Annotated in this window: 54 protein-coding genes (2 of these 54 running past the window's edge); 31 read left to right on the top strand and 23 right to left on the bottom strand. The window is 62.4% G+C overall.

Annotation, left to right across the window (positions count from 1 at the left end):
• A protein-coding gene (locus tag Q355_RS0102665) for a VanW family protein (RefSeq protein ID WP_027876363.1) crosses the window boundary here: on the top strand, positions 1 to 824 show its 3' portion. The gene continues 358 nt to the left of window position 1, outside the view; the window shows 824 of its 1182 coding nt (coding positions 359-1182); its start codon lies beyond the left edge, outside the window; the stop codon is at positions 822 to 824.
• A gap of 109 nt (positions 825 to 933) precedes the next feature.
• On the opposite strand, the gene Q355_RS0102660 is transcribed toward Q355_RS0102665, so the two are convergent.
• The 3 genes from Q355_RS0102660 to Q355_RS0102650 form a co-directional block, all read right to left on the bottom strand.
• A complete protein-coding gene (locus Q355_RS0102660) occupies positions 934 to 1749 on the bottom strand; it encodes a transglutaminase family protein (protein ID WP_027876362.1) in 816 nt (271 codons plus the stop codon).
• Between the two features lie 43 nt (positions 1750 to 1792).
• On the bottom strand, positions 1793 to 2737 hold the full coding sequence (gene rbsK / locus Q355_RS0102655) for a ribokinase (RefSeq protein ID WP_027876361.1): 945 nt from the start codon (positions 2735 to 2737) through the stop codon (positions 1793 to 1795).
• 67 nt (positions 2738 to 2804) lie between these two features.
• Positions 2805 to 3734: a nucleoside hydrolase gene (locus Q355_RS0102650; RefSeq protein WP_027876360.1), complete on the bottom strand. Its 930-nt coding sequence runs from the start codon at positions 3732 to 3734 to the stop codon at positions 2805 to 2807.
• A gap of 53 nt (positions 3735 to 3787) precedes the next feature.
• On the opposite strand from Q355_RS0102650, the gene Q355_RS0102645 reads away from it, so the two are divergent.
• The 4 genes from Q355_RS0102645 to Q355_RS0102630 all read left to right on the top strand — a co-directional run bounded on the left by Q355_RS0102645 (position 3788) and on the right by Q355_RS0102630 (position 7421).
• Positions 3788 to 4051, top strand: coding sequence for a hypothetical protein (locus Q355_RS0102645; RefSeq protein ID WP_027876359.1), 264 nt, complete (start codon positions 3788 to 3790; stop codon positions 4049 to 4051).
• Between the two features lie 224 nt (positions 4052 to 4275).
• Positions 4276 to 5451 (top strand): DUF4382 domain-containing protein, encoded by a 1176-nt coding sequence (locus Q355_RS0102640; protein ID WP_027876358.1) that lies wholly within the window; start codon positions 4276 to 4278, stop codon positions 5449 to 5451.
• A 462-nt stretch (positions 5452 to 5913) separates the two neighbouring features.
• A complete protein-coding gene (gene alr, locus Q355_RS0102635) occupies positions 5914 to 7026 on the top strand; it encodes an alanine racemase (protein WP_027876357.1) in 1113 nt (370 codons plus the stop codon).
• Positions 7027 to 7100: 74 nt separating this feature from the next.
• Positions 7101 to 7421 (top strand): DUF3208 domain-containing protein, encoded by a 321-nt coding sequence (locus Q355_RS0102630; RefSeq protein WP_027876356.1) that lies wholly within the window; start codon positions 7101 to 7103, stop codon positions 7419 to 7421.
• A gap of 54 nt (positions 7422 to 7475) precedes the next feature.
• Here Q355_RS0102630 and Q355_RS0102625 read toward each other — a convergent pair whose 3' ends face one another.
• Positions 7476 to 8072 carry a GNAT family N-acetyltransferase gene (locus tag Q355_RS0102625; protein ID WP_245597463.1) on the bottom strand — a complete coding sequence of 199 codons (597 nt, stop codon included), beginning with the start codon at positions 8070 to 8072 and terminating at the stop codon, positions 7476 to 7478.
• Positions 8073 to 8094: 22 nt separating this feature from the next.
• Between Q355_RS0102625 and Q355_RS0102620 the strand changes: the two genes are divergently transcribed.
• From Q355_RS0102620 to Q355_RS0102590, 6 genes are all read left to right on the top strand, one after another.
• Positions 8095 to 8601: a MogA/MoaB family molybdenum cofactor biosynthesis protein gene (locus Q355_RS0102620; protein WP_027876354.1), complete on the top strand. Its 507-nt coding sequence runs from the start codon at positions 8095 to 8097 to the stop codon at positions 8599 to 8601.
• Positions 8602 to 8872: 271 nt separating this feature from the next.
• On the top strand, positions 8873 to 9967 hold the full coding sequence (locus tag Q355_RS0102615) for a type IV pilus twitching motility protein PilT (protein ID WP_027876353.1): 1095 nt from the start codon (positions 8873 to 8875) through the stop codon (positions 9965 to 9967).
• A 101-nt stretch (positions 9968 to 10068) separates the two neighbouring features.
• Positions 10069 to 10767, top strand: a complete 699-nt coding sequence (gene deoD / locus Q355_RS0102610; protein ID WP_027876352.1) for a purine-nucleoside phosphorylase — start codon at positions 10069 to 10071, stop codon at positions 10765 to 10767.
• A 141-nt stretch (positions 10768 to 10908) separates the two neighbouring features.
• Positions 10909 to 11850 carry an ornithine carbamoyltransferase gene (gene argF / locus Q355_RS0102605; RefSeq protein WP_027876351.1) on the top strand — a complete coding sequence of 314 codons (942 nt, stop codon included), beginning with the start codon at positions 10909 to 10911 and terminating at the stop codon, positions 11848 to 11850.
• 184 nt (positions 11851 to 12034) lie between these two features.
• Positions 12035 to 13000, top strand: a complete 966-nt coding sequence (gene argC, locus Q355_RS0102595) for an N-acetyl-gamma-glutamyl-phosphate reductase (RefSeq protein WP_027876350.1) — start codon at positions 12035 to 12037, stop codon at positions 12998 to 13000.
• Between the two features lie 2 nt (positions 13001 to 13002).
• Positions 13003 to 13620: a DsbA family oxidoreductase gene (locus Q355_RS0102590; protein ID WP_027876349.1), complete on the top strand. Its 618-nt coding sequence runs from the start codon at positions 13003 to 13005 to the stop codon at positions 13618 to 13620.
• Positions 13621 to 13758: 138 nt separating this feature from the next.
• Here the strand turns inward: Q355_RS0102590 and Q355_RS0102585 are convergent, their stop codons facing one another.
• Positions 13759 to 14745, bottom strand: a complete 987-nt coding sequence (locus tag Q355_RS0102585) for a hypothetical protein (RefSeq protein ID WP_027876348.1) — start codon at positions 14743 to 14745, stop codon at positions 13759 to 13761.
• A 163-nt stretch (positions 14746 to 14908) separates the two neighbouring features.
• Here Q355_RS0102585 and Q355_RS0102580 point away from each other — a divergent pair, with 163 nt between their 5' ends.
• The 4 genes from Q355_RS0102580 to Q355_RS0102565 are packed head-to-tail and all read left to right on the top strand — an operon-like array spanning position 14909 to position 18661.
• A complete protein-coding gene (locus Q355_RS0102580) occupies positions 14909 to 15106 on the top strand; it encodes a CopZ family metallochaperone (RefSeq protein ID WP_027876347.1) in 198 nt (65 codons plus the stop codon).
• The gene (locus Q355_RS0102575; protein WP_027876346.1) at positions 15107 to 15391 is read left to right on the top strand and encodes a metal-sensitive transcriptional regulator; all 285 of its coding nucleotides are present in this window, start codon (positions 15107 to 15109) and stop codon (positions 15389 to 15391) included.
• A 16-nt stretch (positions 15392 to 15407) separates the two neighbouring features.
• Entirely contained in the window at positions 15408 to 18065 is a 2658-nt protein-coding gene (locus Q355_RS0102570; RefSeq protein WP_084496022.1) for a heavy metal translocating P-type ATPase, read from the top strand.
• Between the two features lie 14 nt (positions 18066 to 18079).
• Positions 18080 to 18661, top strand: coding sequence for a DUF305 domain-containing protein (locus Q355_RS0102565; protein WP_027876344.1), 582 nt, complete (start codon positions 18080 to 18082; stop codon positions 18659 to 18661).
• Between the two features lie 352 nt (positions 18662 to 19013).
• On the opposite strand, the gene Q355_RS0102560 is transcribed toward Q355_RS0102565, so the two are convergent.
• From Q355_RS0102560 to Q355_RS0102540, 5 genes are all read right to left on the bottom strand, one after another.
• Entirely contained in the window at positions 19014 to 20441 is a 1428-nt protein-coding gene (locus Q355_RS0102560) for an RtcB family protein (RefSeq protein ID WP_027876343.1), read from the bottom strand.
• A 10-nt stretch (positions 20442 to 20451) separates the two neighbouring features.
• Entirely contained in the window at positions 20452 to 20898 is a 447-nt protein-coding gene (locus Q355_RS0102555) for an archease (RefSeq protein WP_027876342.1), read from the bottom strand.
• An 87-nt stretch (positions 20899 to 20985) separates the two neighbouring features.
• Positions 20986 to 21435 (bottom strand): low molecular weight protein-tyrosine-phosphatase, encoded by a 450-nt coding sequence (locus Q355_RS0102550; RefSeq protein WP_027876341.1) that lies wholly within the window; start codon positions 21433 to 21435, stop codon positions 20986 to 20988.
• Positions 21432 to 23021, bottom strand: a complete 1590-nt coding sequence (locus Q355_RS0102545; protein WP_027876340.1) for an alpha-amylase family glycosyl hydrolase — start codon at positions 23019 to 23021, stop codon at positions 21432 to 21434. Before Q355_RS0102545 ends, Q355_RS0102550 begins: the two co-directional genes overlap by 4 nt.
• Before the next feature lie 10 nt (positions 23022 to 23031).
• Positions 23032 to 24942, bottom strand: a complete 1911-nt coding sequence (locus Q355_RS0102540) for an alpha-amylase family protein (RefSeq protein WP_027876339.1) — start codon at positions 24940 to 24942, stop codon at positions 23032 to 23034.
• 223 nt (positions 24943 to 25165) lie between these two features.
• Here Q355_RS0102540 and Q355_RS0102535 point away from each other — a divergent pair, with 223 nt between their 5' ends.
• Entirely contained in the window at positions 25166 to 26749 is a 1584-nt protein-coding gene (locus Q355_RS0102535; RefSeq protein ID WP_036258529.1) for a hypothetical protein, read from the top strand.
• 62 nt (positions 26750 to 26811) lie between these two features.
• Here Q355_RS0102535 and Q355_RS0102530 read toward each other — a convergent pair whose 3' ends face one another.
• The gene (locus tag Q355_RS0102530) at positions 26812 to 27258 is read right to left on the bottom strand and encodes a hypothetical protein (RefSeq protein ID WP_036258526.1); all 447 of its coding nucleotides are present in this window, start codon (positions 27256 to 27258) and stop codon (positions 26812 to 26814) included.
• A 116-nt stretch (positions 27259 to 27374) separates the two neighbouring features.
• Here Q355_RS0102530 and Q355_RS0102525 point away from each other — a divergent pair, with 116 nt between their 5' ends.
• The 6 genes from Q355_RS0102525 to typA all read left to right on the top strand — a co-directional run bounded on the left by Q355_RS0102525 (position 27375) and on the right by typA (position 34410).
• A complete protein-coding gene (locus Q355_RS0102525; protein ID WP_027876336.1) occupies positions 27375 to 27848 on the top strand; it encodes a hypothetical protein in 474 nt (157 codons plus the stop codon).
• A 216-nt stretch (positions 27849 to 28064) separates the two neighbouring features.
• A complete protein-coding gene (locus Q355_RS0102515; protein ID WP_027876335.1) occupies positions 28065 to 28619 on the top strand; it encodes a TetR/AcrR family transcriptional regulator in 555 nt (184 codons plus the stop codon).
• 54 nt (positions 28620 to 28673) lie between these two features.
• Positions 28674 to 29321 (top strand): response regulator transcription factor, encoded by a 648-nt coding sequence (locus Q355_RS0102510; protein ID WP_027876334.1) that lies wholly within the window; start codon positions 28674 to 28676, stop codon positions 29319 to 29321.
• A gap of 6 nt (positions 29322 to 29327) precedes the next feature.
• Positions 29328 to 30587 (top strand): sensor histidine kinase, encoded by a 1260-nt coding sequence (locus Q355_RS0102505; RefSeq protein ID WP_027876333.1) that lies wholly within the window; start codon positions 29328 to 29330, stop codon positions 30585 to 30587.
• 192 nt (positions 30588 to 30779) lie between these two features.
• Complete coding sequence (locus Q355_RS0102500; RefSeq protein ID WP_027876332.1) at positions 30780 to 32330, top strand: GMC family oxidoreductase; 1551 nt, start codon at positions 30780 to 30782, stop codon at positions 32328 to 32330.
• 292 nt (positions 32331 to 32622) lie between these two features.
• Positions 32623 to 34410, top strand: a complete 1788-nt coding sequence (gene typA / locus Q355_RS0102495; RefSeq protein ID WP_027876331.1) for a translational GTPase TypA — start codon at positions 32623 to 32625, stop codon at positions 34408 to 34410.
• On the opposite strand, the gene Q355_RS0102490 is transcribed toward typA, so the two are convergent.
• The 3 genes from Q355_RS0102490 to Q355_RS0102480 all read right to left on the bottom strand — a co-directional run bounded on the left by Q355_RS0102490 (position 34407) and on the right by Q355_RS0102480 (position 35685).
• Entirely contained in the window at positions 34407 to 34754 is a 348-nt protein-coding gene (locus Q355_RS0102490; RefSeq protein WP_027876330.1) for a type II toxin-antitoxin system PemK/MazF family toxin, read from the bottom strand. The genes typA and Q355_RS0102490 overlap by 4 nt on opposite strands.
• Positions 34741 to 34989 (bottom strand): ribbon-helix-helix domain-containing protein, encoded by a 249-nt coding sequence (locus tag Q355_RS0102485; RefSeq protein WP_027876329.1) that lies wholly within the window; start codon positions 34987 to 34989, stop codon positions 34741 to 34743. Before Q355_RS0102485 ends, Q355_RS0102490 begins: the two co-directional genes overlap by 14 nt.
• A gap of 153 nt (positions 34990 to 35142) precedes the next feature.
• Positions 35143 to 35685: a hypothetical protein gene (locus Q355_RS0102480; protein WP_027876328.1), complete on the bottom strand. Its 543-nt coding sequence runs from the start codon at positions 35683 to 35685 to the stop codon at positions 35143 to 35145.
• Positions 35686 to 35780: 95 nt separating this feature from the next.
• Between Q355_RS0102480 and purU the strand changes: the two genes are divergently transcribed.
• The 4 genes from purU (at position 35781) to Q355_RS0102460 (ending at position 41988) form a co-directional block, all read left to right on the top strand.
• Complete coding sequence (purU, locus tag Q355_RS0102475) at positions 35781 to 36641, top strand: formyltetrahydrofolate deformylase (protein ID WP_027876327.1); 861 nt, start codon at positions 35781 to 35783, stop codon at positions 36639 to 36641.
• 58 nt (positions 36642 to 36699) lie between these two features.
• Entirely contained in the window at positions 36700 to 37944 is a 1245-nt protein-coding gene (locus Q355_RS0102470; RefSeq protein ID WP_027876326.1) for a S1C family serine protease, read from the top strand.
• 79 nt (positions 37945 to 38023) lie between these two features.
• A complete protein-coding gene (locus Q355_RS0102465) occupies positions 38024 to 40741 on the top strand; it encodes a DPP IV N-terminal domain-containing protein (RefSeq protein ID WP_027876325.1) in 2718 nt (905 codons plus the stop codon).
• 44 nt (positions 40742 to 40785) lie between these two features.
• Positions 40786 to 41988 (top strand): adenylosuccinate synthase, encoded by a 1203-nt coding sequence (locus Q355_RS0102460; protein WP_027876324.1) that lies wholly within the window; start codon positions 40786 to 40788, stop codon positions 41986 to 41988.
• 8 nt (positions 41989 to 41996) lie between these two features.
• Here the strand turns inward: Q355_RS0102460 and Q355_RS0102455 are convergent, their stop codons facing one another.
• Positions 41997 to 42473, bottom strand: a complete 477-nt coding sequence (locus Q355_RS0102455; RefSeq protein WP_027876323.1) for a YbaK/EbsC family protein — start codon at positions 42471 to 42473, stop codon at positions 41997 to 41999.
• Entirely contained in the window at positions 42470 to 43588 is a 1119-nt protein-coding gene (locus tag Q355_RS0102450) for a M20 family metallopeptidase (RefSeq protein WP_027876322.1), read from the bottom strand. The genes Q355_RS0102455 and Q355_RS0102450 overlap by 4 nt, the downstream gene beginning before the upstream one ends.
• A gap of 67 nt (positions 43589 to 43655) precedes the next feature.
• Between Q355_RS0102450 and Q355_RS0102445 the strand changes: the two genes are divergently transcribed.
• Positions 43656 to 45497: an arginine--tRNA ligase gene (locus Q355_RS0102445; RefSeq protein WP_027876321.1), complete on the top strand. Its 1842-nt coding sequence runs from the start codon at positions 43656 to 43658 to the stop codon at positions 45495 to 45497.
• 98 nt (positions 45498 to 45595) lie between these two features.
• Here the strand turns inward: Q355_RS0102445 and Q355_RS0102440 are convergent, their stop codons facing one another.
• Positions 45596 to 46747: a hypothetical protein gene (locus Q355_RS0102440; protein WP_027876320.1), complete on the bottom strand. Its 1152-nt coding sequence runs from the start codon at positions 46745 to 46747 to the stop codon at positions 45596 to 45598.
• Between the two features lie 416 nt (positions 46748 to 47163).
• Here Q355_RS0102440 and Q355_RS0102430 point away from each other — a divergent pair, with 416 nt between their 5' ends.
• Positions 47164 to 49005: a transcriptional regulator gene (locus tag Q355_RS0102430; RefSeq protein ID WP_051529274.1), complete on the top strand. Its 1842-nt coding sequence runs from the start codon at positions 47164 to 47166 to the stop codon at positions 49003 to 49005.
• Positions 49006 to 49189: 184 nt separating this feature from the next.
• Here the strand turns inward: Q355_RS0102430 and Q355_RS0102425 are convergent, their stop codons facing one another.
• Positions 49190 to 49459: a glutaredoxin family protein gene (locus tag Q355_RS0102425; protein ID WP_027876319.1), complete on the bottom strand. Its 270-nt coding sequence runs from the start codon at positions 49457 to 49459 to the stop codon at positions 49190 to 49192.
• A 184-nt stretch (positions 49460 to 49643) separates the two neighbouring features.
• On the opposite strand from Q355_RS0102425, the gene Q355_RS0102420 reads away from it, so the two are divergent.
• Positions 49644 to 50453 carry a DNA-formamidopyrimidine glycosylase gene (locus tag Q355_RS0102420; RefSeq protein ID WP_027876318.1) on the top strand — a complete coding sequence of 270 codons (810 nt, stop codon included), beginning with the start codon at positions 49644 to 49646 and terminating at the stop codon, positions 50451 to 50453.
• A 12-nt stretch (positions 50454 to 50465) separates the two neighbouring features.
• On the opposite strand, the gene Q355_RS0102415 is transcribed toward Q355_RS0102420, so the two are convergent.
• Entirely contained in the window at positions 50466 to 50795 is a 330-nt protein-coding gene (locus Q355_RS0102415) for a hypothetical protein (RefSeq protein WP_027876317.1), read from the bottom strand.
• Positions 50796 to 50939: 144 nt separating this feature from the next.
• On the opposite strand from Q355_RS0102415, the gene Q355_RS0102410 reads away from it, so the two are divergent.
• Both Q355_RS0102410 and Q355_RS15265 read left to right on the top strand, forming a co-directional pair.
• Positions 50940 to 51908 carry a D-alanine--D-alanine ligase family protein gene (locus tag Q355_RS0102410; RefSeq protein ID WP_027876316.1) on the top strand — a complete coding sequence of 323 codons (969 nt, stop codon included), beginning with the start codon at positions 50940 to 50942 and terminating at the stop codon, positions 51906 to 51908.
• 41 nt (positions 51909 to 51949) lie between these two features.
• Positions 51950 to 52402 (top strand): cupin domain-containing protein, encoded by a 453-nt coding sequence (locus tag Q355_RS15265; RefSeq protein ID WP_084496020.1) that lies wholly within the window; start codon positions 51950 to 51952, stop codon positions 52400 to 52402.
• Between the two features lie 135 nt (positions 52403 to 52537).
• Here the strand turns inward: Q355_RS15265 and Q355_RS0102400 are convergent, their stop codons facing one another.
• The 4 genes from Q355_RS0102400 to glgC form a co-directional block, all read right to left on the bottom strand.
• A complete protein-coding gene (locus Q355_RS0102400; protein ID WP_027876315.1) occupies positions 52538 to 53884 on the bottom strand; it encodes a glycogen synthase in 1347 nt (448 codons plus the stop codon).
• Positions 53885 to 53899: 15 nt separating this feature from the next.
• A complete protein-coding gene (locus Q355_RS0102395; protein ID WP_027876314.1) occupies positions 53900 to 54328 on the bottom strand; it encodes a gamma-glutamylcyclotransferase family protein in 429 nt (142 codons plus the stop codon).
• Positions 54329 to 54441: 113 nt separating this feature from the next.
• Positions 54442 to 55131 (bottom strand): SagB/ThcOx family dehydrogenase, encoded by a 690-nt coding sequence (locus tag Q355_RS0102390; protein WP_027876313.1) that lies wholly within the window; start codon positions 55129 to 55131, stop codon positions 54442 to 54444.
• A gap of 76 nt (positions 55132 to 55207) precedes the next feature.
• Positions 55208 to 55671: the end of a glucose-1-phosphate adenylyltransferase gene (gene glgC, locus Q355_RS0102385; protein WP_027876312.1), read on the bottom strand. Its footprint extends 778 nt past the window's final position; only the last 464 of its 1242 coding nucleotides appear in the window; its start codon lies off the right edge, out of view; its stop codon occupies positions 55208 to 55210.

The following is a 55671-nucleotide window of genomic DNA, read 5'->3' as shown; positions in this document are numbered from 1 at the left end:
CCCCTTATTACTACAGCCTCGGCATCCGCCAGCTACTCGCTGAGGCCACCACCTCCTTTGCGGGTTCGTCCTACGAACGCGGCTACAACATCCAGCTCGGGGCCAGCCGCCTGAACGGCGTGCTGATTGCTCCCGGCGAAACCTTCTCGTTTGCCAGGGCGATGGGCGAGGTTTCCGAACGCACCGGTTTCAAAAAAGCCTTTGTTATCTCCGGTGAGCAGACGGTAGAGGGGGTGGGCGGGGGAATGTGCCAGGTCTCGACCACCCTTTTCCGCGCAGCGTACTTCTCGGGCCTGCCCATCGTGCAGCGCCGCCCGCACAGCTACCAGGTTCGCTACTACCAGCCTACCGGCCTCGATGCTGCGGTGTTTTTGCCTTCCCTGGACCTCAAGTTCAAAAACGATACCCCGGGTTACCTGCTGATCCAGAGCAGCGTAAACGGCAGCCAGATTACTTTCCGCATCTTTGGCAGCAAAGACCGCGAAGTAACTTGGAGCAGCCCAGTTACACTAACCCGTATTCCCGCGCCACCTACCCGCTACATCGTTAGCCCCGACCTGCCCCCCCAGCGCTTTGTGCAGGTAGACTGGGCTGCCGAGGGGGCCACAGTGAACGTCTATCGCACCATCCGCTTTTCCGACGGCAGGGTGCTCAAAGATACCCTCACCAGCACCTACCGCCCCTGGGGTGCGGTCTGGCTGGTGGGCGAAGGAACCCGCCTGAAGTCGGGCCGGGTGATTACTGCCGCGACCGATGATGCCCCTGACGACCACGGCTACCGCCTGCCCACCCAGACCGCCTTGCGTCCGGCCCGCAACCGCTAGGCTGAACCCTAATTGCCATTTCCCTCGGCAACAAAGCCACAACCACGCCGACGCGCTGTGTTGGTTGGAACAGATGGGTGCACTATGCGCGGATGTCTCCTGGACAGCGTTACACCGCCTCGACCCTGACCAACACCTGCAGGTGCTCTTTGCCGCCGCCCCGGCGGAGCCCTTTGATCGGGGGGCAGTCGTCGTAGTCGCGCCCGTGGGCCTTTTTGACATACCGCTCAGTTATGACCGAGTTGTTGGTGGGATCGTAGCCATACCAGCCCGAGCCTGGCACAAAGGCCTCAACCCAGGCATGGCTGCCTTGTGAACCCACCCCGGTAGCCAGGTATCCCGAAACATACCGGGCTGGGATCCCCACACTGCGTAGCACGGCCAGCATGGCCTGGGCGTAGTCCTGGCAGACCCCAGCCCTGCCTTCCACAAACTGGATGAGCGGGGTGTCTACCTGGGTGGCCGTGGTGTCGTAGCGGAAGCTCCGATACAGATGCTCGGTTACTTCCAGCAAGTAAGCGTGCAGGCTTTCGTGAGGGTGGGGGCGGCGCAGGCTCAGCAGCTCGAGCCAGTTGTAATGCAGGGGCACCCGGGGGGTGGGGGCCAGGAACTCAAAAAACCTGGATTCCAGGTTGCTCAGGGCCTGCACTGGCACTGGCAGCGGCTCTGGCGCGGTAAACGTCAAAACCCTGGCCTGCATTTCCACCCGCAGTTGCTGGTGGGGGTGATTGACATGAAAACTGTAGACCCGGTTATGAAAATAATCCTGGCGGCTACGGGGCATGGTGTGGGGCGCGATGTGAAGGCGAAACTCCAGAAGCCCCTGGCGATGGTCGTCTACCGGGTAGAGCCACAGCTCGTTGAAGGAGTCCCGCGCTTCATCAGGGTAAACGTACTCCGTTAGATGATAGATCGATAGCAGCACCAATTGCAGACTATCAAAAACAAGGCCGGGCGATGGGTAGCCTTCAGGGCTCGAGCCGGGCGAATACATCCTCACGCCAGGGCAGCGAAGACTGGGCCCCCGCCTTGGTGGCTGCCAGGGCCCCGGCCACACAGCCAAGTTCCACGGCCCGGGACAGAGACCTGCCTTCGCAGATGGCGGTGGCCAGCGCCCCAATAAAAGCATCCCCAGCCCCAGTGGTATCAATGGCCTCTACTTTGGGAACCGGCTGGTGGCCTTTGCCCTCGGGGGCTACCCATACCGCGCCCTGTTCGCCCAGGGTGATGATTACGGTGGGCACTTTTTCGGCCAGTACCTGGGCTACCTCGAGGGCCATCTCGGGCGAATCGGGCTGTACCCCGGTCAGGCCATAGGCTTCGCTTTCGTTTGCCACCAGGATGTCGGTGTGCTCGAGCAGCTTGTTGGGCAGTAGCTGCGCCGGCGAGGCGTTGAGGATGACCCTGGCCCCGGCCTGTCGGCCCAGCTCGGCAGCCCGGCGCACGGTCTCGAGGGGAATCTCGAGCTGCAATACCACCACCCGCGCCCCCTCGAACTCGGCGGGGGAGAGGTTTTCGGGCCGGAGGCGGTGGTTGGCCCCAGGCGAGACGATGATGGTGTTTTGTCCTTCTTCGTTGACCGCAATAAAGGCCACCCCAGTGGGGGCGGCGATGGGGATGGTGGCGTGTACGTTGATGCCCTCGCGCTTGAGGGCGTTGCGAAGCTGATTGCCAAACTCATCCTGCCCAACCCGCCCAATCATGCGCACGCCCAGGCCCTGGCCGGAAATGACCCCTTTGCTGGGCTGGGCGCTGCGGGCCAGCATGCGGGCGGCTGCTACCGCCTGGTTGGCCCCTTTGCCCCCGTGGTGGGTCTCGTAGTCTGAGCCCAACAGGGTTTCTCCTGGCAGGGGATGCCGTTTGACCCGTACCACCAGATCCATGTTGATGCTCCCAACCACGACGATGCTCATGGCCTATAGCTTATACCGGACGCAGCCAGCCGAAGGCGCGGGCCTGGGCCACCGACAACAAACTGGACTATTCGTAGCGAGCGATGCGCTCTACCAGCAGGTCGTAGAAACCATCCACATCGACCTCGAGGCCCACCTCACAGTTGGGCGCTTTGCCGGTCACGTGCCAGTAATCGCAGACCGTGCGCCCGAAAGCCAGTCCTTCGTTGGCTTCAATCTCCACGTTAAACAGGGCGGTTTTGAACAGCTCGGGGCGCAACAAATAAGCCACTGCACAGGCATCGTGGATGGGAGCTCCGTCCCACTTGTAGCGCTTTATATGATGCTCGCGGAAGAACTCGAGCAACTCGGCCACAAACGTCCCCACCCGCGTCCTTAGGGCACGGAAGCGCTCTATCCGGGCGGGATGGGCCACGGTCTGGTGGGTCAGGTTGAGACCCATCATTACCACTCGAACCCCGGCCTCAAAGACTATTTTGGCAGCATGGGGGTCACACAGAATGTTGAACTCTGCGCTGGGGGTCCAGTTGCCGATGTCAATTGAGCCGCCCATCAGAACAATTTCGCGAATCTGGGGAATGATGCGGGGCTCCAGGCGCATGGCCAGTGCGATGTTGGTCAGGGCGCCCACCGGTACCAGCGTGACCTCGCCGGGGTATTTGAGCACCTGCTCGATGATGAAATGTACGGCGTGCAGGGGCTCGGCCTGGCCGGTGGGGGTGGGTAGGTGGGGGCCTTCCAGCCCCGAGACCCCGTGGACGGCCTCGGCACTGATGCGCTCGCGCACCAAAGGGCGGTCGGATCCGGCATAGATGGGCACCCTTTTGCCCAGCACTTCCCGCACCACCAGGGCGTTGCGGGTGGTGCGCTCGAGGCCCACATTGCCAAAAACTGTGGTAATACCCAAAACCTCGAGCTCCTCGCTGGCCAGGGCCAGCATCATGGCGATGGCGTCGTCGTGTCCGGGGTCGCAGTCGAGGATAATTTTGCGCGGCACGCTAGTTAGCTTACACCAGAGGCGACGTCTGGTGCGGTACAATCGCTTTATCTATGCTCGAGGTCAAAGAAGCGGTCAAGATTGCCACCGAGTATATCCAAACCCTGTTTAGCGAAAAGCAAATTCCCGAACTGCGGCTGGAGGAGGTCGAGCTCACACCCGACAATCAGTTTTGGGAAGTCACGCTTTCCTTTGTGGTACGTGAGCCCACCGCCTACCTGAGCTTAGGCGATGCGGCCCGCACCCGCGAGTACAAAATCTTCCGCATCAATGCCGAAACCGGCCAGGTGCAGAGCATGAAGATTCGTAAAGTTTAGAGCGCTCTTCACAAGTATTGAGCTGCTCACAACTAGATTGCTTTGTCCTGCACAACACAGTGGCCTCCCGGATGGGTAGCCGGTGGGGCAGGGGTGCAACCTTTACCAAGTCTTTACTTTGCGCTCATAATGCCTGAGGCGTTTACCCCCGATTAATTGCCCCTTACTAGACTCTGCTTAGTCCGGTTCTAGCCCCCTGGGGTGGGAACCTGGCCGGAGGAAGCATGAACCCTACATTTTTCCGGAGCTTGTTTGTGGCCTTTTTGCTGGCGCCACTCATCGCAGGTTGTAACTCCTCGCCTGCCAGTGTCAAACAGCCCAACTTTCAGGCCCTGCTGGTAGCCGCCGATCTGTCGAGCAGCACATTGGTTCAGTCGGTGTCTTCCCTAAAGCCGCTGGACCGCCCCAAAACCGACCTCTCACAGATTGCCAGGGTGGTGGTCAACCTGGATCGCATTGAGCTGGTAGGGGAGGGGGGACGGGTGGTTGGCCTCGAGCCCAACCCCGCGCTGGGCGACAGCGATGCAGACGGCAAGCCCGATCTGGACTTGTTGACCCTGTCGAACCGAGCTACGCCCATAGTAAAAGGCACCATCCCGGCAGGGGTGTACACCCAGTTCCGCCTGTTTTCGCCCGTCGAGCCGGGCACCGAAGCCCTATCGGTCTACCTGGTCATGAAAGATGGCAGCAAGATACCGTTGCATATCCCCAGCGGACAGCAAACCGGCCTCAAGCTGGTAATCCAGGGTAGGCTCGACGTGCGGGTAGATGCCATCACCACCCTTACGCTGGCCTTCGACCTCGGCCGCTCGCTGGTGCGAACGGGCAACGGCCGCTACATGCTTAAGCCAGTGGTCAAAGCCAGCGGTGATGTGGCTTCTGGTGCTGTGAACGGCAGGGTTGCCTTCAAAGGGGGCCGCCCCGTGCAGGATGCTTTGGTGGAGGCCCGGTCGGCCAACAACACCTACCTCACCACCACCAGCGCCGATGGTTTGTATAGCTTCCTGGCGCTGGCAGCGCCGGCTTCCTACGAGTTTACCTTCCGTTTTCAGACCCCCGAGGGCGTGGTTTACCTGACCCGGAAAACTGTCTCGATACCTGCCAATACCACCACCACAGTCAATGCCGAATTTGAACTGACCGGTGGGATTAGGGTCTCGCTCAAATCGGCCTCGGCTCCCAGCAACGTAGCTGTAGAGGTAAAGGATGCCAGCGGTGTTACGGTGGCTACGAGCAGCCAGGCTGACCCAGACGGCAAATATACTTTCGCCACATTGCCGCCCGGTACCTACAGCGTGAGCGCAAGCGCTGCTGTGGGCGGCGCTCCGGTAACTGGGCAGGCCACGGGCGTGGTGGTTGAAGACTTCCAAATGACCAATGTGGAAGTAGAACTGAAGTAAAATGTCTTCGATTTGTTCTTTTTGCTGGGGCCCCCACCTGAAGCTGCGCCAGGAGCTGCCCTTGCATTCGGTCGGCTCTGACCTGCCCTAAACAGAAAGCTTCAGGTGGGGTTCATATAATACCAGATTCGGTTAGTTCGTCACCGAACGGTGACGAACTAACCCGACCGAAGGGAGTGCTCTAGGATTCAAAAAGATAGCCCCTTGATGTTTTTTGTTTGAAGAGTATCTTTTTGAATCTGGTATAAGAGGGGTTCTCACGAATACCCAGTACAGCGGTTTTTGCTGTACTGGGTAAACGCGCGTAGGGTAATTGTTGGGAACCGTGATAAGAGCGCATCCCGTTCGCCCGATCCATTGGTGAAGAAACACTTTGGCGGTCTGCCCTGGAATTGTTTTGCCAGCAAGCCAACCACCATAACCCTTTCTGGGCTACCACTGCTTGACCGTAAACTGTCTGTCATGCGCCCTGCCTGGCTGGAAATAAACTTTGACGCCCTGGCCCACAATTTCAACCTGATAAGGGCCAGGGCGGGCAATGTGCAGGTGGTTGGGGTGGTCAAGGCTAATGCCTACGGCCATGGAGCGGTGGAGGTGGGCAAGGAATTGCTGCGCCTGGGGGCCTGGGGGCTGGCGGTAGCGACCACCGAGGAGGCCCGCCAACTGCGAAAGGCGGGTATTGTGGCCCGCATTTTGTTGATGGGAAGCCTGCACCCCCAACAAGCCCAGGAAGTGGTAGAGCTAGACCTGATTCCTTCTATCTCCACCCTCGAGAGCGCCGAGGCCCTCAACGCGCTGGGGAAACCGGTGAGGGTGCACCTCGAGTTCGACACCGGCATGGGCCGGGTGGGCTTCCAGCCCCAGGAGGCCGCGCTGGTCAAAGAACGCTTTGCCCGCTACCAAAACCTGCTCATCCAGGGCATCTACTCCCACTTTGCTGATGCAGAAGAAGATGAGCCCTGGACAAGAGAGCAGACGGCCCAGTTTCAGCAGGTGCGGCGGGTTTTTGGGCCGGGCTACTTCTACCACCTGTGCAACACAGCTGGAGCCCTCAACTACAGCGCCTACGGCTTTAGTGCCGTGCGCCCGGGCATCGGCCTGTACGGCCTGCTGCCGGGTCTGGGACTGAAACCCATTGCCCGCCTGCTGGCCAAGCCCACCCAGGTCAAGGCGCTTCCGGCGGGGCGCAGAATCGGCTATGGCGGCCTTTACACCACCCAGGGCCTCGAGTGGATTGCCACCCTGCCGGTGGGCTATGCCGATGGAATGCCCCGCCTGGTCTTCAACCGGGCCACGGTTCGCTATTACCCAGAACCCGAAGCTCTGAACCCCCAGCCTTGCATCTGTCCAGTGGTGGGGCGGGTCTCGATGGATCAGATTACCGTGAAGATTCCAGCGCCGGTAAGCCTGGATCAGGTGTTTGAGGTGGTTACCCCCGATTTCGACCCCACCAGCAGCCTGTGGGGCTGGGCCGAGCTCACCGGAACCGTGAGCTACGAGCCTGCGGTGCGGCTCTCCCCGCGTTTGCCCAGGGTGTACCTGCGGGATGGGGTGGAGGTGGCACGGGTGGAGTAGGTATTCTCCAGAGGGGCGGACCAAAGCCACTTTTGTATTTTGTTTCTGCGGCGAAAATCGGATACGTGATTGCGATGAAAGCCATCAAGCTTTTTCAGGGGTACTTGTGGCACCCCAAGGAACTCCCCTTTGACCCCCGTGAGGCGATTCCCCGCCGGCTGGGGGAGGTGCATGTGCTGATTGACAAGGTACGGCCTCCCATGACCTTTTTCGAGGACGGCACCCCTACCGAGACCCAGCAGTTTTATCAGGTCACCTTGCTGGTGCGCACCGAGCAGGAGCCCGCCGAACTCAAACCCCTGGCCCTATGGGTGAGCCAGGAGCTAAGCCCCTACCTCGAGGCCACGCCCAAAGAGGTGGGCTGGCAGTTGCTGGAAGATTTGCGGCAGATTTGAGGTTTGCTGCGGGCATAAACCAGGCCCTGCACGGGGGCTTTAGATAGCCGCGCTTTAGCGATAAAGCCGGGCCTCGAGCGCTTGTTTCACCTGGGGCCATTCGTCGTCGATAATCGAGTACACCGCAGTGTTGCGGATGAGGCCGCTCGGATAAATTTGGTCTTTACGCAAGATACCCTCGAAGGTGGCGCCCAGCTTCTCGATGGCCTTACAGCTACGCACATTGCGGGCATCGGCCCTGAACTGCACCCGAATCGCCCCCAGGTTTTCGAAGGCCCTCCGTAGCAGCAGGTATTTGCTTTCGGTGTTGGCGTACCCCCCCTGAAAGGGGGAAAAAATCCAGGTGGTGGTTTCTAAAGATCGGTACTCGGGGTTGACCCGCACATAGCCGGTACGCCCTGCCATCTGGCCGCTGGTCTTGTTGATGATGGCCCAATTGACCCGGTCTTTGGCCGCCAGCAGGGTGCGGATGTAGTTCTGCATGGCCTCGAGAGTGGCCTCCCTGGGCGCATTGCTCAAATACTGCACCATTTCGGCATCGAAGTGCTCGAGCATGGCCGGGGCATGCCCCAGGTTCAAAGGCTCTAGCCGGATATAACGACCCTCCAGGGTTACGCTCTCGTGCCACATATAACCCAAAGCTAACACCATTATGGTCTAAACTCTGTACTAAATGATTCGAGTCGGTATCCTCACCATCTCCGACCGTGAAGCACGCGGCGAGATTGAAGACCGCACCTACGCCGTGTTGCGCGAGATCCTGGCCCTGGGGCCCTACGAGATTGCCAGTTACGAGATTATTCCCGATGAGCCCGCTCAGATAAAGCGCGTATTGCGTCTCTGGACCGACCGCGATGGCCTGGATGTCATCCTGACGGTGGGCAGCATCCGCCTCAGCAACCGTGACCACACGCCCGAGGCCACCCGCGAAATGCTGGAGAAAGAAGCCCCTGGTATCGCCGAGCTGATCCGCATGGAAACCTATAAGAAAAACCCCCTGGCAGTGCTATCTCGAGGGGTGGCGGGTGTGCGCGGCAAAACCCTGATCGTCAATCTTCCAGGGGGGCCGCAAGGCAGCAAGGACTCCCTCGAGGTGATTCTGCCGCTCCTTCCCGAGGCTGTGCAGCGCATCTCCGGTCGTCCGGTGGCCCAGCTGGCCAACGGTTTTTCCTTCGACTAGCTGTACCAGCCCCAAGAAGCCCCTTGCCCTTGGGGGCGCGGGAATGGATGTTCCAGCTTGCAGCAGCAGGTCTTTATCACCGGGGCGCGCGCTGTGCATTCCGGTAGATTGGGTGATGGGATGCACGCCAAATACGCCCAAAGCCCCGCATGGCGTGCCTTGCCGCGTGGAGAAGCCATAAGCAAAGCCTTGCCCACACACGTAACGCCGGGTGGTTTGAATTTTGAGCAGGGGGTTATGCAAAAAGTGATAACCTTTGCCTTGGTCGCTTATGCATTTTGAAGAAATGCTCGTCTTGCTGGTACATAAAGGTGCTTCGGATATCCATCTTCACGCCGGCATGCCGGTGCTGGCCCGCATTGGAGATGAACTAAAAACCGTCAGCCAGAGCCTGGTTACCCCCGAGTTCACGGCCAGCCTGGTCGAAAAACTCTGCACACCGCAACAAAAAGCCCGCCTGCGCACCTTTCGTCAGGTGGATGTGGCCTATAGCCTGCCGGGCCTGACCCGCCTACGGGTTAACCTGTTTTACCAGCGGGGTTCCATCAGTGCTGTTTTGCACACCCTCAGCAGTGAGGATACCGACCTCAGCAAGGTTAATTTGCGCCAGGGGTACCTCGAGTTCTTCCGCGAACAACGCCGGGGTCTGGTGCTGGTTACGGGGCCCATTGGGGCAGGAAAATCCACCACCCTGGCCCGCCTGGTAGACGAAATTAACACCCACCACACCCGCATTATCGTCACGGTGGAAGACCCCATCGAGTACCTGCACCGGCCCAAGCGTTCTGCGGTGATTCAGCGCGAAATAGGCTCCGACGCGGTCTCCTACGAGAAGGCCCTGCTGGCGGCCATGCGCCAGAATGCCGATGTGATTGTAATTGGCGAAATCCGCGACTCAGCCACGGCCTCGGCAGTGCTCAATGCGGTTTACACGGGCCACCTGGTGCTCTCAACCTTCGTTTCCAGCGATAGTACCAGCGTACTGAACCGAATGCTCGAGCTCTTTAACCAGGGGGAGCGCAACATCAACCGGGTGCTGCTGGCCGAAAGCCTGCTCGGCATCATTCATCAGCGTCTGGTGCCCACCACCGATGGCAACCGGGTTCCCATCACCGAGGTCATCACCATGACCCCGCGTATCCGCGAGGCCCTCAAGCAGCCTAGCCAGACCGACCGCTTGCGCGAAGTGCTGCGCGAACAGGGCCTCGAGGGCTACCAGAGCTTTGACCAGAACCTGCTGGCGCTGTATTACCAGGGCCGGGTGGACTATCAGACGGCCCGCCTGCATGCCCAAAACCCCACCCAGTTCGAGCTGGCCGTCCTGCGGCAGTCGAGCGAGGAGGGGTCGGATGGGTACGCCAAGTAGACTGGTGGCGGCGAAGGCCTGGGGCAGAACGCAGGTCTGGATTCTGGCGGAAAACCTTACCGTACTTTTGTGATTCCGGTACAACAGGATAAAGTACAGGCATGACGCCACATATCTCCGCTCCGCAAGGCGCTGTTGCTGAAGCCATTCTGCTACCGGGAGACCCCCTGCGGGCCAAGTACATCGCCGAGAACTTTCTGGAAAATCCGGTGCTCTACAACCAGGTGCGCAATATGTTTGGCTATACCGGAACCTACAAGGGCAAGCGGGTTAGCGTGCAGGGCACCGGAATGGGCATTCCTTCGGCCAGCATCTACATTCACGAGCTGGTTCAGTTTTATGGTTGCAAGACCCTGATACGGGTCGGTACCGCCGGGGCCATCACGGAGCACCTCAAGCTGCGCGATCTGGTCATCGCCCAGGCCGCCTGCACCGACTCTTCCATCAACAACCTGCGATTCTCGGGGCAGAACTACGCCCCCATCGCCACCTTCGACCTGATGCGCCGCGCCTACGAGCAGGCCCAGTCCAGGGGTATGCCGGTACATGTGGGCAACGTGCTTTCGACCGACACCTTCTACCACGACCTGCCCAACCCCTACCAGCTCTGGGCCCAGTTTGGGGTACTGGCCGTAGAGATGGAGGCCGCAGGGCTCTACACGCTGGCGGCCAAGTTTGGGGTACAGGCGTTGTGTATCGTTACCATCAGCGACCACCTGATTACCCGCGAGAAGACCACCCCCCAAGAAAGGCAGGAGACCTTCAACCAGATGGTTGAAGTTGCGCTGGAGACCATCTAGCTCGGAGCAGTCCGCCATAAATAGCAACCAACGTGTCCGGCGAGCTCTCGTGCTGCTTTAGGTTTTGCTTGGGCCCGATCTTTGTATAATCAAACCCCAGGCGTGTGTTTTTATGCGCGCGGGGCACCTGTGGAGGTACCTGTGGTTGATGTCATCAAGCCGGTTGCCAGCCTGAAAGGCCGCGACTTCCTCTCCAACCTCGACCTATCGCCTACCGAGTACCGGGCGGTGCTCGATACGGCCCATGCCATGAAGCGGGGGGCTTTTAAGGGGTTGCGGCCCCTCGAGGGCCAGACCCTGGCTATGATTTTCGAGAAGCCCTCCTTGCGTACCCGCACCACCTTTGAGGTAGCCATGAACCAACTGGGTGGGCACGCGGTTAACCTGACCAATTCCGAAATTGGCCTGGGCACCCGCGAGCCGGTGCGCGACATTGCCCTCAACCTCGAGCGCTGGGTGGAGGGCATCATGGCCCGGGTCTACCTGCACTCGACCCTCGAGGAGCTGGCCCAGTATTCTTCAAAGCCGGTCATCAACGGCCTTTCCGATCTGCTGCACCCGGTGCAACTGCTGGCCGACTACCAGACCATCGAGGAAACCTTTCCCAACACCAAGGGCCTGAAGATTACCTACATTGGCGATGGCAACAACATGGCCAACGCCCATATCCAGTGCGCGGTGCTCTCTGGAGCCAAGCTGACCATTGCCACCCCCCGCGGCTACGAGCCCAACGCCATCATCTATATGGAGGCGCTCAAGCTGGGTGCCGACATCACCCTGACCCACGACCCCCTGGCGGCGGCCGAGGGCGCCCAGGTGCTCTATACCGATGTCTGGGTCTCGATGGGCCAGGAGGCCGAGGCCAGCCAGAAGCGCAAAATCAAAGACTTTGCCGGTTTTCAGGTCAACCCGGCTATGCTCGACCTGATTGACCCCGACGGCATTTTCCTGCACTGCCTACCGGCCCACTACGGCGAGGAGGTGGTCGAGGAAGCCACCCTGCACAAGAAGTCCCGCGTCTTCGACCAGGCCGAGAACCGGCTGCACGCGCAGAAGGCGCTGCTGTACCATTTGCTAAGCTAGGGTAATGGGGCAGAGCGAGCGCGTGCGCAAGCAGGTGGGCCAGCCGCAGGTAAAGTCACCGCTGGCCCAAGTGTTTCTTCTTCGACAGATGCTTCTAGGGCTGGGCATTCAGCCGAACCATGAGCACCCACACGTTCGAAAGTTGGTTGGTCGCCCTGGGCCGGGGGCCAAATAAGGAAAACCCATGAGTAAACCCAAGGTTTTCATTGACGGCGAGGCCGGGACTACGGGCCTGCAAATCCGGGCCCGTTTGCAGCATAGAGACGATATAGAGCTCATTTCGATTGATCCTGCCAAACGCAAGGACGAACTCGAGCGCAAGCGCCTGCTGAATGCGGTGGATGTGGCCATCCTCTGCCTGCACGACGACTTGGCCAAAGCCGCGGTGGGAATGCTGGAAAACCCCCATACCCGCCTGCTGGACGCCAGCTCGGCCCACCGGGTGGCGGAGGGCTGGGTATATGGCTTTCCCGAGCTAAGCCCCGAGCAGCCCGAGCAGATCCGCCAAGCGCGCTTCGTCTCCAACCCCGGCTGTTACCCCACCGGGGTGATTGCCCTGCTGCGGCCCCTGGTGGACGGGGGGCTTCTGCCTGCGGATTTTGCCGCTTCGGTGAGCGCCATCTCGGGCTACTCCGGCGGGGGGCGGTCGCTAATAGACGCCATGGAAGGCCGGGGAGAGCACCGGCTGGCGGGGAACTACCGGGCCTATGGCCTCGAGCTTACCCACAAACACATCCCCGAGATGACCCACTATTCGCGTCTACAACACCCCCCCATCTTTACCCCGGCGGTGGGGCGCTTTCGCCAGGGCATGCTGGACTTCATCCCGGTACACCTCTGGGCCCTGCCCAACAAGGTGACCGCTGCCGAGCTGCACGAAGCCCTGGTGGTGCGCTACCAGGGCCAGCGCTTCGTGCGGGTGATGCCCCTGGAAACCTACGGCCAGTACCACCCGGTGCTCGACCCGGAGGCCCTGAGCGGCACCAACCTGCTCGAGCTCTTCGTCTACGAAAACCCCGCGCAGGAACAGGCTTTGCTGGTGGCCCGTTTCGACAACCTGGGCAAGGGGGCTTCGGGGGCAGCGGTGCAGAACCTCGACCTGATGCTGGGCCTGGAAGGTTCGCACACCTACGAGTACTTTGGTGATTGAAGATGCAGCGCGTTACGGTCTACCTCGATTACCTGTGCCCTTTTGCCTGGCGGGGCCTCGAGCTGGCCTATGTGGTGGCCCCCCAGCTTGCCCTGGACTTTGAAATTCGGCACTACAGCCTCGAGCAGGGCAACCACCCCGAGAATGCCAGTCTTCCTCGCAATGCTCCGACCTGGAAGCTGGTCGAACAACCCCTGGAAGGCCCCAGATCGCTGCGGGCTTTCCTGGCCTCCCATGCTGCACGGCAGCAAGGCAAGGCCGCCCACCTGCGCTTTGCCCTCGAGCTGTTTCGCCTGCGTCACCAGGAAAGGCGCAAGCTGGACGAAGACCAGACCCTGGTGGATGCGGTCAGCCGGGCCGGGCTGGATCTGGAGCGCTTTATGGCCGACCTGGAAGACGAGGAGAGCCGACGGCTCGAGCTGGCCCGCGACCTGGAACAAGCCGGTGAGCTGGGGGTATTTGACACACCCACCTTCGTGCTGCCCTCAGGCGATGCGGCCTATTTTCGCTTTACCCAGCTCACCACCGAGCCCGAGCTGGCGGTAAACCTGTGGGAGCTTTTCACTTCTGTGCTGCATAACGGAGCCCAGATCGAGACCATCAAGCGGCCCCGTAAATAGAGCACTCTTCATAATCATCGAGCTGCTTGCCAACTTGACCCTGCATAGCACAGTGGCTTCCTGGAGGGGAGGCCACGTCTGTGAAGAGTGCGATAGACAAAGCCACCCCCGTACGGGGGTGGCTTTGGTTGGCGTTTGCTACGGCTGCACCGGCTGCCCGTTCAGGGTCACGCTGAACTGGCCGCAGCCGCTAAACTCGATCCGCAGGGTAGACGTTTGGCCTGCCGGGTTGGTGTAGACAAATTCCTTAGCCCCATTGTCAAAGTTCATCATCCGACCCAGGGGGTTCTGGCAGGCCGTGCGGTTCCAGTGCAGGGTGGGGTCGGTGTACCAGATCAGGCTGCGGGTGTTGTTGCCGCGTGTCCAGGTAGCGCTGCCGGGGTTGTTTTTGTCCACCGTGATGGTGCCGGCATCCCAGGGGTTGCTGTTGCCGTCGTTGTCGGGGGCATAGGTCTTGCTGACGTTGAAGACCAGCGAGCCGGTGTAGGTGTTGTTGAAAACGGTCTTGCTCACGCTATGGGTGTAGTTCTTGCTGATCTTGAAGAGGGTGGCGTCTTGCTTGTCAATCGAGTAGCTACCGTTCAGGGTGCGCTCCACGGAGCGGTTGTCGCCACTGACCCGCGCTTTGAAATTGGTGAAGGTGACGCTATAGCCGCTATAGGGCTGGTTGTCGTTGGTGTCCTGGAGGCTAATGGAGCCATTCAGGTTGTAGCTGATGCCGCCGGAGCCAGTGTAGCTGCAATCATAGGATGTTGTGGCGTTGGCGGGCACACCATCATCGTCGGCATCTACTAGCGGGGAAGGGCTGGTGCTGATGGCGCAGTTCCCGCTGCCCGAAGGGGGCAGGTACAGCACCCCTACCGCCCGCAAGAACAGGTGGATGCGGCGGGGCAGACCCCAGGTCTGGGCGTTGGCATCCAGGCTGTCTACTTGCCCCTGGGCGCTCAAGGCTGCGCTGCTGGCATCCCCCAGCATGGCGCCGGTGAGTTGCAGGTCGCCCTGGGCGGCTTCGGAGAGGGCCTGGGCATCGGCCTGGGTTAGGGTGCTCTGGGTTTGCTGGGTTCCACAAGCGGCCAGCAGGCCCAACAGGGTGAGTCCGGCGAGGTTGCGCAGGGTCTTGTACATGGCTCTTCCTCCTGTTTTAGAGGATGCTCCTGAAAACTGAAGGGGAGGCATGGTGGATTCTTAACCGAAGCTGAAGGAAGCGTTACCTTCGTCCAGGCAATCGTGACTTTTGTCCTTACCCCACCCCAGGGGGGGAGGGTATACTGGGGCCGTGGAGGTGACCATGACCCAACTCAAGATTGAAGGTATGAGCTGTAACAACTGCGTGCGCCACGTGACCGAAGCCCTCAAAAAGGTACCGGGGGTCGAGCAGGTGGAGGTTTCGCTGCAAGAGGGCCGGGCTACCGTGAGCGGGACGGCGCCGGTGGAGAAGCTGATCGAGGCGGTGCAGGAAGAGGGCTATACCGCTCGGGTGGCTTGAATGACGCACGAACACACCCTGCACCTCGACCCCAAGGTGCGCCAGGAGGCCCGCAACCGGCTGCTTTCGGCCAGGGGGCACCTCGAGGGCGTCCTCAAGATGCTCGAGGGTGAGCCTTACTGCGTGGACGTGCTCAAGCAGATCAAGGCCGTGCAGGGGGCCCTCGACAAGGTGGGGGAGATGGTGCTCAAGAGCCACCTCGAGCACCACGTAGCCAGCGCCGCCCAGCGGGGCGACACCAAGCAGATGGTGGAAGAGCTGATGGAGGTTCTCAAGTACCGCTAAGGGCTATGGGTAAGGTATGAGCAAAGAGCTGCAAATCGGCGTCCAGGGCATGACCTGCGCGGCCTGTGTGAACCGGGTGGAACGCGGGCTGAAGAAGCTTGAAGGGGTGGAGGCGGTCTCGGTCAATCTGGCAACCGAGCACGCTCACGTGGTCTACGACCCCCAAAAGACCACCTCCCAGGCCCTGCTGGAGAAGGTGCGCGAGGCGGGCTACACCCCGGTGGTGGCCGAGGTCGAACTGGGCGTGACCGGCATGACCTGCGCGGCCTGTGTGAACCGGGTGGAGCGGGCCTTGAAGAAGTTGGAGGGGGTGCTGGAGGCCAGCGTCAACCTGGCTACCGAGCGGGCTTGGGTGAAGTACCTTCCGGCCAGCACCAGCGTGGCCCAGTTCAAGCGGGCCATCCGCGAGGCGGGCTACGGCGTGCTCGAGCTGGGAACGGGCCAGGGCCGGGCCGACCTCGAGCGCGAGGCCCGTGCCAAAGAAGTGGCCGATCTGCGCCGCGCACTGCTCATCTCGGCGGTATTCGCCCTGCCCCTCTTCCTGGTCGCCATGCTGCCGATGCTCTTCCCACCCCTAGAGGCCTGGCTGATGGCCACCTTTGGGCACGGCGTGATGAGCAGCCTAAACTGGGTGATGCTGGCCCTGGCTACCCCCATTCAGTTTGGCCCGGGCCTGCGCTTTTACCGCCACGGCTGGCAGAGCCTGCGCTCAGGCTCGCCCGATATGAACAGCCTGGTGATGCTGGGCACCAGCGCGGCCTACTTTTACAGCTTGGGGGTGGTGCTTTTTCCAGGCCTCTTTCCCCCGCAGGCCCGCCATGCCTATTTCGAGGCGGCGGGGGTGGTCATTACCCTGATACTCCTGGGCAAGTACCTCGAGGCCCTGGCCAAAGGCCGCACCTCCGAAGCCATGCGGCGGCTGCTCTCGCTGCAGGCCAAGACCGCGCGGGTGGTGGAGGGGACGCTCGAGCGGGAAATCCCCGTGGACGAGGTGCTGGCAGGCGATTTGGTGGTGGTTCGGCCCGGTGAAAAAATCCCGGTGGACGGGGTGGTGGTCTCGGGACAGAGCTACGTGGACGAGTCCATGATCACCGGCGAGCCCATCCCGGTACGTAAAACCGAGGGGGACAGGGTGATTGGGGGAACCATCAACCAGAACGGAACCCTCACCTTTCGGGCCACGGCGGTGGGCGAAGGCACCGTGCTGGCGCAGATTATTAGGCTGGTCGAAAACGCCCAGGCTTCCAAACCCCCCATCCAGAACCTGGCCGACCGGGTGGTGGCGGTCTTTGTGCCCATCGTGCTGGCCATCGCTGCCCTTACGGCCTTGGTGTGGCTGGTGTTTGGCGGTGAAAATGCCCTCACCTTTGCCCTGGTCAACACCGTGGCGGTGCTGATTATCGCCTGCCCCTGCGCCATGGGCCTGGCCACCCCGGTGAGCATCATGGTGGGCACCGGCAAGGCCGCCGAGCTGGGGGTGCTTTTCCGCAAGGGTGAGGCGCTGCAGACGCTGCAAGAGGCCCGGGTGGTGGCCCTCGACAAGACCGGAACCCTCACAAGGGGCAGGCCCGAACTGACCGACCTCGAGGTGGCCCCAGGCTTCAACGAGGCTGAGGTGCTCGCGCTGGTGGCCTCCCTCGAGCAGAAGTCGGAGCACCCCATCGCCCGCGCCATCGTGCAGGTGGCCCAGGCCAGAGGGCTACCGCTCAGCGAGCCGCAGGGCTTCGAGGCTTTCCCCGGCCTCGGGGTGAGCGGCCAGGTGGGCGTCGTCCGCCCGGTGAACAGCCGCGATAGCGGTCTGTCCCAACCGGGGATCGTCCGCCCGGTGAACAGCGGCGATAGCCGTCTGTCCCAAGAGGGGATCGTCCGCCCGGTGAACAGCCGCGATAGCGGTCTGTCCCAACCGGGGATCGTCCGCGTGGACGTGGGGGCTGATCGCTACATGGCGCGGTTGGGGTTGGATGTCTCGGTCTTCGGTAGCGAGGCCGCCCGCCTGGCCGATGCGGGCAAGACCCCCCTCTACGCCGCAATTAACGGAAAACTGGCGGCGATTCTGGCGGTGGCCGATCCCATCAAAGAGGGTAGCCCGGAGGCCATTGCCGCCCTGCACCGCCAGGGCTTCAAGGTGGCTATGATTACCGGCGACCATACCCGCGCCGCCCACGCCATTGCCCGCCAGCTTGGTATCGACGAGGTGCAGGCCGAGGTTCTGCCGGACGGTAAGGCCGAGGCGGTGCGGGCACTCCAGAACAAGGGCCAAAAGGTGGCCTTCGTGGGCGATGGCATCAACGATGCGCCCGCGCTGGCCCAGGCCGATGTGGGTATCGCCATTGGCAGCGGAACCGACGTGGCTATCGAGACTGCCGATGTGATCCTGATCTCGGGCGACCTGCGGGGTGTGCCGAACGCCATTGCGCTCTCGCGGGCCACCTTGCGTAACATCCAGCTCAACCTGTTCTGGGCCTTTGCCTACAACGTGCTCCTGATTCCAGTGGCGGCAGGGGCCTTGTACCCATTTACGGGCTGGCTGCTCTCGCCCATGCTGGCCGGAGCGGCCATGGGCCTCTCTTCGCTATTTGTGCTGTCCAACGCCCTGCGCCTGCGTTCTTTCAGGCCGCCGTTTGGGCCTAAGGTTGTGGCCCCGGTGGGAGAGCTGGCGCAGGGGCTTGCTTAGTTAGGGAGGAAACGATGCAGAAATTTTTGGGAATGCTTATGGTGTTGCTCCTGGGGTGGAGCCTGGCCCAGACCGACCATGCCGGGCACGGCAGTATGACCATGCAGGCCATGGCCGAGCTACAAAAGCTCCAGGGGCGCAACTTCGATATCGCCTACATGTCCATGATGATTGACCACCACAAAGGCGCGGTGGAGATGGCCCAGGCCATCCTGAAAGTTTCTAAAGACGCCCGCATCCGCAAGGCGGCCCAGGAAATTATCGCAGTACAGAACAAGGAAATTACCCAGCTTACCGGCTGGCTCAGAAGCTGGTACGGCGTAGCCCCCAGCCAGCGCTACATGGCGATGATGCGGGCCGACATGAAGCCCATGATGGACGAGTCCCTGATGGGCATGATGCCAGGACACGGCAGCTCGCCCGACCGGGCTTTTTTAGAGGGCATGATTCCCCACCACCAGGATGCCGTGGATATGTCCAAGCTGTGCTTGCAAAAAGCCGCCAGGGCCGAACTCAAGCGCTTCTGCCAGGGGGTCATCGCCGTGCAGAGCCGCGAGATTGAGCAGTACCGGCAGTGGCTAAAGAGCCTGCCATAAGCTGCGTGTTCTCGACCCTACCGAGTCTGTGAAGCCAGGCTCGGTATTTTTTTGGTGTTGAAACCATTGCTATCCAGGTCTCAATAAAGCCGGGCCAATTGAAGCCCTTTGTGGGAAAGGCAATTGCAATGGCTTACCTCTCCTGATGAAGCCCGCGACGTAACCCAGTATGAGGCTCCAAAGAACTTGCTGGTTATACCGGATTCAAAAAGATACTCTTCAAACAAAAAACATCAAGGGGCTATCTTTTTGAATCCTAGAGCACACCCCTCGCTGCGCTCGGCGAAGAAAGCGCATCCCTTCGGTCGGGTTAGTTCATCACCGTTCGGTAACGAACTAACCGAATCTGGTATTACCCCTTAATGCAGATAAGGGGCTCGAGCCGCGCTACCTTGCGCGAGAGTCCGGCGGCGTGGGCGGCGTCCACCACTGCGGTTACGTCTTTATAGGCGCCGGGGGCTTCCTCGGCCACGCCGCGGGGGGAGGGGCTGCGCACGATGATGCCCCGCTGGCCCAGCTCGCGCACCACTTCCTTGCCGTGCCAGTGCTTGAGGGCCTGGTGGCGGCTCATGGCCCGTCCGGCCCCGTGGCAGGACGAGCTTAGCGAGCGGACCACGCCCTCCTGGGTGCCCACCAGGATGTACGAGGCGGTGCCCATGGTTCCGCCAATCAGCACCGGCTGGCCGACGGCCCGGTAGGCTTGCGGTAGGGCCGGGTGACCGGGGCCGAGGGCGCGGGTAGCCCCTTTGCGGTGGACGTAGAGCCGCTGGGGTTTGCCATCTACCAGATGTTCCTCGAGCTTGGCGGTGTTGTGCGAGACGTCGTAAATCAGACGTAGGTCGGCTTGGGGCAGCAGGTAGGCGAAGGCCTCGCGGGCCAGGTGGGTCAGGATCTGCCGGTTGGCCAGGGCGCAGTTGATGGCGGCCCGCATGGCCCCCAGGTAGGCCTGGCCCTCTTCGGACTGGATGGGGGCGCAGGCCAGCTCGAGGTCTGGCAGCTCGAGGCCGTATTTGTGGGCGGCCTGAATCATCTGTTTGCTGAAGTCGGTGGCAACCTGGTGGCCCAGGCCCCTCGAGCCGCTGTGGATGCTCACCAGCACATCGCCCACCTTTACACCAAAGGCCTCGGCTACCACCGGGTCATACACCTCGGTCACCTGCTGCACCTCGAGGTAGTGGTTGCCGGAGCCCAGGGTGCCCATCTCGTCGGCCTGACGCCGTTTGGCCTGCGCGGAGACCTGCTCGGGCAGCGCCCCTTCCATGCGGCCCTGCTCCTCGATGTACGTTAAATCCTCGGGCCTTCCGTAGCCACGCTCCACGGCCCATACCGCCCCACCTTGCAGCATGGCCTCGAGCTCGGCGGGCTCGAGGTGAATCTTGCCGATGCTTCCCACCCCTGCCGGCACGTGGCGGAAGAGCCCCTGGGCCAGGTCTTCCTTAATCGGCTCAATCTGGTCTACCGTCAGGCCGGTGTGGAGGGTCCGCACCCCGCAGGAGATGTCGAACCCCACCCCACCCGCCGAGACCACCCCATCCTCCTCGCGGAAAGCCGCCACCCCCCCAATGGGAAAACCATAACCCCAGTGGGCATCGGGCATGGCGTACACCGCCTGCACAACCCCCGGCAGGCTGGCTACGTTGGCGATCTGCTCCAGCACCTTGTCGTCCATCTCGCGCAACAGGGCTTCGCTGGCATACAGGATGCCGGGCACCCGCATGGGGGGGGTGGCCTCCAGCCACCACTCAAACTCGGATTTTTGAACCAGGCGGGATATATCCATAGGGCCTCCGTCAGACATCCACCACGCACTGCACCACCCAGTGGCCCTGCTCGTCCTGCCGAACCTCGAGCTCGCAGTAGGTGGCCCCCTTGACCTCCACCGCGGGCTGGTGACGTGCGGGGTCTACCGGCTCCCCCCAGGTCAGGGCGTGCAGGCTTAGCGCACCCCCCAGGTCGGGCGGGCTCAGGTGCACCTCAAACTGGCTAAAGAGCATCCGGCGGGTGGCCATCTCGTAGACCAGCCGGTTGAGCCAGTTCACCAGCAAAAGCGAGACCCGGGGGGCTTCACACTCAATCTCGATGACCTGCTTAGGCCGCACCCGGGCGGGGTCGGTAACCACGGCGGTGAGGGCCAGGGCCGCCTGCTCAAAGGCTTCATCCAGGGTGGGGCCGATGCCCCGCACCCCGATATCGGCCTGGTGGTAAAAGTGCTCCCAGCGCCCAAGTTGCTTGGTCATACCACCCCCTGTCTTTAGGGGTATTGCATACCTGTTACCGAATCATTACAAAAAGCCAGGCCGCTTGCCGAGGGCTTGCAGGAGACTTCAGGGGGCCTGGGTTTGCAGGAAGACCTCGAGCGCCTCGTCGAGCATCTGGTAAACCGCCTCGAAGTCCTCCAGCCCCCCGTAGTAGGGGTCGGGCACCTCGCCCCCGCCGTTTAGATCCAAAAGCAGGCGGACTTTTCCCTTGTGCGCGGGAAACATGCGCCCCAGGGTCCAGAGATTTTCTTTGTCCATCACAAAGATGTGGTCGAAATACTCCAGGTCTTCGGCGCGAACCTGGCGGGCCACATGGGGAAAATGGGCGTTGTACTTGCTTAGCACGGCCTGGGCGCGGGGGTCGGCGGTCTCGCCCTCATGCCAGCCGCCGGTACCGCAGGAGTCCACTTCAAAAGCCCCCTCGAGCCCCCGCTCGCGCAGCTTGCGGCGAAAGATGCCCTCGGCCATGGGGCTACGGCAGATGTTGCCCATGCAGACAAACAGTACCCTGGTCATAGCTTTACGATCAGGCCTTCGTGGGGCCGCAGCCCGAGCCTTCCTTCCACCTGGCCGTACCGATCCAGGTGGGTCGAAAGCAAAATTTCCCCTCCGGGAATAGAGAGCGCCTTAGGCTCCTGGGTGAAGTTCAGGGCCACCAGTACCTCGCTGCCGCGCAGGTAGGCGAACACGCCCGCCGGGGCCTTGTAGCTCTGGTAGTTTCCGTGCAAGAGGGCCGGGGTTTCTTTTCGCACCACCAGCAAGGTGCGCACCAGGGTCAGCATGGATTCGGGGTCGGCGTCCTGGGCCTCCACGTTGCGCTCGGTGTAGTCGGGGTTTATGGGCAGCCAGGGTTCGCGGGTGCTGAAGCCGGCGTAGGCATAGGGGGTCCACTGCATGGGGGTGCGCTCGGGGTCGCGGCCTGGGTCGAGGCCGTGCTCGCCGGCGGCCCCGCGCTGGCGTAGAGCGGCGGGGTCCTGCACTTTTTCGGGGGGGATTTGCCCATCCACCATGCCAATCTCGTCGCCGTAGTACCAGGTGGGCGAGCCACGCAGGGTAAAAAGCAGCATGGCTGCCACCCGGGCCTGGTCGTGCCCGATGCGGCTGGCCAGGCGGTGCTGGTCGTGGTTGCCCAGTACCCAGTTGGGGGTGGCAAAAGGCGGCAGGCTGGCCTCGTACTCCTCCACAATGGCGCGGATGTTTTCTGCCGTCCAGTTGTTCAGGCCCCGGAAAATCAGGTGGAAGTTGAAGGGCAGGTGGCAGCCGGGTTTTTCTGCTGTTCCGTAATAGGGCATAAGTTGATGGTAGGGTAGGTAAATTTCCCCCACCATCACCCGGTCGCCCGGATACTCGTCCAGCACAGCGCGCATCTCCTGCACGATCTCGCGCGTCTCGGGCTGGTCTTCCTGGTAGATGTGGATATGGCGGAAGCGGTCGATGTCGCCGGGCTTGTAGTGGGGGTTGTCGGGCTCGTCACGGAAGAGGGCATCCTCCACCAACAGCCAGATCACGTCGATGCGGAAGCCATCTACCCCTTTGTTCAGCCAGAAGCGCATGGCCTCGTACATGGCCTGGCGTACCTCAGGGTTGCGCCAGTTGAGGTCGGGCTGCTCGGGCAGGAACTGGTGCAGGTAGTACTGGCCGGTTCTTTCGTCCAGCGTCCAGGAGGGCCCGCCAAAGTAGGCCTGCCAGTTGTTGGGGGGCCCCCCATCCGGTGCAGGATCGCGCCAGACGTACCAGTCGCGCTTGGGGTTGTCGCGGCTCTTTCTGGATTCCAGAAACCAGGGGTGCTGGTCGGAGGTATGGTTGGGCACAAAGTCGATGATGACCTTGAGGCCCAGCCGGTGGGCTTCGGCCAGGAGTTCGTCAAAGTCCCTCAGGGTACCAAAGATGGGGTCTACATCGCAGTAGTCGGCCACGTCGTAGCCGAAGTCCTTCATGGGCGACTTGTAAAAGGGCGAGAGCCAGATACAGTCGAAGCCCAGGTCGCGGATGTACGTGAGGCGCTTTTTGATGCCCGGCAGGTCGCCAATCCCGTCACCATTCGAATCCTGGAAGCTGCGGGGGTAAATCTGATAGATAGTTGCGGTTTTCCACCATTCCATACAGTCTCCTTTATACCGGGTGCTGGGTTAGCCACAGCCGGGCATAAGGTTCCAGGTAGGCCGGGGCAGGGGTCTGGGTGATGAGGTCGAAGGGCTGCACAATGCCCTCCTGGCGCAGGGCTTCGAAAGGGAAGGGCTGGTCTTGCTCGCTGAAGTTGTAGACCTGCACCAGCCGGCCCTGGGGGTGTTCGCGCTTGAGCAGGAGCAGGTGGGGGTTGGGCTGCCAGAGGGCCTGGGTGGGGAAGGCTGCGTGCATCTGGGGGATGCGGGCTCGAGCCTCGAGCAGCTCTTTGATGCCGTGGAAAATCCGGTGTTCCACGGTGCCTTGCTGGTGGCGTTTTTCGGCCTTAGCCCAGTCCATCTTGGGCCGGTGCAGCCAGCGGTTGTCGTCTTTGTGGGCGGGTTCGTGGACATAGCCGTAGTCGTTGAGCAGGCCCAATTCGTCGCCCATGTAAATGAGCGGGATGCCCTCGCCATAGCCGATGAAGACTGCGTGGGCCAGCAGGATGCGCTCGAGGGCCAGGCTGATCTGGCGCGGATGGCCCGACTCGAGCGCGGTTTCCAGGCCGGCCAGGCTGGCCGTCGAACCGGAGGTGCGCCGGTCGCCGGTGGTGGGGTTTGCCTGGAAATGCATCCCCCGGGCAAACGAGCCTGGAAAGTCGCCCCTGTAAAACTCAGATAAGAAATGCCGATGGGCCGGGCCGCTCAGGCCTACCGCCGCCGCGTCGATGTCGGAGATGGCCCAGCCGATGTCGTCGTGGCAGCGCAGGTAGGTGGCCCAGGCGGTGCTGGGGGGCTTTTGTGGGAAGCGCTGCAGGGCCTGGGTGAAAAGCCGGGTGTCGCGGCTGGCCAGGCTGCTCCAGATCTGCACCATCAGGGTGTTGTGGTAGGCCAGGTCGCTTACCTTGCCGTAGTGTGTCCCTGTGCCCAGGTAGGCGATCAGGTTTTCGGGGGCCACGATGGCCTCGGCCTTGAAGGCTACTGCCGGCGCGCCGATGCGTACCGCAGCCCGCAGGGCCTGTGTCAGGGCGTGCACCTCGGGCTGGTTCTGGCAGTTGGTACCCAGGCGTTTCCAGGTGAAGGCGATGGCATCGAGCCGGAAGACCTCCACCCCTTTGTTGGCGAGCCACAAAATCAGCTCGAGGTACTCCAAGAACACCTCGGGGTTGCTCCAGTTTACGTCCCACTGCCAGCTATTAAAGGTCGTCCAGACCCAGCCTTGTACCTCGTCGTCCCAGGTGAAGTTGCCGGGGGCAAAGTCGGGGAAGACTTCCGGCAGGGTGCGCTCGAAAGCATCGGGCAGGGTGCGGTCGGGGTAGATGTAGAAGTAGCCGCGGTACTTGGGGTCGCCCTGCCGGGCGGCCAGGGCCCAGGGGTGCTCGCGGGCCACGTGGTTGAGCACCAGATCCAGACAGAGGCTGATGCCCTCCCGACGAAGCTGGGCGCAGAGGGCCTCGAGGTCGTCCATGGTTCCTAAGTCGGGGCGCACCTGGCGGTAGTCGGCCACCGCGTAGCCACCGTCGTTCTCCCCCTCGCGGGGGAGCAGCAGGGGCATCAGGTGCAGGTAGCGGATACCCAGCTCCTTCAGGTAGCCGATGTGCTGCCCCACCCCCTTCAGGGTGCCGGCAAACCGGTCGGTGTAGGCGATGTAGCCGTGCATCTGGGGCTCTTGAAACCAGTCCGGGGTGTGGATGCGCTTTAGGTCTAAAGCCTGCAGATCCTGAGGACGCTCGGCCAGGCTCCGCCCAATCACCTCGGCTACCCGCGCGGCTACGGCGGGGGCCTCGGGGTAAACCGCCTGCAACCCGGCCATCAGCTCGGGCAGGTAGCGGCACACCCTGGCCTCGAGGTCGGCGGATCGGTAGGCGTCCAGCGCCCCCATCTGACCCGCCATGCCCGCAAAAAAAACTCGCTCGTTCATGCGCCCTTGTATTCTACGCAATCCCCGGCTGGATAAAACCCAGAGCCGTTTGGGGGACAGGTCTTAATCATGTAACGCATTTGTGAGCAGGGTTAGGGCTTTCTGAGCCTGTAGCGGCCTGATTCTTAAGCTGCGGTTAATCCAGAAAAGCAACGCTCAAAAGTCCATGTACTTTGGTGACTGAGGGCTGTCCACAACCAAAGGACAAACGGGAGGAGATCAGATGCAACGAATGAAGATGCTTTCGCTGCTGGGAGGTTTGGGGCTTTTGTTGGGGGCCTGTGGCGGTGGAGAGTACGCGGACAACCCCAACCCCGATAGCTCCAACGGCCCGTTTCTGGCCGAGTCCCTGACCCAACACCCGACCAACCAGCCCCTTACGCTCTTGAGCCGCTATGTGGTGGTGAGCGAAGACAACGGCCGGCTGCGGGCCAGTTACGGCGGGCTGCGCTACTGGCCCCGCCAGGCCGATAAAAACCGCAACCCCAACAACCCCAGCCAGCCTTCGGGGCCGCGCTTTACCCAGTATGCCGGCTGGGACATTCTGGACGCGCCGGGCTCGAGCTCGACCCGCGCGGACTGGCTGCGCCTGACCCTGACCCGGGGGGCCACGGTGGTGGTGGCCTGGGAAAACTCGGCGTTGTGGCTGGTGGGCTGGCAAAGAGGCGAGACCACCGCCGCCGATGGCAAGAAGTTCAACACCTACACCCGCACCTTCCGGGCCGGCGAAATCACCCTGGGCTCGCCTGAGGGCAAGGGGGAGTACTGGGTGCTGCTGGCCGAGGCCAATGGGCAGCCTTCGGCAGAACCCGCCCTGCCCTCTGGCATTACCGAACGTCCCGTGCCCAACACTACCTGCCCCTCCTGGCTGGACAACCTCTGGCTGGCTAAGGGGCCGGATGGACGCAACTATCCGAGCTGGCACCCCCAGATTGACCCGGTGTACTGGTGCTACTACCGCCACGACCACAACTCCGACCCCGGCCTGATTGGCTACCAGGCCCCCTTCCTCTACACCGCCCAGTACACCAACAACCAGCCCGAGCGGGCCGAGGGGTTTAAGGGCTTTGCCATTCGGGATGGCGATATCGGTTGGTACATCAACATCCACTCCGAGACCAGCACCGACCAGCGGGTCTGTGCTCGTTTCCACACCGTGGTGGTGGTAGCCACCCGCTGGCGCACCGGCGAGAAGCTGGCCGAGCTCAACTACAAGGGCGATTTTGGGGCCTCGAGGCAGAACCAGGGCGACAACCCCTTCTTTGCCAACACCTGCACCGACCCCCGCACCGGCCAGCAGGTCACCCAGGAGCAGATCGGTCAGCAGGTGCAAAGTAACACCCGCGCCTCCAAGCGCATCCGCATCGCGGCCAACAACTCGGGCTATGAGCAGTGGGATGGGGGTTTGGTAAAGGCCCTGGGCATGGAATTCAGCGGCCCCGGCATGGGCATTGACATCCAGAACCCGGCCACGGCCTGCAACAGCCTGAACTGCACCGACCTGGTTACCAACAACTCCTCCAGCACCCGGCGCACGCTGCAAATTATGAACCTGCACCTGCGTTACAAGCCTGAACTCGACCCCGACGGCGACGGCTACTTCGAGACCAACCTGTACGGCGACGGCCCCTACATCGCTGGCGACCGCAACTCGGGCATCGGCCCCCTAAAGCAGTACATCAAACCCGGCACCGACCTGCGCCTGGATGGCTTCTTCACCACCGAGGACGCCTGGCGCGGGTTGTATGTGCGCGGGGGCAACACCCAGGACGTCGAGCTGGAAGGTGCTCTGGGCACGGTCAACTGAAGATACATGAGCGGTAATTTTTGGTAGCCAGGCTCGTCTGGTAACCCTTTTTTGCCAGACTCCTAGGGCATATTCCACTGTATAGGCACGCTGCGCTGAGACTGGTTGTTACACCCGCTGCTGGTGCAGGCGATCCCGTAGATGTAGAAAAAGGGCCGCTTTTCCATCGGATCCACGCTGCGGTCGGTTACGGTAAAGGTGGCGGTCTGGGTGTTGGAGCTGCCCCGCACGGCATTTTGTTCCTTGGGGGTGACCTCGAGCCCCGCCGTGTTGCTCTGGTAATTCAAAAACACACGGGTCAGGTTGCTGGTGTTGAAGGTGACCCGCACCGTAAGGGTGGCGGTGCCGCCCCGCGGTAGCGTGAAGGGATCGGCGGTCATGCCGAAGCTTTCACCGGGTGCAGGGGGTGGGGGTGTGCCGGGGTTGCTGGGTGGCCGGAAGACGCTCTGGCCGCCACAGGCCGCCAGGAGCGGGGTTAGCAGCAGCAAGGCCAGGTACGATGGGCGCATATCTGGCAGTCTAGGAAAGAAGCCTCGAGGGAAGTCTTAGCATTGGCTAATGAAATCTTTATGTAACACGATGTCGGGCCTCTGGTGTTTTGAAATCGCCATAAAATAGGCCCATCATGGGCAAACGAATCGCGGTTTTTTCCCTGCTATGCTTGGGATGGATGGCCTTTGCACAAAGCGCAAAGCCTTTTGCGGGGGCCAGCCTGGTGTTTCAGTGGGTAGAAGGCACCTCCCTCAACAGCCTGATGTTGCAGGCGGGCAGCTATAACCTCGGCGGAGGTTTTGGGGCCAGGGCCAATGTGGGCATTGGCCTGAATCCCAGCTTCCTCGAGCTGGGCGCAGACCTGCTGTTCCCGTTTGGGGCGGGCCGTCTGTTGCCCTATGGGGGCCTGGGGGGCAACTGGGTGGGCTTAGGAGCCATTAACTTCTTTGGGATTCGCGCTCCGATAGGGGTCAATTACAGCACCGCCAGCGATGCGGGCCTCTTTGCCGAGGCGGTGCCTACCCTTTACCTGGCCAGCGATGCTACCGGTATCTACGGCACGGCATTTGGTATCCAGCTTCGCTTTGGGGTGAACTACTTGTTTTGACGCAAGAGCAAGCTTTCTCGCTGATGTAGCATGGAGGGGCTTGGGGCGGGCCAAAGCCAGTAAACTGCGTGGGCCATGGGTGTTTACCCGCCTCTTGGGGGCAAAAAAAGCGGGTTGGGTTAACCAGGGTGTGCCCCTCTTGCGCATCTGCCTGTTGAGGTTTCTGTTGCTGGAGCCACAGCACGTTTAGAAGAACAAGGCGTAGGCTATAGGTAGATGGATACCCGTCAGGCCCTGTTGCGAAGCGCCCGTAAAGCGTTTGCAGAGCGGGGGTACGCTGCTACCAGCCTGGAAGACCTGGCCCGCACCCTGGGCCTGACCAAGGCCGCAGTGTACCACCACTTTGCTTCCAAGCGGGCGCTCTTGGAGGCCCTTTTGCAGGAAGGCTTTGTGGAGACCCAGCGGGCGCTTTCCCAGCCAGGCACCTTGCATCAGCGCTTGCTGGCCCTGGCCCTGGCTTACCGGGGGCAGGTGGAGCCGCTCACCGCCCTCATGACCGCTTACTCGAGCCGCCGGGGGGGCGACCTCGAGGCCGTCCAACTGGCCCGCGAAGCTATGCGGCGGGGCATCGAACAACTGGCCGAGCTATTGGAGCAGGTCTCGCCTAGGCACGGCAAAGCCCTGGCGGTCATCTTTGCCTCGATTGTGCATGGGGCCTACATGACCGCCCAGCACATGCCCGGTTATTCGGCAGAACAGCTTTTGCAGGAGGGGGTGGCACTTTTCGTGCGGGGTTTGCCGGAGGGCAAAGGAGAACCCCCCAGACAGTGAGGCCCTAACCTCCAGATCACCGGCATCCGGGGTAGTTTCTGCCAGAATAGGGGCATGGCCCGGGTGCTGCTCATCGAAGACGATACCGGGGTGCGCGAAGCCCTGCGCCTTGGCCTGGAACTCGAGGGTTACCAGGTTCTGGAGGCGGGTACGGGGGCCGATGGTCTACGTCGGCTGGCCGAAAACCCCGAGGTGGTGGTACTGGATGTGCTGCTGCCGGGGGGTGATGGGTTTGGGGTGCTGCGCGAGATTCGCAAGCGGAGCGCGGTACCGGTGCTGATGCTCACGGCGCTGGACGAGGTGGAGTGGCGGGTCAAGGGCTTGCGCGAGGGGGCCGACGACTACCTGGTGAAGCCATACGCGCTGTCGGAGTTGCTGGCTCGCATCGAGGCCCTCTTGCGCCGAAGTAAACGCCTGGAGGAGGTGCTTGCCTACGCCGATGTGGCGCTTTACCCAGGCAAGATGGAAGCCCGCCGAAATGAGCGCCTGCTGGAGCTATCCCCCAAAGCCCTACAGCTACTGCAGTGTTTTTTGGAGCACGCCGAGCGTGTCCTGCCCAAGGAGACCCTGATGCAGCGGGTCTGGGGGGAAGAGGTCGAGCCCAACACCCTCGAGGTGCACCTCTCGGCGCTGCGTCGAGCCCTAGGCGAGCCCCCACTGCTTCACACCCTGCGGGGGCACGGGTATATCCTGCGAAAGTAGCGGGCCATGACCCTGCGCCTCCGCCTTTTGTTATGGCTACTGCTGGCCCTGGCCCTGCTGCTGGTGCCGTTGGGGGTTATAACTGTGCGGCAAGCCCAGCGCACCGTGCAGGAGACCCTCGAGCGAGCGGCCCTATCCAGGCTGGGCTTTTTGCTTAGCCAGGGGCAGCTTCGCATTCAGGACCTGGCGCAAATCGTGCAGGAGTTTGGCGGGGTGGGCTTTATCCTTGGCCCCGAAGGCCGCACGGCCTTTACCGACCTGGGCGATTACCGGCTTCCGGAGGGCCTCGAGGAGACCCTGAAAAGGGGGCAGAGCTTTCGAGAGGTGCGGGATAACTGGCTGTGGGTGGCGCTTCCCACCGACGAGGGGGGTTTGGGCCTGGGCACGCCTTTGGAAGAGGTGGCGGCGCTGCCACAGCGTCTGCTGCAGCTCTATCTGAGCATTGGGGGGCTGCTGGCGCTGTTGGCCTTTGCTGTGGGAGCGTGGGGCCTTTCGGGATCGTTGCGCCCGTTGGATGCGGTTTCGCGTGAGCTGGCCCGCCGCAATGCCGAAAACCTCGAGCCCCTCTCAACCCCCTCCCTCTACGAAGCCCGCCCTGCGGTGGAGGCCATGAACGCCCTGATGGGCGAGCTCAAGGCCGCCCTGCATCGGCTCAAAGTGCAGGAACAGGCCGCACGGCGCTTTGCTTATGGGGCCTCGCACGAGCTGCGCAATCCCCTGGCCGCCCTCAAGGGCTACCTCGAGGTGTTGCAGCGCCGACCAGGAGAGCCCAGGGCCACCAAGGGGGCTTTGCGCGAGGCCATTCGGATGGAGTCGCTGTTGCAGGGCTTGCTAACCCTGGCTCGGCTGGAAGGGCAGGGGCGGGTGCAGGGCCAGCCACTGGACTTGAAAACCTTTCTGGAGCAGCGCGGGCTCGAGGTCGAAGGAAGCGGGTGGGTGGAGGCCGACCCCGACCTGATGGTAGTGATGCTTGAGAACCTTCTGCAAAATGCCCATAAACACGCGGGGGGTATCGAGAAAATTGTGCTCGAGCCCGACGCTGGGGGTATCTGGCTCTGGGTATGCGACCGGGGCCCGGGCTTCGAGCCCGAACTCTTGCCCCGGGCCTTCGAGGCCTTTACCAAAAACAACCAGAGCGACGGGGTGGGCCTGGGTCTGGCCCTGGTGGCAGCGGTGGCCCAGGTGATGGGGGGGCAGGCCCGCGCCGAGAACCGCCCAGAGGGGGGCGCCCGGGTCGGTATCTGGCTACCGACGGCAAAAGGCTAGTCATTCACCTCAACAAGAGATGCGAGAGATTCCCGTATGCACCAGGTAATCTGGCTCCGACGCAAAGTTTGGTATAAAGACCAGTCCGCTGGCTTGCCATGATGTTGAAATCATCACGTTTCCGACAACTCCTCAAGATACCCCTGGCGGGTTGTCCCGGTTATACATGCATGAGCGATAAAATGATGTTGAATGAGACCAGAATACGACTACGTCATCGTGGGGGCGGGTTCGGCAGGGTGTGTGCTGGCCCACCGGCTCTCGGCCAGGCCCGACCTGAAGGTGCTTTTGCTCGAGGCCGGGGAGCCCATGCAGGGGCTATTTTGCAAGGCTCCGGCGGCCTTCCCCAAGCTCTTCAAGGGGCCTTACGACTGGGCTTTTTACACCGAGCCAGAGGCCGAGCTGGAAGGGCGCACCCTGTACTGGCCCCGGGGCAAGGGGCTGGGGGGTAGCAGCGGCATCAACGCCATGATCGTCATCCGTGGCAACCCCCGCGACTACGACGACTGGAAGCAGCCCGGCTGGTCGTTTGCCGAGGTGCTGCCCTACTTTAAGAAGCTCGAGACCCATCCCCTGGGCCCCTCCCCCTACCACGGCGACCAGGGCCCTTTGCATGTAGAGGTACGCAAGTACACCAACCCCCTCTCCTTTGCCTTTATCGAGGCCGCGGAGCAGTGGGGCTTGAAGCAGAACGACGACTTCAATGGCCCCGTGCAGGAAGGGGTAGGCCTGTTCCACGTCAACCAGAAAAACGGCGCCCGGCATAGCGCTGCTGCGGCCTACCTGGCGCCGGCCCTGCCGCGCCCCAACCTCGATGCCCAGACGGGGGCCAGGGTACACCGCATCCTATTTGAAGGCACTAAAGCCGTAGGGGTGGAGTACCACCACCAGGGCCAGCTCTGGCAGGTGCGGGCCAGCCGGGCGGTGATCGTCTCGAGCGGGGCGGTGCAGTCGCCCCAGCTTTTGATGCTTTCGGGATTCGGCCCCGCCGACCACCTGAAGTCGCTGGGCCTCGAGGTGCGGCAGGATCTGCCGGTGGGACAAAACCTCTGGGATCACCTGGCCCTGCCGATCATCTGGCACAGCACCCAGCCGGTGAGCCTGGACAAAGCCGAGAGCCTTGCCAACATCGTGCGCTACTTGCTAACCCAAAGCGGCCCCTTCGTAAGCAACGTGGCCGAGGCGGGGGCCTTTTTACGCACCCGGCCCGAGCTTTCCGCCCCTGACCTGCAGTACCACTTTGGTCCGGCCTTCTTCAGCAACCACGGCTTCGACCGCGAGGAGGGCTACTTCTTTACCATTGGCCCCACCCTGGTGGCTCCCCAGAGCCGGGGTTTGATCAGCCTGAGGAGCGCCGACCCGGAGGCTGCGCCGGTAATCCAGCCCCGCTATCTGAGCGAGCCAGGCGACCTCGAGGTGCTGCGGAGGGGCCTGGAGATCGCCCGCGAAATTGCCGCGCAAAAAGCCTTCGACCCCTACCGGGGCCCGCCCCACGCCAATCAGGCCGGGGTGAAAACCCCCTCCGAGCTGGCGGCCTACATCCGCCGCTACGCCCAGACCCTCTACCACCCCGCCGGAACCTGCAGCATGGGGCAGGTGGTGGACGCGCACCTGAAGGTCTACGGCACCGAGAACCTCTACGTGGTGGACGCCTCGGTGATGCCGGGGGTGGTGCGCGGCAACACCCACATCCCCACCCTGATGGTTGCAGAGAAAGCGGCCGATTGGTTGTTGAACTTGTAGTTGTTGAACTTGTAGAGGTTGCCCTGAGGCGCTGACTCACCTCCTTAACCCAGAGGTAGAGGGGCTCAATAAAGACCCTCTCATTGCGGTTCCCACCCTTGCGCTGTATGGTACGCAGCGTATTTGACCCCCCGTACAACGGTTTTTGTGGTACTGGGTATTCGTGGGAACCGCGCTCAGAAAGCGGTGAAGACTTTGTAAATGTTGCTGTATACAAAACCCCGATTCTTCGGCTACACTGACAGGGTTGCCTGCTGTCGGCATACCAGACGGCAATCCCACCGGAGACACAATGGAACTCAGAAACATCGCAATTATTGCGCACGTAGACCACGGTAAGACCACCCTGGTAGACGCCATGCTCAAGCAGGCCAAAGCCCTTTCCCGCCACGACGAGGGCGGCGTGCGCATCATGGACTCGGGCGACTTAGAACGCGAGCGCGGCATTACCATTCTGGCTAAAAACACCGCCGTGGAGTGGGGGGGCGTGAAGATCAACATCGTGGATACCCCCGGCCACGCCGACTTTGGCGGCGAGGTCGAGCGGGCTTTAAGCATGGTGGACGGGGTGCTCTTGCTGGTGGATGCCGCCGAGGGCCCCATGCCCCAGACCCGCTTTGTGCTCAAGAAAGCCATCGAAGCCGGACTCAAGCCCATTGTGGTGATTAATAAGGTCGACAAAAAAGACGCCCGGCCCGACGAGGTGCTGGGCGAGACCTTCGACCTGATGGCCGAACTCGGGGCCAGCGAGGAACAGCTCGACTTCCCCTACCTGTACGCGGTGGGGCGCGAAGGTACGGCTTGGCTGGGCCAGACCCCCAAGCCCGACCTGACCGACCTGTTCGAGACCATCCTCCAGCACATCCCTGCCCCTAAAGTGGCCGATGGCCCCTTCCAGCTTCGGGTAGCCAACCTCGACTACTCCAACTTTGTGGGCAAAATTGCCCTGGGCAAGGTTCACCGGGGTACGGTACGCAAAAACCAGTTTGTGACCATCGTGGGCGAGCACGGCAACCGCGACCAGAAGGTGGTGGCGGTCTTTACCCACCGGGGCTTAGAGCGCCTCGAGGTAGACGAAGTAACCCCCGGCGACATCGTGGCTATTGCCGGTATGGAGGGCGTGGAGATTGGCGATACCATCGCAGCTCGGGAGGCCCCCGAGGCCCTGCCGCGTCTGGCGGTGGACGAACCCACGGTCAGCATCACCGTCACCCCCAACACCTCGCCTTTTGCCGGGCGGGAGGGCAAGTTTGTCACCAGCCGTCAGATTCGGGAGCGGCTTACCAAAGAGCTCGAGACCAACGTGGCCCTGCGGGTCATCGAGGTTACGCCCGATACCTTCGAGCTGCACGGGCGCGGCGAATTGCATCTGAGCGTACTCTTGGAGACCATGCGGCGCGAGGGTTACGAGCTTTCGGTGGGCCAGCCCAGCGTTTTGCTCAAGGAGATCGACGGCCAGGTTCAAGAACCCTACGAGTACCTGGTGGTGGACGTGCCCGAAGCCAAGTTTGGCCCGGTGATGGAAACCCTGGGCAGCCGCAAGGCCCAGATGGTGCATATGGAACAAGAATCGGGGCGCATCCGGGCCGAGTTCACCGTGCCGGCTCGAGCCCTGTTTGGCTTTCGCACCATGTTCCTCACCCTCACTGCGGGCGAGGGCGTGATGAGCCACAACTTCCACGCCTACGGGCCGCATGTGGGCAGCCTGGAAACCCGCACCACCGGCAGTGCAGTGGCGATGGAGGCCGGGGTAGCCTATGCCTACAGCCTGTTCCGCTTGCAAGAGCGGGTCAACTTCTTTATCGAGCCCGGCACCGAGGTGTATGTGGGCATGATTGTGGGCGAGCACGTGCGCGACAACGACCTGAACGTGAACGTCAACATCAACAAGAAGCTTACCAACGTGCGGGCCGCCGGTTCCGACGAAAACATAAGGCTCATCCCCCCGCGCAAGTTCACGCTGGAGGAGGCGCTGGAGTTCCTGGCCCCCGACGAGCTGCTGGAAATCACCCCCCAGAGCCTGCGCCTGCGTAAACGGGTGCTCGACCCTAGCCAGCGCAAGCGGGCCGAAGCGGTTTAAGGTTCCAAGTCGTCCGGCTCGGGCAGCTCGAGGGCGATGGCCAGTGCTCGGTTGAGCTCCTTGAGTTTTGCGGCCGAGAGCATACCCACATAATTGGTCAGGCGGCTTTTTTCCAGGCTGGTCAACTCGTCGCAGTAGATTGCGCTTTCGTGCTTGAGCCCTTCCTCGACGCCAACCAGCACTTGCGTCGAAAGCCCTATGTAGCGACTGTAGACCGGTGCGCAGATGACGGTGGAGTAGCTGCTGTCAATCAACCCCTGACGCCCGACCACCACAAACACCCTCTGCCTGCGGGGGTCGTAGTCGCGCGGCTTCTGGTAGAGGTACAGCTCACCTCGCCGCACGCTCGTCTTCCTCGTTGTAGTAGGCGGAGTACTCGAGGGTCTCGAGGGCCTGCTGGTTCAGCTCGGCTGCGTATTTTTCGTACAGGGCGCGGTCGCGTGCGTCCCGCTCGGCCTGGCGAAGCGCACGCAGGTAAGACCGGGCGGCCTTCTCCAGGAACTCCGAGCGGTTGGGGTGCAACTTATCAATGGCGGCCAGTACCTCTTGGGAGAGTGTGATAGAAGTCTTGACTTTCATACTACCAACATACCACTTGCCAAAACCACCTGGGGCAGCCTTCCGCTCGTTGGAACTGCACCATTCTTTCTGAAGCCCTCTGTGTGCTCGTGCCGAAAGATGTGTGCTAGGGGTTAGGTGTCCCAAGTTTTGGTAGCGGGTACAGGCTAACCTTTAGCTGCAACGGTTGAACCGTCCCAGCGCCGCCCGACCCTCGGGCGTTCCACCCGGAACTTCCGAGCCACCCAGCGAAATCATGTAATAGCCGGCTGCGTTCCCCGCCTCGACCACCACGTAGTACGTTCCGCCTGAGAGCCGTTCGCGGAATTCAGGGCCTTTGCGGGCCACCAGGCCGTGGCCCCGGTAGTCGCGCCAGCCACCCGAAAATACCCTGGCCTCCATGCCCTCAGGAGTGGGGAAGGGTGGGCGCGCGTTCCCTTGGAAACCCGGCCCCACCAGCCACATCCGGGGTTGAAAGGCGGGTGGACAGGCAGCACCCACAAAAAGCCCCAGGTCGAGCACAAAGCCTGCCGAGAGCTCGAGGACATAGAAGCCAAGCTGACCTGCGTTCAGTTGGCTGGTAACCACCTTTGAGACACCGGGTTCCAGCACCTTGTAGGCTTGCTCTAGCGTAGGGGAACCGGGGTTCCAAAAAGGTTGGTGGGCGAATCCTGCCGAGGCAAGCAAGATTATCAGGCCCGTAAACAGCTTTTTCATACATCTGAGTGTGGACCAAGAAAGTCCGGGAGAGTGTGCCGAGGGCGTATTTATGCCTTGAGCTTTGGGCCCAAAGCCTTTAGCCTATGGCAGATATGCAGACCGACACCACGGCGCGGCTCCTGATTACCTGCCCCGACCGCCCCGGCATCGTGGCGGCAGTCTCGAATTTCCTCTTCAACCACGGGGCCAACATCACCGCGCTGGATCAGCACTCCACCGACCCCGAGGGGGGGCTATTCTTCATGCGCCTGGAGTTTCAGACCCCCCACCTGGATGTCTCGAGGGAGATTCTGGAAAAAGCCTTTGCCGAGCGGGTGGCGGCCCGCTTCGAGATGAACTGGCGCATCGCCTACGCCGCCGACCTCAAGAAGGTCGCCATTCTGGTTTCCCGCTACGACCACGCCCTTTTGGAGCTTCTCTGGCGGCACAGCAACCGCGAGCTGCCCTGCGAGCTGACCCAGGTCATCTCTAATCACGACGACCTGCGCCTCGAGGTCGAGCGCTTCGGCATTCCCTACCACTATGTGCCTGTGGAGAAAGAGCGCAAAGAGGAGGCCGAGGCCCAGATGCTGGAGCTGCTGGGCGACACCGACCTGGTGGTGCTGGCTCGCTACATGCAGATTCTGACCCCACACTTTGTGGCCCGCTACCCCAACCGCATCATCAACATCCACCACTCCTTTCTGCCCGCTTTTGTGGGCGCCAACCCCTACAAGCAGGCCTATACCCGCGGGGTCAAGATTATCGGGGCCACCGCCCACTACGTCACCGAAGAACTCGACCAGGGGCCCATTATCGAGCAGGACGTGGCCCGGGTCTCCCACCGGCACGACGTAGCCGACCTGGTGCGGCTGGGGCGCGATTTAGAGCGCAATGTGCTGGCTCGGGCGGTGCAGTGGCACCTGGAAGACCGCATCATCGTCTACGGCAACAAGACTGTGGTGTTTTCATAATTGCACTTCATGTCGTCTTCACCGTGGTTGGCTACACTATGGGGAGGAGGTTTTTGAGATGTCCATGAGAAACTCTATCGTCCTGGGTTTGTTGCTGGTGGTGGGCGGAGGGGTGGCCTGGTTCAACCTGAGCAAGAGCCAGAGCTCTTTGCCGGCCTCGAGCGAGCCGCAGGTGCAGGCCCAGGCGCAGTCTTTTGACCAGAGCCGGGCTTTTTTAGAAAACGAACGCAACACCATTGACGTGGTGCAGCGTACCGGCGATGGGGTGGTGTTTGTGGCGGTTCGAACAGCGCCCCGGGCCAGCGGCGATTTTGGCTTTTTTGCTCCCTTTCTGCAACCCCAACCCCAGGAAGGAACAGGCTCAGGCTTTGTCATAGACCAGGACGGCCTGATTCTGACCAACTACCACGTGATTGAAGGGGCCGACCAGATTACGGTGCGCTTCCACAACGACCCCAAAAGCTACCCGGCCCGCGTGGTGGGTAGGGCCGAACCCCTGGACATGGCCCTGATCCGGGTGCAGGCCCCGCGCGAAAGGCTCAAACCCATGCGCCTGGCCGACTCCGACCAGGTGCGGGTAGGGCAGAAGGCCATCGCCATGGGCAACCCCTTCGGCCTGGAGTTTACCGTGACCGAAGGGATTGTATCGGCCATCCGGCGCAACCCCAACGACGGCAGCGCCAGTGGTAAAGGGGCTTTTGTGCCCACCGTAATACAGACCGATGCGGCCATCAACCCCGGCAACTCGGGGGGGCCCTTGCTCAACTCCCGCGGTGAGGTGATCGGGATTAACACCTTCATCTACAGTTCGGCGGGGGCTTTCGGGGCCGCGCAGTCGGCGGGCATCGGCTTTGCCATTCCCATCAACCTGGCCAAGCAGTACCTGAACGACCTTAAAGCGGGCAAGGACATTACCGCCGAAGAGATTGTGCGTTCCCGGCCTCGTCTGGGCGTAACCCTCTCGCTGCTCTCGATGGCCGAGTACCCCGAGAACATCCGCCGCCAGAACCGGCTGCCCGATACCGGACTGATGATTCAGCAGGTCGAGCGCGGTAGCCCTGCCGAACGGGCGGGGCTGCGGCCTGCGACCCGCACCGTGCAGCTTCAGCTCCGCACCGGACAGGTCATCGAGCTGGGGGTGAACGGCGACATTCTGCTCGAGGCCGACGGCAACCCCATCAACAACATCAACGACCTGCGGGCGGTGCTCCTCTCCAAGAAGCAAGGCGAGGCTGTAAACCTCAAGGTCTGGCGCGACGGCCAGACCCGCGAGGTGCGGGTGGTGCCGCAGGTGATCCGCTAATTCCAGCAAGTTTGCCGACCCTCCCGCGCGCGGGAGGGTATTTGTCTCTGCTTCATCTGGATTGCCTATACTGGGCTCAATGTTGCGCTTACTGGCCGTCATTTTGCTCTTTAGCTCGCTGGCCCTGGCCCAGTTCGACCCCACCCGGGCCTGGTTTACCCTGCGCTCCGAGCACTTCGATATCCACTACCATGCCGGCCTCGAGCGCGTGGCCAGCGAGGCCGCCATCTACGCCGAAAAGGCCTACGCGCTGCTCAAAGCCGACTTCGAGGCCCCGCCGGGGCGGATCAGCCTGGTGCTCTCGGATGTGGGCGATACCCTCAACGGCTTCGCCGACCCCAGCAACAACCGGGTGGGCATTTTTACCGGGCAGTTCCGCAGCTCTGACTTTTTCAACCCCCGGCTTTCCTCCTGGTGGGAGGCGGTCATTTTCCATGAGATCGCGCACATCTTCGACCTCTCGCAGGTGCGCGGCCCCCTCAAAGAGCGTACCCGCATCTTCGGGCAACTGCCCGCCCAGAGCGCGGTTAAGCCCTTCCCCTTTGTGGAGGGCACGGTGCTTTACCTCAAGCACAAAAAGCTGGGCGAGTCGCGCCTGAACGACGCCACCACCCGCATGATGCTGCGCCAGATGGTCATCTCGGGCAGGTTTCCCACCCTCGACGAGATCCGCCAGGCCTACAGCCGCTCCGCCTGGCCCCCCCTGGGCTTCCTGGTCTATAACTACAGCGCCTGGCTGGTGCAGTACCTGGAGGAGCGCTTCGGCGAGGATGCCTACCGCCGCTTTACCGAGGCCAACGCCGGGATGCTGGCCTTCAAGGACTTCAACCAGCCTTTCCTGAAGGCCTTTGGGGTCTCGCTCGACCAGATCTACGCCGACTTTGTGCGCTGGCTGCCCAGCCAGTTCGAAGGTGAGATTGCCCGCATCCGGGCCGAGGGCCTGACCCCGGCGCAAAAGCTCAGCACGCTGGGGTTTTTTAGCGAAGCGCCCACCGACTCCGCCAGCGGCCTGGTGTACGCCCACGCCTCACCCCTACGCAGCGGGCTGCGGCTCGTAGTGAATGAAAAAGAGCGGGAGCTGGTGAACGGCCCAGCCCAGTACCCGCAGTGGTCGCCGGACGGGCGCTACCTGCTCTTTACCGCCAGCCGGGCGGCCAGCCCCTACTTTGTGGGCAGCGACCTCTACCAGTACGACCGCCTGGAGGGGCGCGTCAAGCGCCTGACCAGCGGTGAGCGGGTTTATTATGCCCGCTATGCCCCCGACGGCCAGAGTATCTTCCTGGCCAAAAACACCCCGGACGGCTCGACCGAGCTGGCTCGATACTTTATCGAACTCGAGCACCTCCAGCCCCTGCGTAGCTTCCCCCACCAGGACGGGGTGGTACACTCATTCGCGGTAGCGCCGGACGGTAACTCACTGGTGCTCTCGTTGTTGCGGCGCGGGGGCTTTCAAGACCTCTACCGCTACACCCTGCAAACCGGCGCCCTGACCCCCCTCACCCAGGACAAAAACGTAGAAGCCGACCCGGTTTTTAGCCCGGATGGGCGCTATGTGATCTACAGCAGCGATGTGAACCGGGTGTACAACCTATACGCCTACCGGCTCGAAGACGGGGCGGTGTTCCAGGTAACCAACCTGCTCACCGGGGCCCTCCAGCCCACCATTTCCCACAGCAAGCAGCACCTCATCTTTACCGGCTACGATGAGGCCGGCTACAACCTGTACCAGGTGGCCTATGACCCCCGCACCTGGAAGCGCATAGCTTTGGAGCGCGAACCCCTGCCGGAGTTCAGGCCCGCCGAGGCTGCACAGGGGGAGGCTTACAACCCCTTCCCCTACCTGCGCCCGCTCTACTGGCTACCCACCGCTGGAATCGGGGTGGGTGGGTTTGGCCTTTCGGCGGTGCTGGGGGTTTCGTTTGCGGCCTCCGACCCCGTGGGCATCCATGCTTATTCTGTGGGGGCCGGCTTCGACAGCAATTTTCGTGGGGTCTACTACAACCTGGCCTACCAGTACGCCGGCCTGGGGTTTCCGCTGGTGCTGCAGGCGGTGGGGGCGGGCCGGGATAGCGCCCAGGGCGTGGGTGCTTCGTTCTGGTCGGCGCAGGGGGGCCTGGATATGCAGTACGTGCGCACGGATCTGCTCGAGCCCGCCCTCGACCCCAACCAGAACACGGTTACCCATGCCTTCTCGGCCCGCATTCGGGTATCCGATACCACGGCCAGCGATCTCTTTCGCCTGCGCAGCAGCCTGAGCCTGCTGGGCACGGCTTTTGTGCGGGAGGGCAGCCCGGACTGGCGCTATAGCGTGCAGGGGGCCTTGGGCTTGCAGATGCGGCTGCCGCTCGAGGCCACCCATGTTATAGGCTTGCGCCTGGGAGGGGGCTTCACCACCTCGCCCCTGGCCTACGATGGTTTCGACCTGGGGGCCTTGCCCTTGGTTGCTGGAGGCCAGCCGCCCCTGGCAGTGCGGGGTTACGCGCCGGGCCAGCTGCGGGGCCAGCAGGCCCTGGTGGGCTCGCTCGAGTACCGCCTGCCGCCCTGGAGCCTCGAGCGCGGACTGGGCAACTGGCCGGTGTTCTTCGACGACCTGAGCCTCGCTGTGTTTATGGATGCGGGGGTGGCCGGCTCACCCCTGCGCCTCGAGCAGACCCGCTTCTCGCTGGGGGCGGAGCTGCGCCTTGGCCTGACCCTGTTCTACCTTGCCCCTGGGGGCAGCGTGGCCCTGGGCGGGGCCCAGGGCCTGGGGGAGGCCGGGCCGCGCTTTTACCTCAGCCTGCTGCTGCCTGGTTTGTAGTCAAGGGCTTTTCCCTTTCGGCCTTTGGGCTTAGGCTATATTCCGTGCCAGGAATCGCCATTATTGGAGCCCAGTGGGGCGACGAAGGAAAAGGCAAAGTAACCGACGCCCTCGCCGAGGATGCCGACTTTGTGGTGCGCTACCAGGGCGGGGCCAATGCCGGCCATACCGTGGTGGCCCAGGGCAAAACCTTCAAGCTGAACCTCCTGCCCACCGGGGTCATTCACCCCCAGGCCACCAACGTGCTGGGCGACGGGATGGTCATTGACGCCTACCGCTTCGCCGAGGAGATGCAGAACATCCGGGCCGAGGGCCTGAACCCCCGGGTGCTGGTCTCGGATAAGGCCCACCTGGTGCTGCCCCACCACAAGGCTGTGGAGGCCCGCAACAACTTTGTGGGTACCACCAAACGGGGTATCGGGCCGGCCTACTCCGACCGGGCCCGGCGGGTGGGCATCCGGGCGGGCGATTTGCTCGACGAGGCGGTGCTCAAAGAGCGGGTGCAAACCCTGCTCACCGAAAAACCCAATTCGACTAGAGAAGCGGGCTGGGATACCCCCCAAAAGGCCCTGGCCGACCTCTACCGGATGCGCGAGATGCTGGCCCCTCATATCGCCGATACCGGACAGCTGTTGCGTGAGGCCCTCAAGCAGGGCAAGAAGGTGCTTTTTGAGGGCGCCCAGGCCACCCTCCTGGACCTCAACTACGGCGACTACCCCTACGTGACCAGCTCGCACCCTACGGTGGGGGGAATTATCGTTGGAACTGGGGTAAGCCACAAGGCCATCAATAAGGTCTATGGGGTGGCCAAGGCCTATGCCACCCGGGTGGGCAACGGCCCTTTCCCCACCGAGCTTTTTGGTGAAGAAGACGAATATCTAAGGCAGAAGGGCGGTGAGTTTGGCGTGACCACCGGGCGGGCCCGGCGCACCGGCTGGCTCGACCTGGTGCTGCTCAAATACGCCTGCGAGGTCAACGGTTTCGATGGCCTGGTGCTCACCAAGCTGGATGTGCTCTCGGGCTTTCCGGTGGTTAAAGTGGGTGTCGAGCACCGCCCCGACGGCAGCGTGAAGTACGTGGAAATTCCCGGCTGGGGCAACCTCGAGGGCATCCGCAGCCGCGAGGGGCTGCCCTCGAGCGTGAAGCATTTTATCGAGCTTATCGAAGACTATACCCAGACCCCAGTGGTAATGTTTTCCACCAGCCCCCGCCGCGAGGACACCTTTGGGGCGGTAAGCTGGGTTTAGCCCCCGCTTTACTTGAGGGCCAGCACGCGCCCCCCGGTAAGCTGCAGCAGCTCTTGTGGCGAGAGGCCAAACAGCGCAAAGGGGGTTCCGGCAGCGGCGTAAATGCGCTCGTAATCGAGCAGGTCGGGGTCAAACAGGGCTTCTAGGGGCTGGGTATGGCCGATGGGTGGCACTCCGCCAATGGCAAAGCCGGTTACCCGGCGCACATACTCGGCATCGGGCTTTTCTAACTGCTCCCCCAGGTAGGCCTCGAGCCGAGGCAGGTCTACCCGGTTGGCCCCCGAGACCAACAGCAGATAGGGCTTGGTGCTGGTTGCCCCCCTAAAGATGAGCGACTTGACAATCTGGCCCACCGCACAACCCACCGCGCTGGCGGCTTCCTGGGCAGTGCGGGTTGAGGCCGACAGCTCCTGCACCTGCAGGTGGTCAAAGCCCCGCCGATGCAGGGCTTCCTGCACCTTCTGGGCACTGGGGGAGAGCTTCATTGGGCCAGTTCGTGCAAAAGGCCCGAGAGCAGGGCGATGCGGGCGGGAATTTGCGGGATGTAGACGTTCTCGCTGAGCTGGTGGGCCGCTTCGCCGAACAGGCCCAGCCCGTCCAGGGTGGGTACCCCCAAAGCAGCGGTAAAGTTGCCATCCGAGCCGCCTCCCACCCGCCCCGGGCCAAGCTGTAGCCCTAGCTCGGCCCCGATGCGCCGGGCCCGCTCGAAGAGCTCGAGCGAGGCCGGGCTGGGCTCCATGGGGGGTCGGTTCAGGCCGCCCTCCAGCGAGAGGGTGGCCCCGGGCAGCACCGGTTGCAGATCCTTAAGCGCGCGCTCGACCCGCTCGGCCTCAGACAAAGTCCAGACCCGCAGGTCGATCTCCACCCAGGCCGTGGCCGCAACCACGTTGCTGGTGGTGCCCCCCTTGATCACATTGGGCCCCAGGGTGGTGCCTTTTTCCCAGTCCTGCAGGGCCACCACCCTGGGAATCTGATGGGCCAGCTCGACGATGGCGTTGATCCCTTTCTCAGGCTCGACCCCCTGATGGGCTGGTTTACCGTGGGCGGTAAGGCGGTACTGGCCCACCCCCTTGCGGGCCACCTTGAGGTCGCCGTTGCCCATGGGGGCTTCCAGCACCAGCACCAGGTCGTTGCGTAGCGCGCCCGCCTCGATGGCCGCGCGTGAGGCCATCGAGCCCACCTCTTCGTCCGGCGTGAAGAGAAGCTCGAGCGCGGGTAGGGCCAGCCCCAGGGCCTGGTTGGTGCGTAAAGCCCACAATAGCTGTACGATGTTGCCCTTCATGTCGTAGACGCCGGGGCCATAGGCCCGCTGGCCCTCGATCTTCCAGGGCACGGCAAAGGCCCCCACCGGGTGCACGGTGTCGAAGTGGCACAGCACCAGCACCTTTTTGCCCGAGCCCGCGATGCGCACCCGCAGCAGCGGGCCGTTGGGGGTTTCTTCGCGCTTTAGGCTTCCCAAAGGGCCAAACTGGGTGGCAATCCAGTCGGCCACTTTGGCCAGGCCGCTCAGGTCGTGGGAGGGGGCCTCGAGGGTCACGATGGCCTCGAGGTCTTGCAGGATGGCCGGAAGGCGAGACTCCAGGTGTTCGATGGGCTTCACGGGCTCATACTACTGTCTGGCTACTGTCTGGGGAAGCACAGGGGAATCTTTCTGCTATCCTAGTTCGGTGTTAGCCTCTCGCCCCGAGATCAAGTCCCAGCTCAAAGCAGCCATTGCCCAGGCCATGGAGGCCCTGGGCTTGAGCGAATGGCCCGAGATTGTCGTGCAGGAAACCCCACCCGACAAAGAAGGCGATTACGGTACGCCGGTGGCCATGAGCCTGGCCCGCACCCTGCGCAAAGCCCCACCCCAGATTGCCGCCGACCTGCTGCAAAATATCCAGCTCCCGGCCTGGGTCAGGCGTGCCTTTGTGGTGGGGGGGTACCTCAATTTTGAGCTCGAGCCGGCCTTCCTGGTGCAGTCGGCCACCCTGCCACTGGCCCCTTTTCCCAGGGCCGAGGGCAAGGTACTTTTGGAGCACACCTCGGTCAACCCCAACAAGGAGCTGCACGTTGGGCATCTGCGCAACATCTGCTTGGGCGACTCCCTGGCGCGAATCCTGCGCTTTGCGGGCCGCCAGGTAGAGGTGATGAACTACATCGACGATACCGGGCGACAGGCGGCCGAGAGCCTATTTGCCCTGCAGTACTTTGGCCTTAAGGAAACGCCTGCGCAGGTCAAATACGATCACTGGGTGGGCCAGGCCTACGTGCGGCTGCACCAGGCCATGGAGAACCCCGCGCAGAAAGCCAACATCGAGCAGGGGGTACAGGCCACGCTGCACCGCCTGGAAGCGGGGGAACTGCGCGGCGAGGTAGACAAAATTCTGCGGGCCCAGCTACAGACCATGTACCGTCTGGGGGCCGAGTACAGCGCTTTGGTCTGGGAGTCCGATATCGTGCGGGAAGGGCTTTTGGGTAAGGCCATGCAGGCCCTGGAAAGCTCCCCCTACGTCTCGCGCCCCAGCGAGGGCAAGTATGCGGGCGCTTTGGTCATGGATACCAGCGCCTTTATTCCGGGCCTGGAAGACCCCTACCTGGTGCTTATTCGTTCCAACGGCACCTCGACCTATACCGCCAAGGACATCGCCCTGCAGTTTTGGAAGATGGGCCTGCTGGAGGGCCTCCAGTTTGTGGAGTACGATACCCAGCCCAGCGGCACCCCCCTCTATAGCTCGCATCCCGAAGGGGTGCACATGCCCTTTGGTGGGGCCAGCGAGACTATTAACGTGGTGGATGCCCGCCAGAGCCATGCCTTGCGGGTGGTGCAGGCTTCGCTCGAGGTCGAGGGGCGGCACGACCTGGCCGAAAAATGCTTCCACCTGGCCTACGAGACGGTGTTGCTGGAGGGCCGGCAGATGTCGGGGCGCAAGGGCATTGTGGTCTCGGTGGACGAGGTGATGGATGAAGCGGTCAAGCGCGTGCGCGCGTTGATTGCCGAAAAAAACCCCGACCACCCCAGCCCCGAGCAGGCCGCCGAACAAATTGGGGTGGGTGCCGTGCGGTTTGCCATGCTCAAAACCGAGGCCAAAAAACAAATCGACTTCCGCTACGACCAGGCCCTGAGTTTCGAAGGCGATACCGGCCCCTACATCCAGTATGCCTATGCCCGTGCGGGCTCGATTCTGCGTAAAGCCGAAGAGCAGGGGGTTTTGCAGGAAGAAGCCGACTTCGCCCAGGCCACCCCATACGAGGTGGCCCTGGCCAAGACCCTGCTCCGTTTTCCCGAAGCCGTGCAGGATGCTGCCCGCAACAAAGCGCCGCACATTGTAGCCCAGTACCTGCTCGAGCTGGCCGCGGCCTGGAGTAGTTTCTACAACGCCAAAACCCCCGAGGGCAAACCCGCCACGCCGGTGCTGACCGCGCCCGCTGGGCTGCGCGGGGTACGGCTGGAGCTGGTCAGGGCCCTGCGCCAGACCCTCAAGCAGGGGCTGGGCCTGCTGGGCCTGGAAGCACCCGAGGTGATGTAGCTTATTGCGCTCTTCACAGGCGTGGCCTCCCATCCGGGAGGCCACTGTGCTGTGCAGGACAAAGCAATCGAGTTGTGAGCAGCTTAGTGAAGAGCGCCCTATCTTGTGCTCAGAACCACCCGGCAACCCGCCTGACCACGGCTGCCCTGCTGCCCCTGGCTGTAGAGGTTGGCCTCCCCACGCAGCACGCCATCCACGGCGTTTTGGTACTGCTCTTCCAGCAGGCAGGAGACGATGGCCTGCCCGGCGGAAACATCGAGTCGAACGGTACGGCCCACGTAGGTCAGGCGAAAAGCCCAGTCGGCAGGGAGCGGGTCGCCGCTGCGGTTTTCCACCATGCGGGCCGTGCCGGAAAACCCGTCGCTTTCGGGTTTGCTCAGGGTAAGGCTCCAGGCCACGTTGAAGGCCTCGAGCCGCCAGACCTGGCCGGCTACCGGCTCTTTGCGGGCTTCCTTGAGCCAGGTGGGAGCCCCGGCTGCGCCTGAGGTGCCGCTGCTGGCGCTGCCCAGGGTGGCACTGCAGGGCACCCCGGCCAGCGCTACCGTACCCTTGCCGTCGGGCTGGATCAGGCAGGTAAAGGGTGAGGCAAAGCTCGAGGGGGTGGTCGGGGCTTTAAAGTCGAAAACCAGTACGTTTTTGTAGCTGGTGCCTGGCAGGGTATCGGCAAAATAGGCCACCTGAGCAGGACGGGTGTCTACGCCCTGGGCCTGGGCCTCGAAGACCCCATTCTGGGCTGCGCCCAGCCGCACGTTCCAGGCAAAGCGCTGGCCCTGGGCCTCGAGGGTGAAGTTCCAGACCTGGCCCGGCTCGAGCCGAGGGGGCCAGGCAGGCCTGGCCGAGGCCACCTGAAGGACAGCACGACAGGGGGTAAAGCTACCGGCAGTAGGGTTGTTTTCAAAGCGGGCCGAACCTTCGCTAAGGGAACTTAGGATGCAGTTAAAGCCGGGCCCTTCGGGAGAGGCTTTGAAATCGAAGACCAGTACATTTTGAAAGACCGTTCCGGGACTGTTTCTGGTTTGGCCAATGGCGAACCTGGTAAAGAAGCCTACCTGGGCCTCGCGGGCATTGGGGCCTTCGGCCTTGGCCGAATAGACTCCGTTCTGGGCTGCGCCCAGCCGAACGATCCAGCTGGTGTTTCCTATCACCACCAGCCAAGTCTGGCCCGGCTCGAGCTTGGGGGGCCAGGAGGGGTTTTGCGCCAGGGCAAGGCCGAAGGTTGCGAGAAGAAGCAAGATTTTTATCAGTGGCATACTTGCAGATTGTCTCACGCCCAGGTGCGTTTGGGGGTTTATCCATCACGGCTTAACGCCCAACCCCCTTTCAGGACGCCGGTGTTACGTGGATGTGCATTTTGCACACGGGGTTGGCTTTCACCGTGTTACCCTGCATGAGAGGTTTAACGAAGGAGTTCACGCTTTGGGAAAAAGAGGTAACGCACAAAGCACCTTCCGAGATGGCTCGAGCCATTTGGTGAGGCCTGTCTTCTGGCAGGGTTTGTGGCAACCCCGCGCTGGATCGGCCCTGGTGATACACTCTAATGCTTTTATAGTACCCCGCACAGCCAGCGGTCGTGATCAGCACGGCATTCACGCCGGGATTTTCGCTACTGGGTTTTTGCTACAACCAAGCCACCAGGCCTCCCAGGGAATTTGCAAGGAGCGTACACATGAATAAAACTGGAGGACCCATCCAACTTAAGCTATGGGGCCCGGCCCGGCTAGAGTATCAAGGCCGTGAGCTAAAGATCCAGCGCAAGGGTTTGGCAATTTTGTATTACCTCGCTTTGGAAGGGGCTACCCGGCGCGAAGTGCTGGCCGACCTGCTCTGGGGCCACTCGGCGGCCTCGCAGAACCTGCGGGTCGAACTGCACCGCCTGAGCCAGGCTTTGGCCCCCCTGGGCTACACCCTGTTCAAAGCAGGCGAAGACCCCCTGCAACTCCCGCCCTTCGTAACGCTGGATCGTACCCCTTCGCCTGGGGCGCCCATGGAGGGGCTGGAAGAAATCTCGGTGGAGTTCAGGGCCTGGCTCGAGGGTCAGCGCTCACAGCTCATGGCCAACAGCACCGGCACTGTGGGGCGCGAGCGCCTGGTGCAGGAGGTGGCCTCGCAAATTGCGTTGCCCTCGGTGCTGATTCTGACCGGGCGGCCTGGCTCAGGACGCACGGCTTTTGCCCAGGCCCTGGCTAAAGTCCTGGGAATACCCTTCCTGGAAGGCCCCCGCGGGGGCGGCAAGGCCCTGCACTACCTGCGTCCACCCTATACCGACGTTTCGATGGAGCGCATCCTTACCGACCGTGACGGGCTGTGGGTGGTGGAGCGTTCTTCCTATGGCGAAGACCCCAAGCTGCTTTTGGAGCTCAGGAGCCACTACCCCGCCGAGCGAACCCGCTACATTACCCTGCCTCCCTTGTCCTGGGCCGAGGCGCGGGCTTCTATGCTCTCGAACCTGCCCTTTGCTCAGGCGGCGCGCTTGTTTCTGGCTTCGGGCGGCTCGCCGGGCCACCTGCGCGAGCTGCTGGCTGTCCCCCACGGCGGCACCGAGCTGCCCTTGCCCCAGCGGGTGCGGGCGCAGGTTCAGCTCGAGGCGCGGATGCTTTCGCTGGAGGCCCGCCTGGCCCTCGAGCGCCTGTCGGTACATCCAGGCCCCTACAGCCAGGGCCTGCTGGATGCCCTCGAGGCCACCCCTTACCTCGACGAACTCGAGCGCCGTGGCTGGCTGATTTATGCGGGCCAGTGGCAGTTTGCCGATGATGCCAGCCGCCGCGTACTGTACCTGGGGCTACAGCCGGGCCGGCGCCAGCAGTACCATCGCCAGGCCGCCCTGCAGTGTGCCATGGAGGAGCAGCGCATGGCCGAGGCCTACCACCGCCTGATGGCCGGCGACACCGCTGACTGGGGCACATTTGTCAATACTCTGCCCGGCTGGACACGCTATGGTCTTAAGGCCTGGCTGGGCATGAGCGAAACCCTCCCAATGTCGCCCAGCATAAGTGAGGTAGCCAGAGGCAGCGAACTGGCCTTGCTGGAAGAAGCCCGCTTCGGGCAGGGCTTCGAGGTGGATGGGCGGCATGTGCGCTGGATACGCACCCCTTCCCAGGGCACCACCTCAGGCATTATCTGGGCCAGCCACGACGAAGCTTCGCTGCTGCGCCTCAAAGGCAACGTCTACGTGGAAAACCCCTTAGGGGTGGGTATCTCGGGACGCGCTGCGCCCCTTACGCTTGAGATTCAAGAACCGCGCGAAGCCCGCGCCATTTTCCTCCCGGGCATTCAGGCTGGCGCTCTGGCCGACAATGCGCTTTTGTTGCCTTTGCAGGAAGAACTCGAGGTCTGGTTCCGGGTGCCGGCTGGTGCCAGTGTTCGCCTCACCAGCAGCGCCGAAAGCGGCCTGATTGACCTCGAGGTCACCTCCTACCGCATTGCCCCTGCTGCCCAGGCTCAGTCGGCGCCCAGAGTGGAGGTATTCGAATTTTTTCGTAACGCGGTAGAAGCCGCGAGAAAAGGCTAACCAAGCAGTAGCAAAGTGCCCAGTGCGGCTTTTTGGCTGTACTGGGCATGTTTTCTTGTACCGAATTCGGCTGGGTCACCGCCGTGACGGGAAACGTCCCCAATGCGTTCTTCTTGCTGGGCCCCCCTAAGCACCGCCGGGGCTTTACACCCATTCGGTTTTGACCTGCACTTAGCCGAAAGCTTCAGGTGGGGTTCGCATCACCAGGCCGAAGGCCCACCTGCTCGACCCAGGCCTTAAGCTTGCTAATAGAGAACCGGCTCATCGAGGCGGCATGCTCGCCATATACCAGGGTGGGCACGCTGCGCTTGCCGTTGTTGACCTTCATCACCAGCTCTAAAGCGCTGGGGTCTTGCTCGATGTTGACTTCTTTGAAAGGCAAACCAAGGTTTGCCAGGGCTTGCTTGGTGGCATGGCAGTCGGGGCACCAGGAGGTTGTGTACATGGTAATCATAGCCAGCGAGCAGTTTAGAAGAGACTGCACCCCAGCAGTGTGTGTTTGCCAACTTGTTTTGCTGCCCTGCAAGAACCACCCCAAAAGCTTGGTGCGATACGCGCTGGCCAGGCCCACGCGTATGGGTTTTGGTCATGTGCAACAGGGTTTGTCCTGTACAGAGCTGATATAACTGTACATTGCTATGCCCGAGCTTCCCGAAGTCGAGACCACCCGGCGCATCCTCGAGCCCTACTTGCTGGGCCAGCGCATCCAAAAACTCCTGCACCAAGACCCTGCCCGTTACCGCCACACCGAGCGGGCCGAGGGACGCAAGGTACTGGGCACCTCGCGCCGAGGCAAGTATCTGATTCTGCAGCTCGACCAGGGCCTCGAGGCCATTATTCACCTGGGCATGACCGGCGGCTTTCGCTTCGAGCCACACCGGCACACTCGAGTAACCCTTGTGCTCCCCCAGCAGACCCTCTACTATACCGATCCCCGCCGCTTTGGGAAGTGGTGGGTGGTCGAGGCGGGCGACTACCGCGAGATTGGCCTCTTAGGCCGCATGGGGCCCGAGCCGCTCTCACCGGACTTTACCCCAGTCGGCTTCAAACAGGCGCTGGCCCAGACCCGCCGAAAAATCAAAGAGGTACTGCTCTCACAAGAAGCGGTGGCGGGGGTGGGCAACATCTACGCCGACGAGTCGCTGTGGCTGAGCAAAATTCACCCCGAACGGCCCGCCCATACCCTTTCCCCCGCCGAAGTAAAAAGGCTGCACAGGGCCATCCGGGAAGTTATGGGGCAGGCGGTCGAGGCCGGGGGCTCCACCCTCTCGGACGAAAGCTATCAGCAACCCAACGGCGAGCCCGGCTATTTCCAGTTTGCCCACAAGGCCTACGATCGCACCGGCCAGCCCTGCAGGCGCAGGGGCTGTAAGGGCCGGATTGTCAAGATGGTGGTGGGTGGGCGCGGAACGCACTTCTGCCCGGTGTGCCAGCAAAATAGCCGGTAGAAGCCGGCTGGTTCAGCCTGGTTTTCCCGGCTTCGATGGCAACTTTCCCCGCTCGGCCAGGGTGTTGGTGACGATCCAGGCTTCGGCCTCCTCGGGGGTTTTGACCCGCCAGACCTCTTCGCCGGTGCGCTTATCCACGATGCCGTAGGCCTTGCTGCCCTTGAGGGGTTTGTACGTGTAAGGGGCCGATTGCAAAAACTGCTCCACATCTACCCCCTCCCCCAGCACCTGGCGGAACCAGGCCTGCTGGGCTTTCTCGACCCGCCGGTAGCCCCAGTAGTTGACCAGGCCAAACAGGGCAATGAGTACAAAGAGGGCCAGAAAAACCACAACCCAGCTCATGACCCCAGTCTATATTCGAAGGGGCCTTTGAGCACAGCTCGAGGCTCCATCACCATCCCTGAATAGTATCATCATCCATATGAGTCAATTGCACATCGTACTCCCGGTGCCACCCTGCATAAGCCGATCCGCGTGGAGGGCCCTTTGAAGGTTTTGCTACTGGCCGGCGGCCCCCCCGGCGAACACGAGGTCTCGCTCTCCTCGGCGCGGGGCGTGCTGGCGGCCATGCCCCACCCCACCGAGCTGGCCGTGATGGCCAAGGATGGCCGGTGGCTGCTGGGGGAGGACGCGCACGAAGCCCTGTTGGCCGGGGTCGCGGAGCATGGTACCCACCCCTTCCCGCCCCCCATTCCCTGGCCGGATTACGACGTGGTTTTTCCGCTGTTGCACGGTCCCCTGGGCGAGGATGGGGTCATCCAGGGCTTTTTGCAGTTGCTGCGGCGGCCCTACGTGGGCGCGGGCGTGGCCAGCTCGGCGCTGTGCATGGACAAGGATCTCTGCAAGCGGGTTTTGCAGCAGTCTGGCATACCGGTGGTTCCCTGGGTTACCCTTTACAAAGGCGAGCCTGCCTCCAGGCCGCCCTTCGCGCCGCCCTACTTTGTCAAACCGGCCAACACCGGCTCCTCGGTGGGCATCTCCAAGGTCAAGGCCGAACAGGACGCGACCAAGGCCCTGGCCGAGGCCTTTGCCTGGGATAACAAGGTGCTGGTGGAGCAGGGCATCGAAGGGGTGCGGGAACTCGAGGTGGCCCTTTTAGGCAATATCCAGGCCGAGGCCAGCGTGGTGGGCGAAATTACCTACCAGGCCGAGTTTTACGACTACGAAACCAAGTACACCGCGGGTAAAGCGCAGCTCCATCTGCCTGCTTCCATTGCCCCCGAACTTTCCGACAAAATCCGGGCTACGGCCATTGCGGCCTACCGCATCCTGGGCGTGCGGGGCATGGCCCGGGTGGATTTTTTCCTGTCGGGCACGGGCGAACTCTACCTCAACGAGCTCAACACCATCCCCGGCTTCACCCCCACCAGCATGTACCCCAAGCTCTGGCAGGCCAGCGGCCTCGAGTACCCGGCCCTGCTCGACCGGCTGGTGCGGCTGGCCCTCGAGCCCTAGTGCATTTTGCCGGAGGGATTGGGGGTTGGGTAGAATACGGCATGTCAAAAACTCCTGACACAGGTCCGATAGACCTGGGTGTGGTAGAGGACCACGGCGGCATCAGCGTGATTCGCGGCGGCGGTAACCGGCGGGCCTGGAACGGCATCCAGTACCTGCAGGGCATGTCCGGCAAAAACGTAGGCTCCACCAGCCTCTCCATTAACGTGGCCACCGTGCCGCCGGGGGCGATTGCTTATGCCCATATCCACGATGGCTTCGAGGTGATGCTGTTTATCCTGCAGGGCAAAGTCAAACACACCTTTGGCGAGAATCTGGAAAAAGAGGTCATCAACCAGGCGGGCGACTTTATCTACATCAAACCCGGCGTGCCGCACGAGGTTTTCAACATCGGCGAGGAGGAGCTAATTGTCTTTGTGGCCCGCTCGACCGCGGACGAGTGGGACAAAATTGTCAACTACCCTTCCCGTTACCGTCCGGCTGAGGGGAGCTAGTATGAACCCCGCCTGAATCGTTCCATTAGGGATTGTCAGAGCACCCTGGTTTTTCGAGATGTTGCTACCCGCGCTTCAGGCGGGGATCCCAGAAAAAGAACAAATCAAAGACACTGCTTATTATGGCCCGTTGCTCTACGACATCCCTAGCAGTTGACGGTAGAGGGCCACGTACTCGCGGGCGGGCTTTTCCCAGGAAAAATCCTGCTGCATGGCTTTTCTAGCCACCGACTCGCGGTCGGGGTGCTTGAGGAATTCCCGCACTCCGTGCAGGATGCCGCCTGCATCGGCTGAGTCGAACATGAAGCCGGTTTCCCAGTGTTTTACCGTGTCCAAGAGGCCCCCCACAGCCCGCACGATGGGGGGGGTTCCGTAGCGCATGGCGATGAGCTGGGCCAGCCCGCAGGGCTCGAAGCGCGAGGGCATGAGAAAACCGTCGGAACCAGCATAGATGCGGTGGGACAGGGCTTCGTGGTAGCCCTGCACGTAGGCCAGGCGCCCCTTGAGGTGGGCGGCCATCCAGGCGAAGGTGCGCTCGAGGCTGGGGTCGCCGCTGCCCAGCACCACCAGGTTTATGCCCAGGCCCATCAGGCCGTCTACCGCATCGGCAATCAGGTCGATGCCCTTCTGGTGGGCAAAGCGCGAGACCACCCCCAGGGTGGGCCGGTCTTCCAGGGCCAGCTCCGATAGCAGCAGGGCCCGGTTTTGGGCCTTGCCCGAGAAGTTATGGGCGTCGTAGTGGTGCTGGAGGTAGGGGTCGGTGGCCGGATTCCAGTAGTCGGTGTCGAGGCCGTTCAAGATGCCCCGGAGCTTCCACTGCTGCGCCCGCAGCACCCCGTCCAGCCCCTCGCCCCCTTCGGGGGTGGTGATCTCCCAGGCGTAGCGGGGCGAGACGGTGGTTACGGCGTCAGCGTTCACGATCCCGGCTTTCATCAGGTTGACCGAGCCGTGGTGCTCGAGGCCCGCCCCGTAGTAGGTCTCGCCCGGCAGGCCCGTCCAGGCGTAGAAGTCCTGGGAGCCCCAGACCCCCTGGTAGGCCAGGTTGTGGATGGTATAGACCGTGTGGGCTTTGAACCAGCCCAGGTTGCGCAGCAGGGGGAGCAGGGCCGCCTGCCAGTCGTGGGCGTGAACGACATCAAAATCGCCCAGCAGCTCGGCAGTGGCCAGGGCAAAGCGCACGAAGCGGCGGAAGTCGTCGGGGTAGCCGTAGGCTTTGTCGCGGGCAAAGTCCCCCAGCCCCACCAGCACGTAGCGTACCCCACCGTGCTCGGCGTGGCCGATCCCAATCTTCTCGCGCTGGCCCTGGAAGGTGAACCAGGCCTCGCCCACGTAGTAGCCCTGGATGCCCCAGTACCAGGGGATAAAGATGGTGGGCTCGAGGCCCTGGCGCTTGAGGGCTTGGGGCAGACTCCCCACCACATCGGCCAGGCCCCCCACTTTGGCAAAGGGGAAAGCTTCGGAGGCAACGAAGGCAACTTTCATAAGCTCAAAGGCAGTTTACCCCTTGGGCTCCTTTTCTTCACGCCAGACCCCCTCCGGCAGCCAGAGGCCCGATACGCTCTGCACGGCTTGCAGGCTGGGGTAGGTATACAGCCAGACTGCACAGGGTGGTGCGGCCTGGCGGTAAAGGTAGGCGGTGGTGGGGATTCGCAGGTACTCGCCGCCCTCATCCTCGAGCGCATCGAGCAGCTCTAGAGCATGGGATAGGTTCGCGAACCACTGCACCTCACCAAACACCCGCCCCTGGCCCCGCACCACCGCTGGATAGGCGTAGGGCCGCAAATCGCCCTGGGGGATGTGAAACAGCCGGAAACCTTCGATGTAGGCCTGCTCTGAGCGCACCCAGCCCGCCTGCTGTGAGACCGAAAAGTTGCGCTCGCCCTGCTTGAGGGTGCCGTAGACAAAAACCGCTTCTGGAGCGTCCATCTCTAGCAAAGCATACCGCCTATGGCCGCGAAGCGAAGGCGAAGGCCCTACCTTCCGCTGTCAGGAGGGGCACTGGCCCTACCGTTACTTGGGGGGCGGAGGGCACCCGAGGTCTACCGGCCCAGCAGCAGCACCACCACCGGATGCTCGGTATCGGGCAGCGAAAGGAGTTTGCGCACTTCTTCGTCGTAGAAGGTCTCGGCGGGATAGGCCTGCAGGCCCAGGGCGGTGGCGGCCACCATCACCTCGCCCACCGCGTAGCCCACCTCGAGCAGGGCATAGCGAAACCCGCGCAGCCCAAACACCGCCTCGGAGCGTTCCGGTACGGCACTAAAAACCACCAGCGCCGCCGAGGCTTCCACCGCCTCCAGATCCATCAGGGCTGCTCGCCAACCCTTGGGGTCGAAACGGCTGGAAAGCTGTTCTAGCTGGTGCTGTTTGGCAGCGTAGTGGTAGATGCCCTGGAAGGTGTCCTGCAGGTGCTGCACGGCCAGGTAGACCTCGAGGGGATAGGCTCCCCCTGCCGAAGGATAGCCCCGCCCCCCCCGGCGCACCGCCAGCGGGGCCAGCACCTGCGAAAGCTCAGCCTGGGTGATGGAGGAGCCCACTTTGGGGGTGGTGGGCGCAACCCTGGACAGCACCCGCCATACTGCCGGCCCCCCGTCGCGGGCGGGCTCCGCAAGCTCTAACGATTCCAGCGGATTGGCGTAGACCTTGGCCGCAGGGGCCCGTCCACCCGGTAGCTGGTCGCCGGGGAAAATGCGTGTCAGGCGATAAAAAACCTTACCGGGATGCTTGTCCATAAAATACCTGTAGCCAATGACTAATAGCTTAGGGTAAAACCGCTATTGGCTATAGGCTATCAGCAATAAGCACAGATCAGAACCTGTAGCTTTTGGGCACCACCACGATGCCTTCCGAGGTGACGGTAAAGCCCCGGGCGCGGTCGGCCTCGAGGTCGTAGCCAATCTCGGTGTGGGGCGGGATGATGACGTTTTTGTCCACGATGGTGTTGCGCAGCTTGGCATAACGCCCCACCTCGACCTCGTCGAAGAGCACACTGCGCTCGACCAGGGCATAGGAGTTGATGCGGTTTCGGCGAAAAATCACCGACTCGCGGATGGTGCCCCCGGAAATGATGCAGCCTCCGGCAATCAGGCTGTTGAAAGCCTGCCCGGTACGGGCCCCGGCCTCGTGCACAAACTTGGCCGGTGGGGAGTTGAAGTTGGCCGCCCGCAGGGGCCATTCGGGGTTGTACAGGTCGAACTCAGGGGTAACCTGAATCAGATCCATGCTGGCTTCAAAATAGGCATCAATGGTACCCACATCGCGCCAGTAGGTGT

Origin of the sequence: Meiothermus cerbereus DSM 11376 (genome assembly GCF_000620065.1) — a bacterium.
Classification (GTDB): Bacteria; Deinococcota; Deinococci; order Deinococcales; family Thermaceae; genus Meiothermus; species Meiothermus cerbereus.
Note: the sequence above shows the minus strand (reverse complement) of the source record. Positions and strands in the feature narration are given on the sequence as shown.

Coding starts and splice junctions, on each gene's coding strand:
- rbsK (WP_027876361.1), bottom strand. CDS start 2,737: ATGAGCATCGTCGTGGTTGGGAGCATCAACATGGATCTGGTGGTACGG.
- Q355_RS0102645 (WP_027876359.1), top strand. CDS start 3,788: ATGCTCGAGGTCAAAGAAGCGGTCAAGATTGCCACCGAGTATATCCAA.
- Q355_RS0102640 (WP_027876358.1), top strand. CDS start 4,276: ATGAACCCTACATTTTTCCGGAGCTTGTTTGTGGCCTTTTTGCTGGCG.
- alr (WP_027876357.1), top strand. CDS start 5,914: ATGCGCCCTGCCTGGCTGGAAATAAACTTTGACGCCCTGGCCCACAAT.
- Q355_RS0102630 (WP_027876356.1), top strand. CDS start 7,101: ATGAAAGCCATCAAGCTTTTTCAGGGGTACTTGTGGCACCCCAAGGAA.
- Q355_RS0102625 (WP_245597463.1), bottom strand. CDS start 8,072: ATGGTGTTAGCTTTGGGTTATATGTGGCACGAGAGCGTAACCCTGGAG.
- Q355_RS0102620 (WP_027876354.1), top strand. CDS start 8,095: ATGATTCGAGTCGGTATCCTCACCATCTCCGACCGTGAAGCACGCGGC.
- Q355_RS0102615 (WP_027876353.1), top strand. CDS start 8,873: ATGCATTTTGAAGAAATGCTCGTCTTGCTGGTACATAAAGGTGCTTCG.
- deoD (WP_027876352.1), top strand. CDS start 10,069: ATGACGCCACATATCTCCGCTCCGCAAGGCGCTGTTGCTGAAGCCATT.
- argC (WP_027876350.1), top strand. CDS start 12,035: ATGAGTAAACCCAAGGTTTTCATTGACGGCGAGGCCGGGACTACGGGC.
- Q355_RS0102590 (WP_027876349.1), top strand. CDS start 13,003: ATGCAGCGCGTTACGGTCTACCTCGATTACCTGTGCCCTTTTGCCTGG.
- Q355_RS0102585 (WP_027876348.1), bottom strand. CDS start 14,745: ATGTACAAGACCCTGCGCAACCTCGCCGGACTCACCCTGTTGGGCCTG.
- Q355_RS0102580 (WP_027876347.1), top strand. CDS start 14,909: ATGACCCAACTCAAGATTGAAGGTATGAGCTGTAACAACTGCGTGCGC.
- Q355_RS0102575 (WP_027876346.1), top strand. CDS start 15,107: ATGACGCACGAACACACCCTGCACCTCGACCCCAAGGTGCGCCAGGAG.
- Q355_RS0102570 (WP_084496022.1), top strand. CDS start 15,408: ATGAGCAAAGAGCTGCAAATCGGCGTCCAGGGCATGACCTGCGCGGCC.
- Q355_RS0102565 (WP_027876344.1), top strand. CDS start 18,080: ATGCAGAAATTTTTGGGAATGCTTATGGTGTTGCTCCTGGGGTGGAGC.
- Q355_RS0102560 (WP_027876343.1), bottom strand. CDS start 20,441: ATGGATATATCCCGCCTGGTTCAAAAATCCGAGTTTGAGTGGTGGCTG.
- Q355_RS0102555 (WP_027876342.1), bottom strand. CDS start 20,898: ATGACCAAGCAACTTGGGCGCTGGGAGCACTTTTACCACCAGGCCGAT.
- Q355_RS0102550 (WP_027876341.1), bottom strand. CDS start 21,435: ATGACCAGGGTACTGTTTGTCTGCATGGGCAACATCTGCCGTAGCCCC.
- Q355_RS0102545 (WP_027876340.1), bottom strand. CDS start 23,021: ATGGAATGGTGGAAAACCGCAACTATCTATCAGATTTACCCCCGCAGC.
- Q355_RS0102540 (WP_027876339.1), bottom strand. CDS start 24,942: ATGAACGAGCGAGTTTTTTTTGCGGGCATGGCGGGTCAGATGGGGGCG.
- Q355_RS0102535 (WP_036258529.1), top strand. CDS start 25,166: ATGCAACGAATGAAGATGCTTTCGCTGCTGGGAGGTTTGGGGCTTTTG.
- Q355_RS0102530 (WP_036258526.1), bottom strand. CDS start 27,258: ATGCGCCCATCGTACCTGGCCTTGCTGCTGCTAACCCCGCTCCTGGCG.
- Q355_RS0102525 (WP_027876336.1), top strand. CDS start 27,375: ATGGGCAAACGAATCGCGGTTTTTTCCCTGCTATGCTTGGGATGGATG.
- Q355_RS0102515 (WP_027876335.1), top strand. CDS start 28,065: ATGGATACCCGTCAGGCCCTGTTGCGAAGCGCCCGTAAAGCGTTTGCA.
- Q355_RS0102510 (WP_027876334.1), top strand. CDS start 28,674: ATGGCCCGGGTGCTGCTCATCGAAGACGATACCGGGGTGCGCGAAGCC.
- Q355_RS0102505 (WP_027876333.1), top strand. CDS start 29,328: ATGACCCTGCGCCTCCGCCTTTTGTTATGGCTACTGCTGGCCCTGGCC.
- Q355_RS0102500 (WP_027876332.1), top strand. CDS start 30,780: ATGAGACCAGAATACGACTACGTCATCGTGGGGGCGGGTTCGGCAGGG.
- typA (WP_027876331.1), top strand. CDS start 32,623: ATGGAACTCAGAAACATCGCAATTATTGCGCACGTAGACCACGGTAAG.
- Q355_RS0102485 (WP_027876329.1), bottom strand. CDS start 34,989: ATGAAAGTCAAGACTTCTATCACACTCTCCCAAGAGGTACTGGCCGCC.
- Q355_RS0102480 (WP_027876328.1), bottom strand. CDS start 35,685: ATGAAAAAGCTGTTTACGGGCCTGATAATCTTGCTTGCCTCGGCAGGA.
- purU (WP_027876327.1), top strand. CDS start 35,781: ATGCAGACCGACACCACGGCGCGGCTCCTGATTACCTGCCCCGACCGC.
- Q355_RS0102470 (WP_027876326.1), top strand. CDS start 36,700: ATGTCCATGAGAAACTCTATCGTCCTGGGTTTGTTGCTGGTGGTGGGC.
- Q355_RS0102465 (WP_027876325.1), top strand. CDS start 38,024: ATGTTGCGCTTACTGGCCGTCATTTTGCTCTTTAGCTCGCTGGCCCTG.
- Q355_RS0102455 (WP_027876323.1), bottom strand. CDS start 42,473: ATGAAGCTCTCCCCCAGTGCCCAGAAGGTGCAGGAAGCCCTGCATCGG.
- Q355_RS0102440 (WP_027876320.1), bottom strand. CDS start 46,747: ATGCCACTGATAAAAATCTTGCTTCTTCTCGCAACCTTCGGCCTTGCC.
- Q355_RS0102430 (WP_051529274.1), top strand. CDS start 47,164: ATGAATAAAACTGGAGGACCCATCCAACTTAAGCTATGGGGCCCGGCC.
- Q355_RS0102425 (WP_027876319.1), bottom strand. CDS start 49,459: ATGATTACCATGTACACAACCTCCTGGTGCCCCGACTGCCATGCCACC.
- Q355_RS0102420 (WP_027876318.1), top strand. CDS start 49,644: ATGCCCGAGCTTCCCGAAGTCGAGACCACCCGGCGCATCCTCGAGCCC.
- Q355_RS0102415 (WP_027876317.1), bottom strand. CDS start 50,795: ATGAGCTGGGTTGTGGTTTTTCTGGCCCTCTTTGTACTCATTGCCCTG.
- Q355_RS15265 (WP_084496020.1), top strand. CDS start 51,950: ATGTCAAAAACTCCTGACACAGGTCCGATAGACCTGGGTGTGGTAGAG.
- Q355_RS0102400 (WP_027876315.1), bottom strand. CDS start 53,884: ATGAAAGTTGCCTTCGTTGCCTCCGAAGCTTTCCCCTTTGCCAAAGTG.
- Q355_RS0102395 (WP_027876314.1), bottom strand. CDS start 54,328: ATGGACGCTCCAGAAGCGGTTTTTGTCTACGGCACCCTCAAGCAGGGC.
- Q355_RS0102390 (WP_027876313.1), bottom strand. CDS start 55,131: ATGGACAAGCATCCCGGTAAGGTTTTTTATCGCCTGACACGCATTTTC.